This window comes from Pseudorhodobacter ferrugineus DSM 5888 (genome assembly GCF_000420745.1).
In the GTDB taxonomy this organism is placed as follows: Bacteria; Pseudomonadota; Alphaproteobacteria; order Rhodobacterales; family Rhodobacteraceae; genus Pseudorhodobacter; species Pseudorhodobacter ferrugineus.
This window is the reverse complement of the sequence record NZ_ATVN01000006.1, coordinates 57,058-114,728: the sequence shown is the minus strand read 5'-3', so window position 1 is coordinate 114,728 and position 57,671 is coordinate 57,058. Positions and strand designations below refer to the sequence as shown.

General features: G+C 59.0%; 47 protein-coding genes and 1 riboswitch (2 of these 48 only partly in view). Of the genes, 16 read left to right on the top strand and 31 right to left on the bottom strand.

What is annotated here, in order from left to right:
• The 4 genes from G560_RS0107310 to G560_RS0107285 form a co-directional block, all read right to left on the bottom strand.
• A protein-coding gene (locus tag G560_RS0107310; protein WP_022703662.1) for a thiamine biosynthesis protein ApbE crosses the window boundary here: on the bottom strand, positions 1-599 show its 5' portion. Its footprint begins 235 nt before the window's first position; only the first 599 of its 834 coding nucleotides appear in the window; its start codon is at positions 597-599; its stop codon lies off the left edge, out of view.
• 76 nt (positions 600-675) lie between these two features.
• Complete coding sequence (locus tag G560_RS18770) at positions 676-2,115, bottom strand: hypothetical protein (protein WP_022703661.1); 1,440 nt, start codon at positions 2,113-2,115, stop codon at positions 676-678.
• Positions 2,116-2,191: 76 nt separating this feature from the next.
• Positions 2,192-4,879 carry a molybdopterin-dependent oxidoreductase gene (locus G560_RS0107290; RefSeq protein ID WP_022703660.1) on the bottom strand — a complete coding sequence of 896 codons (2,688 nt, stop codon included), beginning with the start codon at positions 4,877-4,879 and terminating at the stop codon, positions 2,192-2,194.
• Positions 4,876-5,715 carry an FAD binding domain-containing protein gene (locus G560_RS0107285; protein ID WP_022703659.1) on the bottom strand — a complete coding sequence of 280 codons (840 nt, stop codon included), beginning with the start codon at positions 5,713-5,715 and terminating at the stop codon, positions 4,876-4,878. Before G560_RS0107285 ends, G560_RS0107290 begins: the two co-directional genes overlap by 4 nt.
• Positions 5,716-5,892: 177 nt before the next feature.
• Between G560_RS0107285 and G560_RS0107280 the strand changes: the two genes are divergently transcribed.
• The 3 genes from G560_RS0107280 to G560_RS0107270 are packed head-to-tail and all read left to right on the top strand — an operon-like array spanning position 5,893 to position 10,206.
• Positions 5,893-6,921 carry an ABC transporter substrate-binding protein gene (locus G560_RS0107280; RefSeq protein WP_022703658.1) on the top strand — a complete coding sequence of 343 codons (1,029 nt, stop codon included), beginning with the start codon at positions 5,893-5,895 and terminating at the stop codon, positions 6,919-6,921.
• A gap of 5 nt (positions 6,922-6,926) precedes the next feature.
• A complete protein-coding gene (locus tag G560_RS0107275) occupies positions 6,927-9,137 on the top strand; it encodes an ABC transporter permease subunit (RefSeq protein ID WP_028913832.1) in 2,211 nt (736 codons plus the stop codon).
• A gap of 1 nt (position 9,138) precedes the next feature.
• Positions 9,139-10,206 carry an ABC transporter ATP-binding protein gene (locus G560_RS0107270; RefSeq protein ID WP_022703656.1) on the top strand — a complete coding sequence of 356 codons (1,068 nt, stop codon included), beginning with the start codon at positions 9,139-9,141 and terminating at the stop codon, positions 10,204-10,206.
• A gap of 269 nt (positions 10,207-10,475) precedes the next feature.
• Here G560_RS0107270 and G560_RS0107265 read toward each other — a convergent pair whose 3' ends face one another.
• Positions 10,476-12,395, bottom strand: coding sequence for a Hint domain-containing protein (locus G560_RS0107265; RefSeq protein ID WP_022703655.1), 1,920 nt, complete (start codon positions 12,393-12,395; stop codon positions 10,476-10,478).
• Between the two features lie 174 nt (positions 12,396-12,569).
• Between G560_RS0107265 and G560_RS0107260 the strand changes: the two genes are divergently transcribed.
• Positions 12,570-12,905, top strand: coding sequence for a hypothetical protein (locus G560_RS0107260; RefSeq protein ID WP_022703654.1), 336 nt, complete (start codon positions 12,570-12,572; stop codon positions 12,903-12,905).
• 32 nt (positions 12,906-12,937) lie between these two features.
• Positions 12,938-13,080, top strand: a riboswitch (FMN riboswitch).
• A gap of 60 nt (positions 13,081-13,140) precedes the next feature.
• Positions 13,141-13,587, top strand: coding sequence for a 6,7-dimethyl-8-ribityllumazine synthase (locus G560_RS0107255; RefSeq protein WP_022703653.1), 447 nt, complete (start codon positions 13,141-13,143; stop codon positions 13,585-13,587).
• Here the strand turns inward: G560_RS0107255 and G560_RS0107250 are convergent.
• From G560_RS0107250 to G560_RS0107185, 14 genes are all read right to left on the bottom strand, one after another.
• Entirely contained in the window at positions 13,584-14,381 is a 798-nt protein-coding gene (locus G560_RS0107250; protein ID WP_022703652.1) for an inositol monophosphatase family protein, read from the bottom strand. The genes G560_RS0107255 and G560_RS0107250 overlap by 4 nt on opposite strands.
• Before the next feature lie 113 nt (positions 14,382-14,494).
• Positions 14,495-15,436 carry an MBL fold metallo-hydrolase gene (locus tag G560_RS0107245; protein ID WP_022703651.1) on the bottom strand — a complete coding sequence of 314 codons (942 nt, stop codon included), beginning with the start codon at positions 15,434-15,436 and terminating at the stop codon, positions 14,495-14,497.
• 4 nt (positions 15,437-15,440) lie between these two features.
• Positions 15,441-16,328 (bottom strand): MBL fold metallo-hydrolase, encoded by an 888-nt coding sequence (locus G560_RS0107240; RefSeq protein ID WP_022703650.1) that lies wholly within the window; start codon positions 16,326-16,328, stop codon positions 15,441-15,443.
• A 68-nt stretch (positions 16,329-16,396) separates the two neighbouring features.
• On the bottom strand, positions 16,397-17,650 hold the full coding sequence (locus tag G560_RS0107235; RefSeq protein ID WP_022703649.1) for an NAD(P)/FAD-dependent oxidoreductase: 1,254 nt from the start codon (positions 17,648-17,650) through the stop codon (positions 16,397-16,399).
• A gap of 20 nt (positions 17,651-17,670) precedes the next feature.
• On the bottom strand, positions 17,671-18,417 hold the full coding sequence (locus G560_RS0107230; protein ID WP_425311427.1) for a c-type cytochrome: 747 nt from the start codon (positions 18,415-18,417) through the stop codon (positions 17,671-17,673).
• Positions 18,380-19,477, bottom strand: coding sequence for a c-type cytochrome (locus tag G560_RS0107225; RefSeq protein WP_022703647.1), 1,098 nt, complete (start codon positions 19,475-19,477; stop codon positions 18,380-18,382). The genes G560_RS0107230 and G560_RS0107225 overlap by 38 nt, the downstream gene beginning before the upstream one ends.
• On the bottom strand, positions 19,461-20,741 hold the full coding sequence (gene soxC / locus G560_RS0107220) for a sulfite dehydrogenase (protein ID WP_022703646.1): 1,281 nt from the start codon (positions 20,739-20,741) through the stop codon (positions 19,461-19,463). Before soxC ends, G560_RS0107225 begins: the two co-directional genes overlap by 17 nt.
• A gap of 27 nt (positions 20,742-20,768) precedes the next feature.
• Positions 20,769-22,460 (bottom strand): thiosulfohydrolase SoxB, encoded by a 1,692-nt coding sequence (gene soxB, locus G560_RS0107215; RefSeq protein WP_022703645.1) that lies wholly within the window; start codon positions 22,458-22,460, stop codon positions 20,769-20,771.
• A gap of 126 nt (positions 22,461-22,586) precedes the next feature.
• On the bottom strand, positions 22,587-23,447 hold the full coding sequence (soxA, locus tag G560_RS0107210; RefSeq protein WP_022703644.1) for a sulfur oxidation c-type cytochrome SoxA: 861 nt from the start codon (positions 23,445-23,447) through the stop codon (positions 22,587-22,589).
• A gap of 31 nt (positions 23,448-23,478) precedes the next feature.
• On the bottom strand, positions 23,479-23,808 hold the full coding sequence (gene soxZ, locus G560_RS0107205) for a thiosulfate oxidation carrier complex protein SoxZ (protein WP_022703643.1): 330 nt from the start codon (positions 23,806-23,808) through the stop codon (positions 23,479-23,481).
• A 17-nt stretch (positions 23,809-23,825) separates the two neighbouring features.
• On the bottom strand, positions 23,826-24,245 hold the full coding sequence (gene soxY / locus G560_RS0107200; RefSeq protein WP_022703642.1) for a thiosulfate oxidation carrier protein SoxY: 420 nt from the start codon (positions 24,243-24,245) through the stop codon (positions 23,826-23,828).
• A 54-nt stretch (positions 24,246-24,299) separates the two neighbouring features.
• Positions 24,300-24,773: a sulfur oxidation c-type cytochrome SoxX gene (gene soxX, locus G560_RS0107195; protein ID WP_022703641.1), complete on the bottom strand. Its 474-nt coding sequence runs from the start codon at positions 24,771-24,773 to the stop codon at positions 24,300-24,302.
• Between the two features lie 180 nt (positions 24,774-24,953).
• Entirely contained in the window at positions 24,954-25,514 is a 561-nt protein-coding gene (locus G560_RS0107190; RefSeq protein WP_022703640.1) for a thioredoxin family protein, read from the bottom strand.
• Between the two features lie 21 nt (positions 25,515-25,535).
• Complete coding sequence (locus G560_RS0107185; RefSeq protein WP_022703639.1) at positions 25,536-26,273, bottom strand: cytochrome c biogenesis CcdA family protein; 738 nt, start codon at positions 26,271-26,273, stop codon at positions 25,536-25,538.
• A 155-nt stretch (positions 26,274-26,428) separates the two neighbouring features.
• Between G560_RS0107185 and G560_RS0107180 the strand changes: the two genes are divergently transcribed.
• From G560_RS0107180 to G560_RS0107170, 3 genes are all read left to right on the top strand, one after another.
• Positions 26,429-26,803: a thioredoxin domain-containing protein gene (locus tag G560_RS0107180; RefSeq protein WP_022703638.1), complete on the top strand. Its 375-nt coding sequence runs from the start codon at positions 26,429-26,431 to the stop codon at positions 26,801-26,803.
• A 99-nt stretch (positions 26,804-26,902) separates the two neighbouring features.
• A complete protein-coding gene (locus G560_RS0107175) occupies positions 26,903-27,256 on the top strand; it encodes an ArsR/SmtB family transcription factor (protein ID WP_022703637.1) in 354 nt (117 codons plus the stop codon).
• A 22-nt stretch (positions 27,257-27,278) separates the two neighbouring features.
• Complete coding sequence (locus G560_RS0107170; RefSeq protein WP_022703636.1) at positions 27,279-28,325, top strand: YeeE/YedE family protein; 1,047 nt, start codon at positions 27,279-27,281, stop codon at positions 28,323-28,325.
• Here G560_RS0107170 and hydA read toward each other — a convergent pair.
• On the bottom strand, positions 28,322-29,728 hold the full coding sequence (gene hydA, locus G560_RS18765) for a dihydropyrimidinase (protein ID WP_022703635.1): 1,407 nt from the start codon (positions 29,726-29,728) through the stop codon (positions 28,322-28,324). The two genes, G560_RS0107170 and hydA, sit on opposite strands and share 4 nt — an antisense overlap.
• A 98-nt stretch (positions 29,729-29,826) precedes the next feature.
• Here hydA and G560_RS0107160 point away from each other — a divergent pair, with 98 nt between their 5' ends.
• Together G560_RS0107160 and G560_RS0107155 are read left to right on the top strand one after the other, a co-directional pair.
• Positions 29,827-30,486 carry an aspartate/glutamate racemase family protein gene (locus G560_RS0107160; protein WP_022703634.1) on the top strand — a complete coding sequence of 220 codons (660 nt, stop codon included), beginning with the start codon at positions 29,827-29,829 and terminating at the stop codon, positions 30,484-30,486.
• Positions 30,487-30,497: 11 nt separating this feature from the next.
• A complete protein-coding gene (locus G560_RS0107155) occupies positions 30,498-31,415 on the top strand; it encodes a dihydrodipicolinate synthase family protein (RefSeq protein WP_022703633.1) in 918 nt (305 codons plus the stop codon).
• A 16-nt stretch (positions 31,416-31,431) separates the two neighbouring features.
• Here the strand turns inward: G560_RS0107155 and G560_RS0107150 are convergent, their stop codons facing one another.
• On the bottom strand, positions 31,432-32,472 hold the full coding sequence (locus G560_RS0107150; RefSeq protein WP_022703632.1) for an L-idonate 5-dehydrogenase: 1,041 nt from the start codon (positions 32,470-32,472) through the stop codon (positions 31,432-31,434).
• A 112-nt stretch (positions 32,473-32,584) separates the two neighbouring features.
• Here G560_RS0107150 and G560_RS0107145 point away from each other — a divergent pair, with 112 nt between their 5' ends.
• Positions 32,585-33,334 (top strand): SDR family oxidoreductase, encoded by a 750-nt coding sequence (locus G560_RS0107145; RefSeq protein ID WP_022703631.1) that lies wholly within the window; start codon positions 32,585-32,587, stop codon positions 33,332-33,334.
• Between the two features lie 93 nt (positions 33,335-33,427).
• Here the strand turns inward: G560_RS0107145 and lpxK are convergent, their stop codons facing one another.
• The 7 genes from lpxK to G560_RS0107110 all read right to left on the bottom strand — a co-directional run bounded on the left by lpxK (position 33,428) and on the right by G560_RS0107110 (position 42,215).
• Positions 33,428-34,414 carry a tetraacyldisaccharide 4'-kinase gene (gene lpxK / locus G560_RS0107140; protein ID WP_022703630.1) on the bottom strand — a complete coding sequence of 329 codons (987 nt, stop codon included), beginning with the start codon at positions 34,412-34,414 and terminating at the stop codon, positions 33,428-33,430.
• Positions 34,414-35,610 carry a 3-deoxy-D-manno-octulosonic acid transferase gene (locus tag G560_RS0107135; protein ID WP_022703629.1) on the bottom strand — a complete coding sequence of 399 codons (1,197 nt, stop codon included), beginning with the start codon at positions 35,608-35,610 and terminating at the stop codon, positions 34,414-34,416. Before G560_RS0107135 ends, lpxK begins: the two co-directional genes overlap by 1 nt.
• 9 nt (positions 35,611-35,619) lie before the next feature.
• The gene (locus G560_RS0107130; RefSeq protein WP_022703628.1) at positions 35,620-35,865 is read right to left on the bottom strand and encodes a DUF4170 domain-containing protein; all 246 of its coding nucleotides are present in this window, start codon (positions 35,863-35,865) and stop codon (positions 35,620-35,622) included.
• Positions 35,866-35,948: 83 nt separating this feature from the next.
• Entirely contained in the window at positions 35,949-36,941 is a 993-nt protein-coding gene (locus tag G560_RS18760; RefSeq protein WP_022703627.1) for a C45 family autoproteolytic acyltransferase/hydrolase, read from the bottom strand.
• Positions 36,941-38,434 (bottom strand): biotin carboxylase, encoded by a 1,494-nt coding sequence (locus G560_RS0107120; RefSeq protein ID WP_269430474.1) that lies wholly within the window; start codon positions 38,432-38,434, stop codon positions 36,941-36,943. The genes G560_RS18760 and G560_RS0107120 overlap by 1 nt, the downstream gene beginning before the upstream one ends.
• Positions 38,421-41,150: an aminotransferase class I/II-fold pyridoxal phosphate-dependent enzyme gene (locus G560_RS0107115; RefSeq protein WP_028913825.1), complete on the bottom strand. Its 2,730-nt coding sequence runs from the start codon at positions 41,148-41,150 to the stop codon at positions 38,421-38,423. The genes G560_RS0107120 and G560_RS0107115 overlap by 14 nt, the downstream gene beginning before the upstream one ends.
• A 57-nt stretch (positions 41,151-41,207) precedes the next feature.
• Positions 41,208-42,215, bottom strand: a complete 1,008-nt coding sequence (locus tag G560_RS0107110) for a carbon-nitrogen hydrolase family protein (protein ID WP_022703624.1) — start codon at positions 42,213-42,215, stop codon at positions 41,208-41,210.
• A 345-nt stretch (positions 42,216-42,560) separates the two neighbouring features.
• Between G560_RS0107110 and G560_RS0107105 the strand changes: the two genes are divergently transcribed.
• Positions 42,561-44,915 (top strand): DEAD/DEAH box helicase, encoded by a 2,355-nt coding sequence (locus G560_RS0107105; RefSeq protein ID WP_022703623.1) that lies wholly within the window; start codon positions 42,561-42,563, stop codon positions 44,913-44,915.
• Between the two features lie 201 nt (positions 44,916-45,116).
• Here G560_RS0107105 and G560_RS0107100 read toward each other — a convergent pair whose 3' ends face one another.
• Positions 45,117-47,672, bottom strand: a complete 2,556-nt coding sequence (locus tag G560_RS0107100) for a hybrid sensor histidine kinase/response regulator (protein WP_028913824.1) — start codon at positions 47,670-47,672, stop codon at positions 45,117-45,119.
• A gap of 210 nt (positions 47,673-47,882) precedes the next feature.
• On the opposite strand from G560_RS0107100, the gene G560_RS0107095 reads away from it, so the two are divergent.
• A complete protein-coding gene (locus G560_RS0107095; protein ID WP_022703621.1) occupies positions 47,883-53,339 on the top strand; it encodes an alpha-2-macroglobulin family protein in 5,457 nt (1,818 codons plus the stop codon).
• Positions 53,336-55,372, top strand: coding sequence for a penicillin-binding protein 1C (gene pbpC / locus G560_RS0107090; RefSeq protein WP_022703620.1), 2,037 nt, complete (start codon positions 53,336-53,338; stop codon positions 55,370-55,372). Before G560_RS0107095 ends, pbpC begins: the two co-directional genes overlap by 4 nt.
• A gap of 77 nt (positions 55,373-55,449) precedes the next feature.
• Here the strand turns inward: pbpC and G560_RS0107085 are convergent, their stop codons facing one another.
• Together G560_RS0107085 and G560_RS20965 are read right to left on the bottom strand one after the other, a co-directional pair.
• Positions 55,450-56,625: an acetyl-CoA C-acyltransferase family protein gene (locus G560_RS0107085; RefSeq protein ID WP_022703619.1), complete on the bottom strand. Its 1,176-nt coding sequence runs from the start codon at positions 56,623-56,625 to the stop codon at positions 55,450-55,452.
• Positions 56,626-56,772: 147 nt separating this feature from the next.
• A complete protein-coding gene (locus tag G560_RS20965; RefSeq protein ID WP_155947186.1) occupies positions 56,773-56,937 on the bottom strand; it encodes a hypothetical protein in 165 nt (54 codons plus the stop codon).
• A 214-nt stretch (positions 56,938-57,151) separates the two neighbouring features.
• Here G560_RS20965 and G560_RS0107070 point away from each other — a divergent pair, with 214 nt between their 5' ends.
• Together G560_RS0107070 and G560_RS0107065 are read left to right on the top strand one after the other, a co-directional pair.
• Positions 57,152-57,505: a DUF1428 domain-containing protein gene (locus G560_RS0107070; RefSeq protein WP_022703616.1), complete on the top strand. Its 354-nt coding sequence runs from the start codon at positions 57,152-57,154 to the stop codon at positions 57,503-57,505.
• 7 nt (positions 57,506-57,512) lie between these two features.
• On the top strand, positions 57,513-57,671 hold the 5' portion of the coding sequence (locus tag G560_RS0107065; protein WP_022703615.1) for an MBL fold metallo-hydrolase. Its footprint extends 684 nt past the window's final position; only the first 159 of its 843 coding nucleotides appear in the window; its start codon is at positions 57,513-57,515; its stop codon lies beyond the right edge, outside the window.

Sequence of the window (57,671 nt, the reverse complement as noted above, 5' to 3'; positions counted from 1 at the left end):
ATGGCTGGATGTTCGCCCAAATGCACCGCATTGGCGATCATCGTCGCGGCGGCATCCGCCATTGCAGCGGTCCGCGCTACAACAGTCACGCTGTCGGCAATCCCGCGCGACAAGCTGCGGCCGCCCCACCCCGATGTCGCAATTCCGCGTGCGGGGTGGTCATATTTCAACGTCAACTGCGAACTGCCCGCCCCTAACATCGCGGCAGTCAGGCTTTGCCCCGTTGCCAGATGCACAGCAATATCGCCGCCATTGTTGGCATAGGCGCGGGTCAGGTTCGTGCCTTGGCACATCGCCGCCAAAACCGCATCGGCAACAGCCCCTGCCACGGCGGCCATGGGTGTAATAAACGCTGGGCGAAAGGGCGTCACAGCCACCGCCATCGACTGTGCGATTACCCCTCGCAGCGGTGCCGGATCCGGACTGCGCAACACAGGCAACTCGGCGACCAATTCCTCTAGCAAACCGTCAAACCGGGCAATTGCTTGATGATAAGCTTGCGCCCGCCTGCGCCCCTCGGCCCAAAGGATCAGGTCAATCGGCCCATGATGCAGATGCAACCGATCCCCAGAAAGCCGCGTGATCTGCGGTCCGTTCATCCTGCCCGCCCAACTGCGTTTACAAAGCCCAACGCCCTGATTTCATCTTTGCAAAAATACTCAAAAATCAAGCCCTTCACCCCAAGCCGCCTGTGTGTGGAACCAGCTTTGCCTCCGTCGGGTATTCCCCACCATCCCGCATCATCTCGGCCAGCGACTTGATCGCGCCCGCATGCCCGCCCAACGCCAAATATTCAGCACGCGACAAGGTAAATTCCAGCGGGGCCACCAGCGCAGGGGTGGGTACATAGCCAAAGGCACCTGCAGGAAGGCGCAAAACATCGACCATAAAGGTAATCCCGCCACCCGGCCAAACATAACACTCTGCCCCTCCCGAAGTCAGTCGGGTTTGCCGGGCCTGCACAGATCGCGTCAAACGCACTGGGTTTTGCGTGACGCCTGCCCGCAAAGACCCGCCCGCACCGCCCATAAACAGAACGCTACACAGCGACGGCTCGCAGTTTTCATCAATCAATTTGACCGATGGCATCAGCGCGTCAGGGATGGGTTTTGATTGCGGCGTCAGCGCTTCATCCAGCTCGTAATACGCAAACTCCTCGCCCGTGGTGGATACCATCAACAACCGCAGCCCAGCCCGTGCGCCCTTTTTGGCGTTCCATGGACCAAGAATTTCCAGTGGATCACTGACCTGCGTGCCGCCCCAGCCCAACCCCGGCTCGGACACCCGGAAATAGCGACCGGGGGTGGAACGACGGCCAAGGATCTTGATGCCAGTATCTGCCCAGCCCAGCACCTTACCCGCTTGGTGTTCTGACACGACGCCAGTGATATGGTCATCGACCACGACCACCTCATCCACCAACCCTTGCCATTGATCGGCAAACATCCCAATCGTCGCCGACCCGCAACCCACCCGCATCCGGTTTTCAACCCGGCCATCAACGATTGGGGCGCGGCCGGCTTGGACGGTAACTGCGCTGCCTTGGTCGATCACCAGCTCTACCGCTTCACCGTTGCACAGCGCCAAAAGGGCGGCACAAGTCACGCGGCCTTCGGATTTCTCGCCCCCGGTCAGGTGGTGCACGCCACCCAGCGACAGCATTTGGCTCCCATATTCGGCAGTGGTCACATGGCCTATCGCCTCTTCTCCCGCACGCACGGTGGCACCTTCGGGGCCAAGAAAGCGGTCTGTGTCAATTTTCACCTTTACGCCGCAATAGGAAAAGATCGCCTCGGTCACGACCGTCACCATCTCGGCGCCGTCAACTTCGGACGCGATGATGAAGGGTGCCGGTTTGTAATCAGGGTAAGTGGTGCCAGAGCCGATGCCTGTGATCTGGGCATCATCTGGAAAGGGATCACCGTCCCAATCACGCGCCGCAAACGGCACCACACGGCCACCGCCCGCCAGCGTTTTAGACAAAAAGACGACAGGATCTGTACGAATGATGCGCCCTGCGTCATTGGCATAGCGGTCGCAAGCTCCTGTTTGGCCGGGCGCGATGTAGCACATCACCGGACAAGCATCGCAGCGGATTTTTTCGGGCTGGGTCATGGCAGGTCAAACTTCCCATGGCCAGTGCAGGGTTTCGCCGCAGAATTGAGTATTTTTGCAAAGATGAAATGCAAAGTCATGGGTTTGCCTTTTGCATCGCGGCCAGAACGCGGTGAGGGAGGGCGGGGAGGCGGGTGACTTCGGCCCCGGTGGCGTGGCGGATAGCGTTCAGGATGGCCGGGGCTGTGGGAATAAGGACATGTTCGCCAAGGCCTTTTGCGCCAAACGGGCCGTGCGGGTCAGGCACTTCGATCAGCAGGCTTTCGATGTCGGGCATGTCACCAGTGGTGGGGATAAGATAGTCATGCAGGTTTTCGGTGCGGCCCGGCAGGTATTCTTCCATCAGGGCCAAACCAATCCCTTGAGCGATGCCGCCTTCGATTTGCCCGGTGGCGAGGAGCGGGTTGATGGTGCGACCCACATCATGGGCTGCGGTGATTTTGAGCAGCTTGACGGTGCCAAGTTTCGTGTCGACATCAAGCTCCACCATTTGCGCACCAAAGCCGTAGACGGCATAGGGGGTGCCTTGGCCGTTGGTATCAAGGCCGGTAGTGGGCGGGTCATAGGTTTCCTCTGCCATCAGCGCATAGCCTTGGGTGTTGGGGGGCAGGGCAATGAGGGCAAGTGTGGCAGTTTGGGTGCCTTCGGTCGCGGTTATGGTGCTGTCGTGCATCGATAGGGTCGCCCCATCGCCCATATTCAGACGGCGCAAGATATTAGCGCGCAATGCAGCACCCGCCGCATGGGCCGCGCGGCCTGTGACATAGGTTTGGCGGCTGGCTGAGGTTTTGCCACCATCTGGGGTAAGGAACGTATCCGGCCCGATCAGTTGGAACTGTGCCAGTGGCAGGCCCAGCGCATCGGCGGCGATCTGGGTGATAACGGTGTTGGACCCTTGGCCGATATCGGTGGCGCCTTGGTGCAGCATCAGCGCACCTTGGGGCGTGATCCCCAGCCGGATGGTCGACGGGTTAGGCAGGCCCGTATTGCCGCAACCGTACCAGCACGACGCAATCCCCACCCCACGCCCCGGCGTCTGTTGCGCCGCCAAAAGGGCGCGTTGCCAGTGGGGGCGCAGGGCGGTCAAACACTCCGATATGCCCGCCGCCTGCAATTCCTGCCCCGTGACGGTGGTTTTCCCATTTCGGATCGCGTTCAGCAGGCGAAACTCCAGCCTATCCATGCCCACTTGATCGGCCAGTTTGTCATAGATCGTCTCTTGCCAGATCGCGGCTTGGGGCACGCCAAAGCCGCGAAAGGCGCCGGCGATGGGGTTGTTGGTGTGCACGGCATGGGCAGTGGCCGAATAATTGGGCGTGAAATAGGGGCCGGATGCGTGGACGGGCACGCGGTTGGCCACAGTCGGCCCCCAACTCGCATAAGCGCCAGTGTCAAACACGCCATCAAATTGCAGCGCCGTGATCCGCCCATCCGCATCACAGCCTATCCGCCCTGTCATCTGTGCCGGGTGGCGCTTGGTGGTTGAAGCCATGCTTTCAGCGCGCGTAAAGGTCATGCGGCACGGCCGCCCGGTTTTGAGAGTGACCAAACCAATTAAAGGCTGCAAAGATACATCCAGTTTTGACCCAAACCCGCCGCCCACGGCCGAGGGGATGATGCGTAGCCGGTCATGGGGCAGGCCCAAGACGCCAGCAGTTTCATCACGGTCCATGACCGGGGCTTGGGTGCAGGCGCGGATCACCAGCACATCGCCGTCCATCCAAGCCGCCCCCGCCTCAGGTTCAATATAGGCGTGTTCGACAAAGGCGGTATCGATGGTGGCACTTGCGATGTGGGCGGAATTGGCAAGGGCCGCCGCCGCATCACCGCGCCGGACCACGCCTTTGATAAGGGTGTTGTTCGGGCGGGTGTCGTGGATTTGGGGGGCGTTTTCGGCGCTTGCATCGGTAGGCGACAGAAGCGGAGGCAAAACCTGCCATGTGATCGGGAAATCAGATAAATCAGGCGCTGGGCTGCCGTCTTCATGCGCTACAAGGGCAACGGCTTCTCCGCGCAAACGAACATGCGATGCGGCAAGGGCGGGTTGGTCGGCAAACGGGGGGATCGCGCCGAAACGGTTGATGCCGGGAATATCGGCGGCGGTGAAGACCTGTGCGCTGTTCGGCCCTGCCCAAGCTGCCGTGTCGCCCAAGATAAACCGCGCCGAAGGGTGAGGCGAGCGGATGGCCCGCACAATCAGCCCACCCTTTTGCCACAGATCCGCGCCAAAGATGTCGCCAGCCACCTTGGCGGCACCATCAAGACGGGGGGTTGCGGCACCCACCGCCTTGCCCGCGCTGGGCATGAGCGTGATTGGGGCTGGATTGGTATCACACACTGCCGCGATGATTTTGGTATAGCCTGTGCAGCGGCACAAAACGCCACCTAACGCCGCTTTGGCCTGATCCGGCGTAGGGGCCGGGTTTTCGGCAAGCAACGCGCTGGCGGTCATCAACATGCCGGGGGTGCAGATGCCGCACTGCGCCGCGCCGTGACGATGAAAGGCATCGCGCAGCCGCGCCAAGGTGTCTGTCTGCGCCTCAATCGTGTCAACGCGACGGCCCTGCGCACGGGCGGCAGGGGTTAGGCAGGCGCAAACCGCGGCCCCATCCACCAACACGGTACACGCCCCGCAATCCCCCGCGTCACAGCCCACTTTGGTGCCTACCAGCCCCGCCTTTTCGCGCAGCAGGTCCGACAGGCGCAGGCTGGGCGGGGCGTCAAAGCTGGCGGGTTGGCCGTTCAGGGTCAGAGTAATTTTCATGCCAGCGCCTTGCAGGTTTCGGTGACCGCACGGCGCAACAGCTCGGCCGCGGCATGGGTGCGATAGGCGGCAGTGGCCCGCAGGTCATCCATCGGCGACAGGGCGGCGGCAACATCGGCTGCATTGATAGTAGCGGCAGCGTTCTCAAGGGACTGGCCGACCAGCGCACCCTCAACTCTCCTTATCCGCAGTGCCGTTGCGGAACAGGCCCCAACAGCAAGCGCGGCCCCCGTGATCTTTCCATCCCGTGCGGTGATCCGTGCCGCGACCATTGCGATGGAAATCACCAAATATGCCCGCGCGCCAAGTTTGATAAATGTCGAATGCCCTTCAAGGGCCGTGTTCGGTATAACAATCGCGGTCATGATTTCATCCGGCAAACGCGCTGTTTTGCGCGGGCCCAGCAGAAAGTCTTGCAACGAAAGTACGCGCACCCCTGTCGCACTAACCAATTCCACAACGGCATCCACAGCCAGTAGCGGCGGCACCCCATCGGCGGCGGGTGACGCATTGCACAAATTGCCACCAATCGTTCCCGCATTTTGGATCTGCACCCCACCAACCTGAAGCGCGGCCTGCTGCAAGGCTGTCAAGGCAGGCGGCAGCGCGGCGCGCGCAATCTCGGTCCAAGTCGTGCAGGCGCCGATCCGCAACCCTTGATCCGTTTGCATGATACCCCGTAGGTTGGGCAGGGCCATCAGATCCATCACATCACCCGCAAGTGTGGCGTTTTGGGTGGCTGGGTAAAGGTCTGTGCCACCTGCCAAAATACGCGTGCCAGCGCCAATGGCACCCAAGGCGTCGGTCATTGTTTCGGGATGCAAATAGCTGGCCATAGGACTCGCATTTTGTCTGTGCCCTTTCACTCTGCTGCCCAAGGCCCCACCCTGTCAACGCCGATAAAGGGGCCATTTCCCCGTCATCCAACTGTTACAAATGGGTTGCAAGGTTAGCGCAAACGTTGCAGCATCCTGACAAAAGACAAAAATCTTTTCACGTCCTGGGAGGGAATCATGCGTAAATATACTTTGGCCGCGTCAGTCTTGGCGCTGGCAACGGGGCTGTCCGCAACTGGCGCAATGGCGGCTGGCAAACTCAACCTCTACTGCTCGGCCCAAGAAGATTGGTGCCAGCTTATGGCCCGCAGCTTTGAAGAAAAGACCGGCATCGACGTCGATATGACCCGCAAATCGTCGGGCGAAACCTTTGCCCAGATCAAGGCCGAAGAAGTGAACCCCAAGGGCGATGTCTGGTGGGGCGGCACGGGTGATCCGCATCTGCAAGCCGCCGAGGAAGACCTGACCGAACCCTATGTGTCGCCAATGCGCGACCAGCTCCACCCTTGGGCCATCGCGCAGGCCACATCGGCGGGCGACAAAACCATCGGCATCTATTCCGGTGCGCTGGGCTTTGGGTATAACACCAAGCTGCTGGCCGATAACGGCCTGCCCGCCCCTGCCTGCTGGGAAGACCTGACCAAGCCGGAATTCAAAGGCAAGGTACAGATGGCGAACCCCAATTCGTCGGGCACCGCCTACACCACTCTGGCCACGATGGTGCAGTTGTTTGGCGAGGATAACGGCTTTGACTACATGAAGCGCCTGCATGCCAACATCAACCAATACACCAAATCCGGTTCTGCCCCGATCAAAGCGGCGGGCCAAGGCGAAACCACCGTTGGCATCGTGTTTATGCATGACAGCGTGGCGCAAACGGTGGCAGGCTTTCCGGTCGTGACCGTCGCACCATGCGAAGGTACGGGCTATGAAATCGGCTCGATGTCGATCATCAAAGGCGCGCGCAATATGGACGAAGCCAAGGTGTTCTATGACTGGGCGCTTTCGGCCGAGGCGCAAACCTTGGCACTGCAAGTGAACGCGTTTCAGGTGATGTCGAACAAGGGGGCCACCTCGTCGGATCTTGCGCCAAAAATGGACCAGATCAAGCTGATCGACTATGATTTCAAGCTCTATGGCTCGTCCGATGAACGCAAGCGCCTTCTGTCCAAGTGGGATAACGACGTTTCCACGTTGCCGCAGTAAGCCCTTTGCGCACCGTCACAAGTGAAAGCAACTCTCATCCGGTTTTGACCTTTTGGATCATCGCCGGATGGGTGGGTTTCCTCCTCCTCCCCTGGTACGGGGTGGAGGATTTTTATACCTTTGAATGGCTGGTTGATGGCTGGCCGCTGGATGGCGATTATGCCCCCGCCGCGTTTCTGATCGCGCAAGGACAAAAGCTGTGGCTGGCCCCGCTGTTGCCTGCGCTGATTGCGCCATTGTTCGTGATGCGGCGGCGCAAAACCGACCCAATCTATGGCAAGGTTCTGATTATTGCGGGCGGCTTTGGTTTCGCATGGATGATCGCGCAAGGGCTGGGCATTGGCCTGCGCGGCTATAACTTTGGCTGGCTGACGGCACTGCTTGGCGATCTTGGTGACCGGCAATTTGGCATGGGCTACGGCGCGTTAATCGTGGCAAGCGCTTTTCTGTTCCTGTTCACCCAAGGCATCGCGGCTCGTGGCGCTGTCAACGGTGATGTTTTCGTTACGGCAGCGATTGGCGGGGTCATCACCATCGTCAGTATCTTCGTGTTTTTGCCAATCGTTAAGATGCTGGGCGCTGCGTTTATTTCGGATGATGGCGGCTATTCGGTTATTGAATTTTTTGGAAAATTCGTTGATCGCCGCATCTGGGGCCTTGGTTGTTTTTCCGGCACCAACTGCGGGGCTGCGTGGAATTCGTTGATTTTGGCTGTGCTGGTCGGGGTTATTACCACCGTTCTGGGCCTGATCTTTGCCCTCGTCCTAACCCGTTCAAATTTTAAGTATAAACAAGCGCTCCGCGCGCTGACGGTGCTGCCAATCATCACCCCGCCTTTCGTGATCGGCCTTGCCCTTATCCTTTTGTTCGGCATGTCCGGTACGGTCACGCAATGGGTTGCAGGCCTGTTTGATATGCAGCCAACCCGTTGGCTTTATGGCATGCCGGGCTTGCTGATTGCGCAGGTGCTTGCCTTCACGCCCATCGCGTTTTTGGTGATGATTGGCGTGGTCGAAGGCGTCTCCCCCAGTATGGAAGAGGCCGCGCAAACCCTGCGTGCCAACCGTTGGCAAACCTTCCGCACCGTGTCTTTGCCTCTAATGCGCCCCGGTTTGGCCAATGCGTTTCTTTTGGGCTTCATTGAATCGATGGCCGATTTCGGCAACCCTCTGGTGCTTGGCGGCAATTTCGATGTGCTTTCGACCGAGATCTTTTTCGCCATCGTCGGCGCGCAATACGACCAATCCCGTGCGGCAATTCTGGCGATGGTCTTGCTCGGCTTTACCCTCGGCGCGTTTTATTTGCAGCGGTTCTGGTTGGGCAACAAAAGCTACACCACGGTGACTGGCAAGGGCGATGCTGGCGTGCATCCGCAAATGCCACTTGGCCTTGCGTTGCCGGTTTATGTGATCGCGGGGCTTTGGGCGCTGTTCACAATCGGTGTTTATGTCTACATCGTTTACGGCTCATTTGTGCAGCTTTGGGGCGTTGATGACAGCCTAACGCTGACCCATTACAAAACCGCTTTTGCGGTCAGCTGGGGCGATAACGGGTTCCGCTGGACGGGGTCAGCGTGGGACAGTTTCTTTACCACCATCATGATCGCCACCATCGCCGCACCCTTTACCGCCGCGGTGGGTTTGATCACCGCCTATCTGCTAACGCGCCAGAATTTCGCAGGCAAAAAGTCGTTTGAATTTGGCACGATGTTGTCCTTTGCCATTCCGGGCACTGTGATCGGCGTGGCCTATATTCTGGCCTTCAACGTCCCCCCGATAGAGATCACGGGGACGGGGATTATTCTGGTCATTAGCTTTGTGTTCCGCAACATGCCGGTCGGCGTGCGTGCGGGGATCGCGTCAATGAGCCAGCTGGATAAATCGCTGGATGAAAGCAGTCTGACCTTGGGCGCAAATAGCTGGCAGACGTTCCGGCTGGTGATCTTGCCCTTGCTGCGGCCAGCGATTTTGGCGGCGCTGGTCTATAGTTTCGTGCGCGCAATGACGGCGATTTCAGCGGTAATCTTTCTGGTATCGGCCCGCTATGACATGGCCACCAGCTATATCATCGGGCGGGTAGAAAATAACGACTACGGGCTGGCGATTGCCTACTCTACCGCGCTGATTTTCGTGATGCTGTTCGCTGTTGGAATGCTTCAATTTGGGGTGGGGCGGACAAAAATCGGGCGGCGCAGTTCAAATTCCGGGGGGCACTAGGATGGTCAAAATCAACGCCAAGGCGGCCTCGGTCAGTTTTCGGGGGGTCAGTAAGGTTTATGGCCGCGATGTGGTGGCCGTGGATAATATTGACCTTGAGGTCGCGGCGGGGTCTTTGGTCACGCTTTTGGGGCCATCGGGGTGTGGGAAAACCACCACTTTGCGGATGATTGCGGGGCTGGAAATGCCGACGCAGGGGCAGATCTTTATCGGGGACAAGGATGTATCGACCCTGCCCGCGACGGATCGGGATGTCTCAATGGTGTTCCAATCTTACGCCCTTTTCCCGCATATGACGGTTATGGAAAACGTGAGTTACGGGCTGAAGTTTTCTGGCTTTGATAAATCGGAAACCAAGGATCGGGCGATTGCTGGCCTTGGGCTGGTCGGATTGACCGGATATGGGGACCGCTTGCCAAGCGAGCTTTCGGGCGGGCAGCAGCAAAGGGTTGCGGTGGCGCGGGCGTTGGTTTTGGAACCGCAAGTATTGCTGTTTGATGAGCCCTTGTCGAATTTGGACGCGAAATTGCGGCGGCAGGTGCGCGAGGAAATCCGTGAAATCCAACAGAATCTGGGGCTGACGGTGGTTTATGTGACCCATGATCAGGAAGAGGCTTTGGCGGTTTCTGACGAGATAGTGGTGATGAGAAACGCAGGGATTGCCCAGAAAGGTACGCCGCGGGATTTGTATGAAGCGCCGGCCAGCGCCTTTGTGGCCGACTTTATTGGTGAGGCGAATCTGATCCCGTGTGAGATTTTGAGCGTCTCGGGGGATATGGCCGAAATCGGGATCGGGTCGTTCCGGCATTCCTTGATTTCTAGGGGATTAAAGCCTGGAAAAGCACGGGTTGCGGTGCGGCCGAGCCGGGTCCGGATCGGGGCTGAAGGGCAGGGAATGCCCGCCAAAATCGCCAAGGCGACCTATGTGGGCAGCCGGATGGAATATACGGTTGAGGCCGAATTTGGCAGTCTTTTTGCGGTGCTGGATGATGTGACCGAACCGTTGAAAATCGGGCAGGATGTGATGCTGTCTTTTGCTCAATCGGGGCCGGTTTTGGTGCCGGAATAGGCCGAATGTTCGCGCGCGGACATTTTTGTAACATATTGATTTAAAGCGATATTACGTTTTTTGTTAACTGAATTTTAATGCGTACAACCCGCTGAAACCATGAGCGCGACTACTTGGCAACTGCCTGACAGCGTACGCGGAATGACCCAAACCAAAGCGTTTTGATTTACACCTGAATCACATAACGCTGCCTGCAATCAAGATTTCAACGCGTTATGTGATATATGCTGGGTCAAGTTAAAGACGAAACGCTACAGACGCGAAACAGCTTAGGCCATTGCCAGCAAGGCCGCTGCCTCGTACCCACGCAGGCTGGGCCGGGCGCTGGGGCTGGTCGGGGGCAGGAACCCAGGGAACAAGGCGTCAAGTTCGGCCTGCACATCCACATCGCCAGCGAAAGCGCCGTGTTGATAGCTTTCGGTGGCAATGCCTTCGGCAAAGACGATTTCGTGGTGGTCTAGCAGCAGGTGGAAATAGGTGACTTCTGCACAAGGCGCGCGGGTGATGGAATGGTCGTTCAGCAGGGCGCGGGCGGAAACCAGCACCTCCGGTTCGCCAAACAGCAATTCGGCACGCCAGTCAGAAATCAGCATGCGGTGGGCCGGTGATACGGCCATGTCACGGGTATTGCCCAGCGCGCCCGCCTTGAACAGGATCGGGGCAAAGCGGCCATCGCCGGGGACAGACCGAGACAGGACAGCGCGCAGGGGTTGAAAGCCGTGATCCATTGTGCGGATCAAGGTGCCGGAGGTCAGGGTTTCAATCGGCATCGGGCCGTTGGCGGTGTCAATCAGTGTACCTGTGGTAAAGCAGGCGACATTGACGTTATCAAAGGTCAGGTTGTCGCGGGTGACCCCTGTCAGGGTGATCGTGCCGCCCAGTGCGATGTTATCGGAGTAGTCTCCAACCGACTGGTTCAGGATGCCATCATCGGACAGGTCATTGCGCAGTTCGTTTATGCTGGAGTAATAGGGCGACAGGTCCAGAAAGTCGTTATCGGTCTGGCTGGTATTGGTGATGTTGCCGGTGTTGCCAGTGTTGAAATCGGTCACCGTCAGGGTGTTGCCAGCAGTATAGATAAAGCGGTCATTGCCTGCGCCGCCTGTCAGCGTGTCATTGCCGGTGCCGCCGCTGAGCGTATCATCGTTCGCGCCGCCAAACAGGCTGTCATTGCCCGCATCGCCAAACAGCACATCGTTGCCGCCGTCGCCGTACAGCACATCTGCGCCAATGCCACCCAGCAAGCTGTCATTGCCAAACCCGCCAAACAGCAGGTCGTTGCCGTCATCGCCGTTGATCGTGTCATTGCCGTCGTCGCCATACAGCGTATCGCTGCCCGTGCCGCCGAACAGCGAGTCGGCGCCTGTGCCGCCATAGAGCAGGTCATTATCGGCCCCGCCATAAAGCCGGTCATTGCCACCATCGCCGTACAGTGTGTCATTGCCTGCGCCGCCATCAAGGCTGTCGTTGCCTTCAACGCCCATCGCCGTACCGGTGACAGAATAAGTGGGGGGTGGCGGCGTGCCCAGCAGGGATGAGGTGAGCAGGTTTTGCGTGCCACCCGTGCCCGGCCCGCTGATGGTGGCTGCAAGGGTATCGCCGCCCGCATTTTCCCAATAGCGGATTTGGATGGTGTAGGTCTGCCCCGCCGTCATCACGACATCACCCCAGCGTTGAGTCGTGCCTTGGTGGAAATCGTTGTTGAGGTAGTTCAGCGTGCCGCCGGTTTGGTTGTTGAAATTTAGCGGAACGCCGGAGGAATTGAAGATTTGGATGGTCGAGCCATCATCGGACGAGGTGGTTAGCCGGTAGGTACCACCTGTCGCGATGTTGAGGGTCGAGGTGTAGACGACGCCGAAATCTTCGGGGTTGGTTGCGGCGGGGACGCCGCGCATGGTGTTTGTGATGCCGCCTTCGTCAAAGTCGGTGACATAGCCCGATCCGGTTCGGGTGGCTGTGGAAAAGGCGGCGGGGGTAAAGGCCTGACCATTGGCCGAGGAGAAGTTATAGTTGAAGGTTTCATAATGCCACGCGCCTTGCACCGCGCCGTCACCGCGCAGCAGGTCATTTCCGGCCAGCCCATTGATGGTGTCATTGCCAAGCCCACCCGTCAGGGTATCGGTCCCGCTGGACGCGGTGATCGTTTGATTGCCCTGTGAACCGGGATTTGTGTTTGTGTTCGTTACCATCCGAAGGGGTCTGCCTTTTGCCGTGTTGGCGATAGGTACGGATGGAAGATGTAAGAATTAAGAGGGAATTTAGCCTAATTCGTGTCAAATTGGCTGGAACAGGCGGCTGGCATCTTTTCTTTTGAGCAGGTGTTGTTAGCGTTATCAGCTGGTTGGAACATCGGGAGGAAAGCTATGTTCGTGCGCTGTGCGTATTTTAAAGGGACAATCAAGGCAGGGATGGAAGAGGCGTTTCATGCCCATTGGCGCGAACATGTCTTGCCGCATTGGCGGGCGTTTCCGCATTTGGTAGAATTGCGCGTGATGCGGGATGTGGAAAGCGATGATGATACCAGCCGCTTTCCCTTGGTCATGGCGATGAAGTTTGCCGAGCGTGGGCATATCGCCGAGGCGCTGGCATCGGATGTGCGCTGGGCCAGTAAGGCGGCGTCCAAGCCGTTGATTGATATGCTGGACGGTTATGTGATCCACACGGTGTTTGAAGCGGATGAGTTTAGCCCGCTGGGGTGACTTGTGTTTTTTGGGGCGATGGTTTTAGGTGGGCGCGTTCTCGGGGCGGGGTGAAATTCCCCACCGGCGGTGATAGCCCGCGAGCGCCTTGCGTTTCCGTTGGAAACTCTTGGGTCAGCAGATCCGGTGTAATTCCGGGGCCGACGGTATAGTCCGGATGGAAGGGACAACGGTTTTGGTGGTTTTTACCGCCTTGGCCGCGCCTTGGGGGCCTGACATGTAAAGGAAGGTTCCTATGACTAAAACACTGAAAATCGCCTTTATCAAAGCGCGCTGGCATGCCGAGATCGTTGATCAGGCGCATGCGGGGTTTGTGGCGGAAATGAAGGCCACGGGGCGCGATGCGCGGGTGGTCAGTTACGATGTGCCCGGCGCGTTTGAGATGCCGTTGCTGGCGCAAAAGCTGGCGGCGACGGGGAAGTTTGATGCCGTTGTTGCCGCGGCTTTGGTGGTGGACGGTGGCATTTACCGGCATGATTTTGTCGCCGCCGCCGTGGTGAACGGGTTGATGGAGGTGCAGATGAAAACCGGCGTGCCGGTGTTTTCCGTGAGCCTGACGCCGCATCATTTCCAGTCCACGCCGGAACATATCGGGTTTTACACCCAGCATTTCCTGAAAAAAGGGGCCGAGGCTGCGCAGGCGGTTTTGGGTGTGGTCGATCTGGATTTGGCGGGGGTTTAGCGCCCGTAAGCCGCATCTGCCAAGGCCTGCACCTGATCGAAAACTTCGGCGGTCGCAACCAACACGCGACCGCCGTTTGCGATCATATCATCGGCGTTTTGGGTCTCGATTTTGCCACCCGCCTCGGCAATCATCAACTGGCCTGCAAGGCAGTCCCATGCGTTCATGTGTTCTTCGACATAGCCCAGCAACTTGCCTTGGGCGACATACGCCAAGCTGAGCGCGCCCGAGCCGTTGCGCCAGAACACGCCGCCTGCTTTGGTCAGATCATCTATCAGGGTGATGACATTGCCAGACGCGCGGGTGCGGCCTGAAAAGCCCACGCCAAGTGATCCGTTGGTCAGGGGGCGACCCGCAAGCACGCGGATGGGTTTGTCGTTAGTGAAAGCACCACCGCCCTGCATGGCGTGGTTACATTCGCCGTGAACGGGGTCGTGAATTACCCCCGCCACGGTCTGCGCGTTTTGCACGATGGCGATGGCGACGCACCATTGCGGGATGCCGTGAATGAAATTGGTGGTGCCGTCGACGGGGTCGATGACCCAAGTAAAGCCAGATGTGCCTGTGGTCGGCGCGTCTTCCTCGCCCACGATCGCATCATCGGGGAAGGCCTGTGCGATGGCGGCACGGACAAGGGTTTCGACGTTTTTATCGGCTTCGGATACGAAGTCCTGATGGGATTTGGATTCGATTGTCAGGGTGTCAAAGCTGTTGAAGTATTTCAGGGCAAGCGCGCCTGCATCGCGGGCGATGGATTGTGCGGCGGTGTAGCGTTTCGTGATTTCAATTGTCATGGTTCCCCCGTTTGCAGTCCCGAATTTTCTTTGAAAATTCACTTTGGGGCAGAGTGTTGCAGGTTCTAAAGCGACCGCAAGGGGGGAGGGGAGTTTTCGGGGAAAATTCGAGGTTACTCAAACTCCATTTCTGCAAAGACCACACCTGCGTTTTTGGTTGCCAGTTCTTCGAATGTATCCAGCAAAACATAAGGCGATTGGTCGACGTAATAAGCACCGGCAAGGTCGCCGCCTGCATCAAGATGTTCCCCGATTTTTTCACGCAGATAGACGAGGTAGTCGCGGGTGTAGCGGGTGACTTGGGCGAAATTGGTGGGGTGGCCGTGGCCGGGGATGATATAGGTGGGCGACAGGTCGGTCAGCGGGCCTTCCCATGTTTCAATCCAGCAACTTGTGCAGGTGCCTTGGAAAATCGGGGGCATGCGTTCGTGAAAGGCAATGTCGCCTGCGATCATGAAGCTTTGATCGGGCAGCCAAACTTGGGTGTCGCCGGGGGAATGGGCGGGGCCGAGGTGGAGGACTTCGATCCGGAAATCGCCCATCGTGATTTCACGCTTGTCGGTAAAGGTTTCGGTCGGGCCCATCGGGTTGGTGCCTTCGGCGTTTTCCTTTGCGTATGCTTTCAGCGAGGTTAGCGATTGCCCCGCGCTGTGTTCAAATTCAGCCGCCGCATCGACATGGGCAAGGACGGGGACGCCTTGTTCGATCCAGTAATTGTTACCCAGCATGGCGTGGCCTTGGCCGTTTTCATTGATGACCAGTTTCACGGGTTGGTCGGTTTGGATCTTAATCTCATCATGCAGCGCACGCGCCAGCAGGTAAGACGCACCGGAATTGACCACGACCACGCCATCGCCGGTGATGATAAAGGACAGGTTGTTGTTGTGGCCTGCGTTTTCATAGGTCGGGGGTGCTGTGGCGCCGATCGAGGAGAAGACGTGGGGGATCACCTCGACCGGTTTGGAATAGAGGAGGGACTGGGGGTATTGGTCGGGGATATCTTCGGATGCGAAAACGGGGGTGGCGATGAGGGCGAGAAGGGCAAGGGCGCGCATTGGTTTATCCTTCGATGTAGGTATAGCTGTCGCCTTGGCGGGTCACGGAACCAAGGCCGCCGCCGGGGAGGTGAAAGCCTGCAACTGCAAGGCCATCAGCCGTGATCTGATCGAGCAGGGCCACGCGGGTGGCGGCGGCCATGTCTGGGTCTTGATCGGAGGGGGAGGCAAATGCGGGTTGTTCGAAGGCCACGAAATTGTTGGAAATAGCGTCGCCCGTGACCAGCGCCTTGCCGCCCAGAATAAAGGACATGTGGCCGGGGGTATGGCCAGCGGTCAGGCGGGCGGTGATGCCGGTGACGGGTTCATCGCCATCGTTAAAGAACTGGAGCTGTTCGGCAATCACGTCCAGCCTGCGGGCAGCGCCTGCGGCGAATGTGGTGCGCGCCGCGCCAATTGTGTTGACGGTTTCGGGGTTGGTCCAATAGTCGAATTCGGCCTGACCGATCAGGTAGTCGGCATTGGCGAATTTTGGTTCATCAAAGTCATCGAGCAGGCCCCAAAGGTGATCGGGGTGCGCGTGGGTAAAGATGACATGGGTGATGTCGTCATGGGTTAGGCCTGCGGCATCAAGGGCTGCATCCAGCTTGCCCGCCGAGGACATGAAATCGGGGCCGGCGCCCACATCAAACAGCACGTTGCGGGTGCCATCTTGATACAAGGTCAGATTGCAGGGCGGGGTGTAGCTGTCGGCCAAGAGGTTGAATTTCTGGCGCATGGCTGTGGCCTTGGCTGCATCCATCTGGGCCAGCACGAAATCACCGGGCAGGGTCAGGTTGCCATCGGACAGCATGGTCAGTTTGGCATTGGGCAAGGCAAGTTCGGTGGCGGAAAAGCCTGCGCGGGGCAGGGCAAAAGCGGCGGCGAGGGCCAGAAAGTCGCGTCTTTTCATCGTGGTATCCTTTGGGCGTGGCGGGCCGCGTTTGTGCGACCCGCCTTTTCGTTTTAGCGCAACACGCTTTAGCCAAACATGTCGGTGGTGATGCCGGTGTACCAGCCAAGGCTTTCTTCATAGGTTGCTTTGCGCAGGGCGGCGTCTTCGCCGGTCTGGGACACAAAGCTTTCCACGCTGGCGATTTTTTCCGGCGTGGGTTCATAGCTTGCCCCGACCTTTACCCCATCATCTGTGGTGATCAGCGACCAGCAGGTGTTGGAATATTTGGCGGGGAACACCTTGGACCCCGTCAGCGCGCCACGGATGTGATTGGCGGCAACTTTGGCCTGTGAATTGGCGGAAAAGCCGGATTTCGGCATGTCGCCTTGGTTGGTGGCATCGCCCAGAACATAGATGTTTTCATCCATTTTCGACAGCATGCTGTCGGGGTGGACGGGGGCCCAATTGGCATCGGTCACGCCCGCAAGCATGGCGATATTGCCCGCGCGCTGGGCGGGGATGACGTTGCAGACATCAACCTTTTCGGCGTCACCATCGACGATCACCTCCATCGTGTCGGGGCGCACCTCAATCGCATTGCCGCCCATATCGGGGCCGATGCGGGTGATCATACCGGGGTAATGTTTGTTCCAGCCTTCCTCGAACAACCCTTGTTTGGAGTATTTATCCTTAGGGTCCAGCAGCAGGATTTTGGCGGTGGGATTGTTGGTTTTCAGGTGATGCGCGACCATCGAGATACGCTCATATGGGCCAGGCGGGCAGCGGTAGGGGTTGGGCGGGGCGACCATAGCAAAGGTGCCGCCTTGGGGCATTGCGGCCAGTTGCGCCATGAGCAGTTGGGTTTGGCTGCCGCCTTTGTAGGCGTGGGGCATGGCGTTTTGGGACGCTGTGGACCAGCCGGGAACCGAGTCTTCGACAAAGTCGATACCGGGTGACAGGACCAGACGGTCATAGGCCAACGCCACACCGGACGCGAGCGTGACGATTTTGGCGTCACGGTCCACGCCCACGGCATAGTCATGCACGACGTTGATGCCATAATCGGCGGCCAGTTTGCCATAGGTGTGGCCAAGGCTTTCAAAGGTGCGGAACCCGCCGAGGTAGAGGTTGGAGAAGAAACAGGTGTAATAGGTGCGGGCTGGTTCGATCAGCACGACATCCAAAGCGCCTTTGGCGTCTTTGGCCAGATAGCGGGCGATGGTGGCACCGCCCGCGCCGCCGCCGACCACGACAACGCGGGGGCGGGTTTGGGCCTGTACCATGGGGGCGGCGAGTGTGGCTGTCAGCGTGGCTAGGAATAGTCTTCTGTTCAGTGTCATCTTGTCTTCCTCCCTGTGTTTTAGTTTTCGATCTTGGCGTAATAGGCGGCAAGCGCCGCTATCTCCTCATTCGACAGGCGGCCTGCCATCATTTGCATGACGGGATGGGGCCGCAGTTTTACCTTATAGGCATGCATGGCCGCGACAAAATCTTCTTCGGGCCAGTTGGTGATGGACGGGATGCCATCGGCGCTGCCATCTTTTTGGTGGCATGTCGTGCATTCTGCAGACAGGTATTCGCCATATTCGGGATCCCCCTGAAGGGCCAGAATGTCGGGTGCGAGGTCAGGCACTGTGCGCAGCGCAGTCGGTTCGGATTCGGGGATATTTTGCGGTTGGTCGGAATAGTCGCGCAGGAATGCCATGAGGTCATGACGCTGGTCGGGGTCTGACAATCCGCGATAATTCATGCGGGTGCCCGATACCAGCGCCTTGGGGTTTTCGATATAAGCATCGAGGCGTTCGATGGTCCAATCCAGCCCGTCTGCACCCATGCGGGCCATCGATTTGGAGTAATTGAACCCGTCAACCGCGCCTGCGCGACGGCCATAGATGCCGTTCAGAACGGGGCCAATGCGGGTTTTGGCACCCTCGCCTATCATGTGGCACTGTTTGCACTGTTTATCAAAAACGGCGGCGCCTTTGGTGGCATCGCCAAGAGTTTCTGCCGCGCCGGGGGCTGCCCCCAGCGCGGCGAGGAGCAGGGCGAGGATGCGCCCTTTGCCCATGTTATTTGCCCAAGCTGCCGAGATAGGCGATGACGGCATCGCGGTCCTCGGGTTTTTTCAGGCCCGCAAAGGACATCTTGGTCTTGGCGATCAGGGATTTTGGCTTTTCCAGGAAGGTATGCAGGTTTGCATCATCCCAGATCATGCCATCAGTCCCAGCCGCTGCCATTTCGGCCGAGTATTTGAAGCCTTCGACCATGCCCATTGGGCTGTTGACGATACCGTTGAGCATTGGGCCAGTGCCGTTTTTCGCGCCTTCGCCAACCTTGTGGCAGGCGGCGCATTTTTTGAACACCTTTTCGCCTGCGGCAATCATCGCAGGGTCTGCGGCGGCAACTTCAACTGCGGCTGGTGCGGCCTGTTCGGCTGCGGGCGCCGCCTCTTCGGCCTTGGTTTCAGGCTCGGCGGCTGCGGGTGCAGCACCGCCTTCACCGGAGGCCCCGGCAGGTGCGCCTTCGCCATCAGTTGGGTCACCGGGGGTGACATCCAGCACGGTGGCGTGCATTGTGATTTTCACCTCATCCTTGCAGTTTTCCATGCAGGCGGGCGCGGAAAACTGGGCGTATTCGGTGGTTTCACGGTCATCGACAAAGAAACCAGCAGCGTTGGGCAGTTCAAACGCAGCCAGGTTTTCATTCGAGATAACGTAGTCATCCTCGATCAAATCATTGGAATAAAGGATATAGGCGACGATGCCATACACCTCATCCGGTTCCAAGGTTTGGGCGGCCCCGAACGGCATGGAGCGGTTGATGTAGTCGAACAGCGTCGACACATGCGGCCAATAGCTGCCCACGGTTTTCAGGGGATCATCGCGGTTCAGCGTGTTCATGCCGCCCGCAAGTTTGGGCCAGTTGTCCACGCCTTCGGCAAAGTCACCGTGGCAGGCCGCGCATTTGTCGGCAAACACTTCCTCGCCGACAATCGCATCGCCCGAGCCTACGGGCAGGCCCACGCCATCGGGGCGGACGTCTTTGTCCCATGCGGCGATTTCTTCGGGGAGTGCCGCGCGGCCAAGGCCCAAGCCACCCGCAAGAGCGGGGGTGGAGAGGGTTGCTGCCAGCAGGGCTGCGGTTGTGAGATTACGATACTTCGACATTTTCAGCCTCGCCGTTTGGTTTGACCCACCAGGTTTGGATACAGTTGTTGTGATAGACCGAGTTTTCGCCGCGCACTTCGCGCAGCTGTGCCTTGGTCGGTTGAACATAGCCCGTGCTGTCGGTTGCGCGGCTTTGCAGCAGCATTTCCTCGCCCTGCCAGTTGTGATCGAAATAGAACCGTGTCAGCGCCATTTCCGTGCCCGGTGCGGCAAGCCGCGCGGGTTTCCAAGTTTTGCCGCCATCCATCGACACGTCAACGCCCGTGATCGCGCCGCGGCCCGACCATGCAAGGCCGGTGATGACCAAGGGGCCGTTGCCGTGGGTGATGGGCATTTGCGGGCTGGGCGAGGTGACGACGGATTTTGCATCCATCACCCATGTCCATTTCCGCGATGTGCCATCTGCCATGGTGTCGGTGTATTTCGAGGTTTCTTCGCGGCTTTCGACGGGGGCATCTGTCGCCTCCATCCGGCGGAGCCATTTGACCCACAGATTGCCCTCCCAGCCCGGCACGACAAGGCGCACGGGATAGCCGTGTTCCATGCGCAGCGCCTCGCCGTTCGCCTTGAAGGCGATCATGCAATCATCCAGCGCCTTTTCCATCGGGATGGAGCGGCCATTGGAGGACGCATCGGCACCTTCGACAAACAGCCAAGTGGCGGTAGGTTGGACGCCCGCCTCTTCCAACAGCGTGCGAAGGGTCACGCCAGTGTATTCCATGTTGTGGATCATGCCGTGGGTGAATTGCGAACCGTTCAGCTGCGCGCCAGCCCATTCCATGCCCGTGTTGGCCGCGCATTCGAGGAAAAACGTGCGGGTGACGCGGGGCATGCGTTCCAGATCGGCGTAGGTAAAGACCAAAGGCGTGTCGACCAGCCCGTTGATCATCAGGCGATAATCATCTTTTGATAGCTCAATCGCGCCGGAGTGGTGGCGTTCAAAGGCGCAACCCTGCGGGGTGATCGTGCCATCCAGCGCGTGGATCGGGGTGAAGTTGATCGACGAGATCACATCAGCCGTTAGCCACGACACGTTGCGGCGCACCACATCGGATTCAAAGCGGATGGGCAGGCCGTAAGGGTTGGCATCAACACCATCACCAAGACCCGAGCCCCATTCCTGTACTTCGGTAATCAGCGGGTCGGGCGTGGCCCCGCTGGCGGCATTGGCGACAAGGGCGGTGCCAGTGGCGGCGGTCGCGGCAAGAAAACCGCGCCGTGTGGTGCCTATCATGGCTTTGTCATTAAGGGGTTCGTTTGACATGACGAAACCTTTCTAAAGCGGTTGGAATTAGGCCCCGATCACGTTGACCGAGGTGTTGGGTTCAAGTTTAACGGTGCCGATTTTGCGGATATGCGCCTCGACCACATCCCAGATTGGGGGGCCTTCGGTGCCTTCGTTGACGCTGGCCCAGCCGGCCACGGTATAGGTGCGGGCGGGGTCGATTGCCTCGCCGGATTTCAGAAGGGTCATGTTGGAAATGCGGCTGCCCATCGCAGCGTTCACGTCGATGGTATAGCCCATGCCGCCAACCCGAACCATATCGCCGCCTTGTTGGTAATAGGGGTCGACGTTGAACAGGTTATCGGCCACGTCTTCCAAAATAACATTCAGGAATTCGCCTGTCATTTCGGTGCGGTAGCAGGCGGGGTAAGTCATCGAGGTGGCGTTGTGGATATCTTCACGGGTGATGTTTTCACCGGGCATTACGGATGCCCCCCAGCGCACGCCGGGCGACATTACGATTTCGGCGTCACGCTCGGACAGCATGGCATCGCAGATCAGATCATCCCATGTGCCGTTAAAGTTGCCGCGCCGATACAGCAGGCTGTCGGTGGTGCCGATAACCTCTTCCAACTGGTCCTTGAACGGTGCGCGTTCCGCATCAATCAGGGTGGCCATTTCGGCATCAGGGGTGATGACATCCGCGAAGATCGGGATCAGTTTGTGTCTGAAGCCCATCATTTTGCCATCGCGCACGTCGAGATCCACGCGGGAAACGTATTTGCCGTGCGAACCGGACGCGATGAGGATGGTTTCACCGACCAGCACGGGTTCAGGGATGGCGTCATGGGTGTGGCCGGTCAGGATGACGTCGATACCCGTGACGCGGGACGCCATTTTGCGGTCAACGTCAAAGCCGTTGTGCGACAGAACGACGACAAGGCCTGCGCCCGCTGCGCGCACTTCATCCACCATTTCCTGCATGCGTTCATCACGAATACCGAAGGAATATTCGGGGAACATCCAGCCGGGGTTGGCGATGGGCATATAGGGGAAGGCCTGACCGATTACGGCAACTTTGGTGCCACCGCGTTCGAACCATGTGTAGGGCTCAAACGCGGGTTCATCCCACTCGGCGTCAAAAATGTTCTGGCCAAGGAATGGGAATGGAAGCGCGTCAACGATCTCCTTGACCCGTTCGGTGCCAAGGGTCCATTCCCAATGGCTGGTCATCGCCTCGACGCCCAGTTTGTTCATGACATTGACCACATCCTGACCTTTGGTCAAAAGGCTGGTCATCGAGCCGTGCCATGTATCGCCGCCATCAAGGATAATCGCCTCTGGCCTCTCTGCGCGGATCGCTTTGACAACGGTGGCCACGCGGTCCATGCCGCCCATTTTGCCGTAGGTTTTACCCAGTGCGGTAAAGTCCTCATAGGTCAGGGCATAGGCCTCGGGAGAGCCCGGTGTCAGGTTGAATTGCTTGATAAAATCGGCACCTGTCACATGCGGCGGAATGCCTTTTACATCGCCCACACCGATGTTGATTTCAGGTTCGCGGAACCAGATCGGTTTCAGCTGGGCGTGGATATCGGTGATATGGATCAGGGTCACATTACCAAAGGCATCAAACTGCAACAGTTGATCCTGTGTCAGGACCTGTTGGGCCGCAAGGCGGGACCAATTGCCAACGCCAGAAGCGCCATACAGGGCGGATGCGGCCACCGAGGCCTGTAAAAACTCGCGCCGCGAGATCATGCTGTGATCCTTTCGTTTCAGGCAAACCTTACCAATGCGTCCAAAATGGACGGGCAAGGCCTTTTAGATTATCAAAAAAGTTCCAAACAAATGCGGGCGCCCCAAGTTAGGAGGCGCCCGAAATAGTTAGTGACGGACAGAAACGCCTTCAACAGCCAGACCATTGCCGCGCGAAGCGACATAGAGTTCCAGCGCGTTGAATTCATCCGATCCAGCCTTGAAGGTTTCGGCGCGGGTATCGCGAACGCAACCGACAAAGCGGCTTTGCGGCGAAACAAGACCCGCATCTTTCAGGCGGTACACTGGAAAGCCATTGGTCTGACCTTGGGACAAATGGTCCGAACGGATGTAATTGCCGTAGTTGTCTTCGTGACAGTTGGCGCAAGACATCTCTAGCTGACCGTAGCGGGTATAATAGATTTCCTTGCCCTGTTCATAGATCGGGGCATTGGCACCATCAATCGCCACATTCATCAACTGACCACGCGACTGATGCGAGATAAGCGCAAGCATATCTGTCATCTGAGCACCGCGCAGGTTCAATGCCTCGGCCCCCATACGGGTGGTGCGGCAGTCGTTGACATAGGCCTCGATATTCATGACCTTGCCGGTCTTTTCATCGACGCGCGGGGTAACAGCGCGCAGGCCAGCCATGCTTTCAGGCCCTTCGTGGCAGGACGCGCAGGATTTACCTTCGGTCCCGTCCACGGCGTTCCACGTATCCAGCCCACGATCGACAAAGATCATGCCGGGATTGTCGAAATCGTCCATCTGCATGGCGCGGGTTTCTGTATCGCGAAATGCCCAGCCCGAAACCAGATCAGGCAACGCGCCGTTAAGGTGCGCCGGGGCCGGGGCACGAATCGTAATTTCTGTACCGTCGATGACAAGCGCGTCATCCACGGGTTCGGCAAAGGCTGCGCCCGTGAAGGCAAAGCCAAGCATAGCGGTTGCGGCAAGCGCTGTTGTGATTTTCCGCTGCTTCATAGTGTTTCCTCCCTATTTTTGCTACGGAAAATCAGGCGAATTCGATTGGCTTGCTGTCTTCATAGACAGAGCCATCATCATCATACCAAGTGAACTTGAATTCACCTGCTTCACCGATCATCGCTTCGAATTCGATGTAAGGGTTGGTTGAAATTGCGGGTTCAAGCGTGACGTCGATCACGTTTTTGCCGTTAAAATCGCAAGTGAAACGGTTGATGATCGAACGTGGGATCAATGCGCCGTCCTTGTCCTTGCGCTGACCGGATTCCATTGGATGGCTGATCAGCGTTTTCAGAACAACTGCCTCGCCAGCCTTGGCTGACTTCGGCACTTTTACGCGGGGTTTTACGTCGTTTGCCATGTGTTTCTCTCCCTAACTCAGCCGCCGCAGCCGCCGATGGTGACCTTAACTTCCGAAGACGTGCGCACGAAGGTGCCGTCTGCCAGTTTGGCGATGGCAACAACGTCTTGGGTCTTGGACAGACGAATACGGGTCGAGGCCATATGTGCCCCTGCCAATTCGCCAAAGTTAAAGGTGGCAACTGCCGGTGTCGGGTTGCCTGCTGCCAGAATAAGAATGGCAGATGCGCCGGGTGCATCGACGGACACGGGAACCGTGTTGCCGTTTTCAGCGATTTCCGGTGCGGTCAGTGTAACGCCTGCGCCATCGGTCACAGCAGCACCACCTGTAAAGGCGGCAACGGCGTCATCCACACTGGCAAGGGCTGCCATTGGGATTGCAGCCGCAGCCACGCTTCCCAAAGCAAGCACAAGGGCTTCTCGTCTTGAAAGGATCATCTCATCACTCCTCAGTCACGTCCGGGCCTTTGCCGGACAGGGGTGTTTACGGGTTTATTCTTTGAACGTCAGCAGATAGGCGACAACGTCTTCGACCTGCTGGGCACTAAGGATGGGTGGAAGCGGCTCGGTGCCTGCTTTGCCGGTATAGGCATCGCCGGGGCGGATATATCCCGCAGTTTGATAGAACGACGGCATAATGGTGCCTTCGAACGTCATTTTCGATTTCGCAATGATGCCGCGAAGCTGTGCTTCGGTCCAGCGGTCTGCCGCGCCGTCAAGGGCGGGGCCTACGGTGCCGGGGAACGGAATGTCCTTGCTGATTTCAGCGGCGTGGCAAGCCACACAATTGCCCAAAGCAGCGGTCGCAAAGACTTTTTTGCCTTCAACCGCATCGCCCGGCGTGCCGGATAGTGATTGTTCGATTGCCCCGTCCGTGTATTCCACGTTTTCCGGTGCAACCTGTGCCATCGCCATGCCAGCGCTAAGCGCAGAAATAGCCATGCCAAGTATAAATTGGCGCTTCATTCGAAGACCTCCCTGTTTCCTCCGAATCCGACGATAGACCATGCATGCCTTGGTATGCAATAATGATATTTCAATTATTGCATATCTTCCTGCCCGTTAGCGCTATCTAAGGCGGCCAACGGTTACGATTGTATCAAACGGGTCTGTTGGCAGGGGCGTCTTGCGCAGTTTTGCCTTTCATCAACCCTGATCCGCCATTGTGCGGGCAAGGTACTTTTGAAAGTGTTCGCCGCTGTCATAGCTTTTGTCCTTGACCCAAGTCAAAAGCGCCGCGGTGGTTCCCGTGCCAAAAGCGCCGGGCATAGACACGACTGCGGCTTGGGCCGCGGTCTGGCCATCCGTCACGGTTTCGGGAAAAAACATCATGGTGGGGGTGAAAACGATGCCCCAACGCCGTGCCATATCCTTTTCCGGCAGGGCGGTGCCGTCAAAATCTGTGACCTCGATGTCGCCGAACAGGTTCATCTGCACGACAAAGTAATTCTCACGTATCAATGCGTCGATCGCGGGGTCGGGAAACACCTCTTCATGCATCTTGGTGCAATAGATGCAGCCGCGCTGCTCCCAGATCACCAACAGGCGCTTGCCGGTCGCATTTGCCTCGGTCAGATCCTCACGCAGGTCTTTGAACGTGTCACGCAGCCAAGTGGGTTTGTGCAATCCATCATCGCCCAGTTCGGCAGCATGGACGGGCAGGGCAAGGGCGATCAGTGTGGCAAAAGTGGCGAAAAGGCGTGTCATAGGGGCCTCCTGTAAACGGGGTTATTTAAGGGTTCCGGACCAGTCAAAATTGCGGATCATGAAATCGGCGATGTAATTGACCGAATTTGTGGCGATCAGAATGGCGAACACAATAAGCATCACCCCCATAATCTTTTCCACATAACCAAGGTATTTGCGGTTGCGCCCAACCCAAGCGAGGAACGGCTTGGCAAAAAGGGCTGCGATCACAAAGGGCAGCGTCATCGCCAGCCCGTAGACCAGCAACAACGACCCGCCCAACCACAAATCGCCCGAGGCCGAGGCCATGAACAAAATCGCCGCCAATGCAGGCCCAACACAAGGCGTCCAGCCAAAGCCAAAGGCAAGCCCCATCACATAGGCACCAATAAAGCTCGACGGTTCGGTTTTTGCATCCAGCCGCGCCTCACGGTACAAAAACGGCACTTTGATAATACCCAGAAAATGCAAACCAAATACCAGCAACACAGCAGCCGCCACATAAGACAGCTGATCTTTCCACTGAATAAACGCCTGCCCCAAAGCCGTGGCCCCAAGGCCCAACAATACAAAGATCGACGTGACCCCCAGCGCAAAGGCAATCGCAGACCCCACCAACCGCTTTTGCGCGCCGGGGGCAATACCACCATCCCCGCGTAATTCCTGCATCGAAATCCCCGCCATATAGGACAGGTAAAACGGCACCATCGGCAAAATGCACGGCGACAGAAAACTCAACAATCCGGCCAGCGCCGCACCGCCGTAACTGATCTCAAACATAGCGCACCCGACACCTTTCTTTTCGACACAAATATCCCACGGGGGGTCCGGGGGTGCGACCCCCCCCGGCCTGTCCAATGAAAACAGACGGCTGGGGGCTTGCACCAGTATCGATTCATATTACAATGTGAATATATTTCATTGGAACGTCAATCATGCGCATCACCGTCAAAACCGTCTTTGCTGCATTAGCATTTTCTGCCCTGACTGCGGTGTCTGCCCTGGCCCAAGACCTTACACTTTATATGGTCGAACAGCCCGGCTGCATCTATTGCGATCGCTGGGATCATGAGGTTGGCGACGCCTATCACAAAACCGCCGAGGGGCGTGCCGCACCGCTTGCGCGCATCCAATTGCGCGACCCTTTGCCCGAAGATGTCACCTTTGCCCGCAAAGCCACCTTTACCCCAACCTTTGTTCTGGTGCGCGACGGGCAAGAATTGGACCGGATCGAGGGCTATCCCGGCGAGGACTTCTTTTATGGATTGCTAGGGGTGATGCTGAAAAGCGCGGGTGTTACGCCCGAATAGCAAGGAACGCGCATTGTTTTTGCAGGTGGTTGGTGTTTCATGCCATAAGCCCTGAAAAGCGAACAGCAACACGCGCCAAAGGGAAAGGGAGTGCAGGAAATGTCGCCTGACACAGCCAGACCAGAGACCCATACCGGCGCCACTTGCGCCGCCATTCCTCCTGAAAAAATGATGGAAAACGCGGTTGAGGCGTCAAACTTCCTCAAAGCATTGGCGCATGAAGGGCGGCTGATGATCTTGTGTCACCTGTCTTCTGGCCCCAAAAGCGTGACTGAATTGGAAAATTTGCTGGCCTCACGCCAGGCGGCGGTCAGCCAGCAGCTTGCCCGCTTGCGGCTTGAAGGTTTGGTTTCGGCGCGGCGGGATGGCAAGGCGATTTTTTATTCCTTGCAAGACCCCAAGGTCATTCGGGCCGTGGCGCTGGTTTACGATATGTTCTGCAACCCAAGCTGACAGCAAACAACAGGGGCTTCGCATGGAAAATCTACCCTTTGGCGTTTTGGCGGCTTTGGCGGGGCTGATGGCGGGTATCGTGCTGGGACTTGCTGCGCGATTGGGCGATTTTTGTACCCTCGGCGCGCTGGAATCCGCGCTGTATGGTGACGATCAGCGGCGCTTGCGGCTGTGGGGTATTGTGCTGGCCGTAGCGATTTTTGGCACCTATCTGGGCGGCGTGTTGGGGTTCATCAACATCGCAGACAGTTTTTACCATCAAATCGCGTGGAACCCGCTGGCCTCTATCTTTGGTGGGTTGCTGTTTGGCTATGGCATGGCGATGGCGGGCAATTGTGGTTTTGGCGCGTTGGTGCGCTTTGGGGGTGGCGACTTGCGGTCGTTGGTTGTGGTCGTGGTGATGGGGGTGTTTGCCTTTGTCGCCTTGTCCGGCCCGCTGGCCCCGTTGCGGATTGCACTGTTTGCGCAGGCCGATGCGACCGGCCCCCAAGGGATTGCGGCAAGCGTTCAGGCGCTGACCGGCTTTGCGCCCGTTGTCACCGCAGCGGTGATCGCGATGGGGTTTTTGATCTGGGCGTTGGCACATAAGGGTTTGCGCGGCTCGCCCCGCCAATTGGCATGGGGTGTGGCGGCAGGGCTGGCAGTCGTATGGTCTTTCGCCGCGACAAGCTGGTTGGCGCGCGAAAGTTTCGGCGCGGTACAGGTCGAAGGCTTGTCCTTTACCGCACCTTTGGGCCGCACATTGATTTGGTTGATGACCTCGACTGCGGGGGGCATTTCGTTTTCGGTGGGCACGGTGTGCGGGGTTTTGGTCGGCGCGCTGGCAGGGTCGCTGTGGCGCGGAATGTTTCGCTGGGAGGCGTGCGAAGACCCGCGTGAATTGGGCCGCCAAGTGTCGGGCGCGGCCATGATGGGCGTGGGTGGTGTGGTGGCGCTGGGCTGTTCGGTGGGCCAAGGCGTTTCGGCCTTTGCCACATTGGCATGGTCTGGGCCTGTTACCTTGGCGGCAATTGCGGTGGGTGCCATGTTCGGCTTGCGCCAGTTGATTGGCGGGTTTCAGCCGGATTAGAGCCTGTTTGCAGGTTTCATCGCGTCACTGATCTGCATCGGAACACGGCGGCCTTGGCCGGGTTTGCCGATGATTTTTCCATTCTGCACCACCACCGCGCCGCGTGACAGCACTGTCACGGGCCAGCCCGTCACCGTATACCCCGCAAAGGGGTTATAGCCGCAATTATCATGTAGATCGTTTTCGCCAAAGGTGCGTTTGTGTGCAGGATCCCAAATCGCGATGTCGGCGTCCATTCCGATGGCGATGTCGCCCTTGCCAGCCAGACCAAAGACTTGCGCAGGATTTGTGGCGGTCAGACGCACGAAATCAGCGATGGACAGACCGCGCTGCATCATCGCGTCAAACATTAGGGGCAAACGGGCCTCTAACCCTGGCATGCCATTGGCGATGCGGTTGAACGGCGCATCGCTGCCATGCGCGAATTTGCCGGTTTCGTCCATCCGGTAAGGCGCATGATCGGATGTGACGGCTTGCAGATCGCCGTTTGCCAAAGCCGCCCACAGTGCCGCGCGGTCTGTTGGTTCGCGCTGTGGCGGGCTGCACATAAAGGCGGCTCCATTGGGTTGGTCCAGAAGTTCGGGGCCTTGCAGTAGGTAATGCGGGCAGGTTTCGGCCACAACTTGCACGCCCCGCGCGCGGGCTTGGGCCAATACCTCCAGCCCTTCAACCGTTGAGACGTGAAAGATCATGATAGGCTGATCGGCGGCCTGTGACAGATAGCACATGCGGCTGATCGCCTCGACCTCGGCCAGACGCGGGTGCGACGCGGGGTGGTATTTTGGCGCGACCTTGCCCGCCGCCAACAATCGCTTGGTCGCCCAGCGGATCAACCCGTCATTTTCGGCATGAAAACACACCAGCGCGCCGTGATCACGGGCGGTGCAAAGCGTCTCTAATATGGCCTCATCATCCAGCCGCACCTTGTCATAGGTGGTAAAGATTTTGATCGACCGATGTCCAGCTGCGATTAGCGCGGGCAAATCATGGGTCAGGTTTTCGCCCGAAACATCGGCCACGATGGCGTGAAACGCATGGTCAATCAGCGCGCCTTTTTCGGCCAGTTTGGCATAGTTAGACACTGTATCGCGCAAGCGCATCCCCGGATGCTGGGCAGCAAAGGAAATGGTCGTGGTGGTGCCCCCAAAGGCCGCAGACCGCGTTGCAGACTCGAACGTATCGGCATTCATCAATCCCGCGCCCGAAAGCTGTTCAATATGGCAATGGCTGTCCACCCCGCCCGGCAGAACTAGAAGGCCGGTTGCATCCATTTCAGGACCTGATTTGGCGATGTTAGAGCCTATTTCGGCAATCTTGCCGTCTTTGATCGCCAGATCAGCGGGCAAGGTTCCGGTTGATGTTCCGAGGGTGCCGTTACGGATAATCAGGTCATAGCTGGGCATGGGATTGGCCTTTGTTGTGTGCTGCCAGTCTATGCGCAAAAGGCGGTGTTGCAAGGGCGCGAAACAGCCCCCAAGATGCGCGCACAGGGGGGGCAGTGATGACGATACATATTTTGAACCCGAACAGCTTGGTCCAAGTGACCGACGGTATCACGCGGGCCGTGGCCCCGATTGCGGCGGCGTCACCCGTGCCGATTATGTGTCATACGCTGGCCGTGGGGCCGCCTGGCATTGAAACACAGGCGCATGTCGACGGGGTGGTGACGCCCTTGCTGGCACAGGCAAAAGCGTTGGAAACAAGCGCTTCGGCTTTTGTTATTGCTTGTTTTTCCGATCCGGGGCTTGCGGCGTTGCGCGAACAATCCCGCGTGCCGGTGCTGGGTATTGCCGAATCGGCGGTGCTGACGGCGATGACGATGGGGCAACGATTTGGGATCATCTCTATCCTGTCCAAATCCATCCCGCGGCATATGCGGTATCTGGGCGCGATGGGGGTTTTGGACCGGCTTGCGGGCGATTTGCCGCTAGAGTTAGGTGTACAAGCGCTGGCGGATGAGGACAGAACCTTTGCGCGACTGGTTGAGGTTGGCACGGCCTTGCGCGATACACGCGGGGCCGAGGTACTTATCCTTGGTTGTGCCGGAATGACCGCCTTTCGGGCAAGGTTAGAGATTGAATTGAACATAAAGGTGGTAGAGCCGTGTCAGGCCGCCGCAGCAATGGCCGTGGGGCGCGTGGCGTTGGCACGTGCGCAATAAGGGAGAAGACGATGTTGGATGAAAGCGCGAATGGCGTTTATGTGATCGCGGTGACGCCGTTTTTGCCGGACGGTTCGGTGGATATGGACAGCACCGACCGGATGGTCGATTTCTATCTGGATGCAGGTGCCACAGGCCTGACCGTGTTGGGGATCATGGGCGAGGCGCCAAAGTTAACAGGTGCCGAAAGTGCCGCGTTTGTTAAGCGGATCGTCAATCGGGTTGCGGGGCGTGTTCCCGTGATAGTCGGGGTATCGGCGCCCGGTTTTGCCCAGATGGAAGGCCTGACGAAATCGGTGATGCATGATGGTGCTGCGGGTGTGATGATCGCGCCCCCCAGCCATTTGCGCACCGATGACCAGATCGTCGGCTATTACCACCAAGCGGTTGAATTTATCAGTGACGCACCTTTTGTGGTGCAGGATTTCCCCTTGGTCACGGGCGTGCAAATGTCGGTGCCGGTGATCGCGCGGATTGTGCGGGATTTGCCGACTTGCGTGTGTTTGAAGCATGAGGATTGGCCAGGCTTGGAGAAAATCGGCACTTTGCGCAAAGAGGGCACGCTGACCCGCCGGATTTCGATTCTGTGCGGCAATGGCGGGGTGTTCTTGCCCGAGGAAATGGCGCGCGGGGCGGATGGGGCAATGACCGGCTTTGCCTATCCTGAAATGATGGTGTCGGTGGTGAACAATCATCTGGCCGGCACGCCCGACCGCGGGCGCGATTTGTTCGACGCCTATCTGCCGTTGGCGCGGTTTGAACAGCAGCCAGGCTTGGGGCTGGCCATTCGCAAACATGTTCTGGCCAAGCGCGGCGTGATTGCCCACGCCACCCAACGCAGACCAGGTGCGGCGCTGTCGCCCGCTGGCGTGGCCGAGGTCGAGCTGTTGATGGGCCGTCTAGAGCGGCGTTTGGCTGAATTGGGGTGAAAACGACCCTAATGCATTAGAACGCGATTTGTGCCTTCATCGCGACGGCGCGGTCCGAGGCGACGGTAAACGCCTCGACCGCGCGGTCCAGCGGCAAGGTGTGGGTGATCAGGGGCTTTACGTCGATCAGCCCCTTTTGCATCAGCCCCACACCTGTCGCAAATTCGCTGTGAAAGCGGAACGATCCGCGCAGATCAAGCTCTTTGGCCGTGATCGCCATCATTGGCAGCGACATATCACCACCAAGGCCAAGCTGCATGATCACCCCGCGCGGGCGCATCGCCATGATGCCCGCGCTCAGGGCGGGGGCGGCACCCGAACATTCAAACAGCACGTCGAAATAGCCTTTGTTGGCACTGTATTCGGCAAGCGCCTCGGGGTCTTTCGCGGTGTTGATGGTGCGATCCGCGCCGACGGTTTTGGCCAAAGCCAGCGTGAAATCGGACAGGTCGGTCGCCACGATCTCGGCCGCCCCCGCGCGCCGCGCCGACAGGATTGACAGTGCCCCGATGGGCCCGCACCCCGTCACCAACACCCGCTTGCCCAATATATCGCCCGCGCGGCGTGTGGCATGCAGGGTAACGGCCAGCGGCTCGGCCATCGCCGCCTCTCCCGCCGTTAACCCATCGGCGGGCACGCATTGGCTTGCCATAGCAACCAGATCTTGGCGGAACGCGCCTTGGATATGGGGGAATGGCATGGCCGAGCCATAAAACCGCATGTTTAGACACTGATTCTGCAGCCCCTCAGCGCAATAGCGACAATTGCCGCAGGGACGCGAAGGCGACACGGCCACCAGTTGGCCCACTTGCAGCCCATCCACACCAAGCCCCAATTCGGTGACATAGGCCGACACTTCATGCCCCAGAACCATCGGTTCCCGCAGCCGGATCGCGCCAAAACCGCCGTGGTTATAATAATGCAAATCCGACCCGCACACCCCGCCAGTGGCCAGCCGCAACCGCACCTCTCCGGCACCGATATCCGCAATCGGCACGTCCTCGATGCGCAGGTCGCGGGCGGCATGGATGACAATGGCTTTGGTTGTTTGCGGCATAATGCATTTCCTGAATGGCGGCGGCGTATTTTTGGTATACCATAATTTTCAGCAACGGAATGATCAAAGTTCGGGCGGTCCAATTGCCCAACCAGATAGAAAAGGAAAGCGGATGGAACTGTTCAGCCTAAAGGGAAAACGCGCGCTGATCACCGGATCGTCGCAAGGGATTGGCTTTGCCTTGGCAAAGGGTCTGGTCGCGGCAGGGGCCGAGGTGGTGTTGAACGGGCGTGATGCCGGAAAACTTGCCGCTGCCGCTGCGCAAATCGCAGGGGCCAAAACGCTGGCCTTTGACGCTACAGACCATGATGCCGTGCGTGCTGCGGTGGACGGGTTTGAGGCCGATGTCGGCCCGATTGACATTCTGGTCAATAACGCGGGCATGCAGCATCGCACAGCACTGGAGGATTTCCCTGCCGACGCGTTTGAACGCCTGCTGCAAACCAATATCGCCAGCGTGTTCCACGTGGGCCAAGCCGTCGCGCGGCATATGATTGTGCGCAAGGCGGGCAAGATTATCAACATCGCCAGCGTGCAAACCGCGCTCGCCCGCCCCGGGATTGCGCCCTATACCGCAACCAAAGGCGCTGTGGGCAACCTGACCAAGGGCATGGCAACCGACTGGGCCAAGCACGGCCTGCAATGCAACGCCATCGCGCCCGGCTATTTCGACACACCGCTGAACGCCGCCTTGGTCGCTGACAAGGATTTCAGTGCTTGGTTGGAAAAGCGCACGCCCGCAGGCCGTTGGGGCAATGTCGAGGAACTTGTGGGGGCCTGCGTCTTCCTCTCCTCGGCCGCGTCCAGCTTTGTGAACGGTCACATTCTATACGTCGACGGAGGCATTACCGCATCACTCTAAGGCCAAATTGCGCCAAGTTAGAGCCTGTTAAATGGCTCAAATCCAAAAATCGAGCTGATTTCATCTTTGCAAAAACACTCAATGAAACCGTAGTCACAGGCCCAAACGGTCAAAGGCCGCATCCAACGCCTGCCAATCGTCCAACCGCAATCGCACAGGCAGGGTCAACACCTTTGGCCGAAAGGCGGGCGGCAGGCGCACGGCGTCTTTTTCCGTTGTGACAAGCTGGGCACCAACGGAAGCGGCCTCATGTTCCAACCGCCGCAACAGCGCATCGGAAAAGGGTTGATGGTCGCTCAAGGCCTCGGTGCGCAGCACGCGGGCACCTGTTGCGCGCAGGGTGGCAAAGAACTTTTCGGGGTGGCCGATGCCTGCAAAGGCCAGCACGGTTTGATCCGCCCAATCCATGCCCATTTGCAGCACATCCAACTGCCCCGCCACATGCGGCAAATCCACGGGCCATAGCGCCGAAAACTGCGCTTGGGCCGGGGCCGCGCCAATCGACAGCACCATATCGGCACGGGCAAGTCCTGTGGCCACAGGTTCGCGCAACGGGCCTGCGGGCAGGCAGCGACCATTGCCAAAACCGCGTTGGGCATCAACGACGACGATTGAAAAATCTTTGACCACCGCGGGGTTTTGGAACCCGTCATCCAGCAACACAACCTGCGCCCCTGCTGCCTGTGCAGCCTTAACCCCTGCTGCCCGATCGCGGGCGACCCAAGTGGGGGCAAAGGCCGACAGCAACAGCGGCTCATCCCCCGTATCCGCCGCTATGTGGGCGCGCTCGTCTACCCGCACGGGTCCCGCCAGCTGCCCGCCGTGCCCGCGTGACACCACATGCACCACCACCCCGCGCGCGGTTAGGCGTTCGATCAGCGCGATGGTCGTGGGCGTTTTGCCTGTGCCGCCTGCGTTCAGATTGCCGATGCAAATCACCGGAATACCCGTCTTGAACCCGTTTCCATTGCGCAAACGATATGCCGTTGCAGCGGCATAAGCCCAGCCTAGCGGGGCCAACAGGCGCGCACGCAAGCCTGGGGCACTTGGGGGGCGATACCAGAACGCAGGGGCCTGCATCAGTCTGTATCCAGAATTTTGCACAGGGCGGCCACGGTTTTATCTGTCGCCTCGGCGCCATCCGATTCAACCGCCCAGGCCATTTGTGCCAGCCGTGCCGCGCGGTCGGGCGACAATAATTCGCCCAAGCTGATGGCAAGGCTGCTTTCATCCGCAATCAGGCTGGTGGCAGACCCCGCCGCAAGCCGCCCCAACGCCGCCCCGAACTGCCCGCCACGAGGGCCATGGATGATGGCAGAGCCCAGCGCGGCTGCCTCCATCGGGTCGCGCGAAATGCCCACCTCCGTAAGGCCACCACCGATATAGGTGATGGGGGCAAGGCGATACCACAGGCCGAAATCGGCATCCGGACCAGCTATCAGCACCTGCACATCGGCATCGGGTTCCTCTTGCTTGGTGCGACACGCAACGGTCCAACCTTCGGCTTGCTCCATCTGTTCGGCCAGCGCTGCCACGCGGTCGGGGTCTTGCGGTGACACAATCAGCAGCAAGCGGTGGGCCAGCTTCATCGCAGAGCGATGGGCGGCGATGACGGCGGCCTCTTCGCCTTCGGGCAGGCCAGCGGCAAACCAGACAGGGCGGGTGTGCACTATATGGGCAATTTTGGCGCGTTCGGCTTCCTTGCAAGGCAGCACGGCGCTCGGGTATTCCATCCGGCCCGTGACCTGCAGGTTTTTGGCATTGGCGCCAGCCCTGCGTAACGCCCGCGCGGCGGCTTGGTCCACCGCCAAAACGGCACTAAAGCTGCCCAAAAGGCCGCGTTGCAGGCCCGGCCACCAACCTTCGCGCCCGCGCAGAATGGCGGGGCTGCGGGCATCGACCAGCGCCACAGGGATGCGGCGTTCATGCGCCTCATGCAGGAGGGCGGGGCGCAATTCGCCCTCGGAAAAAGCGACTAGATCGGGTTTCCAGTGGTCAAGCATCGCACGGCTGTCTGCGCTGGTATCCATCGGTGCAGGTTGCCAGATCACCCCGGGGTGGCGGATTGATGGCTGCACAGGGCAGGTCAGCAGGATGTTCAGGCTGTGCTCTTCCTCCAGCTTTGCGGCCAGCCCGATCATTTGCGCCGCACTATCAGGGCCGGGGGCATGCAGCCAAACCAGCTTGCCCGCAGGGCGGGGCGGGCGGTCCATCGCAGTGGCCGCCGCAGCCCGATTGGCGAGGTTATAAAGGGTCAGGCCAAGCGAATAGGCCATGGGTTGCGATTAGCCTCCCAGCTCTTCGGTCGAGGAGGATTCCTTGCCCTCTTCGCGCAGACGGTGGATATGGGCGATGAAATAGCGGGTCTGCGCCTCATCCACGGTGCGCTGCGCCTCGGCCTTCCATGCCTTGAACGCGGCGTCATAGTTGGGGAACATGCCGACGATATGGATATTGTCGGGGTCTTTGAACGCGGTGCCTTGGGTGCTGATAAGTTCACCCCCGAATACAAGGTGCAGGCGTTGGGTCATGACTGTCTCCGGTCTGGGTCGTTGCGATTTGCGCTAGGGTAGCCTGACCAGCGATTGGGCGAAAGGGGCGCAATGGGTTGGATTTATCCGGCCGCCGCCTTGCCCGTTTCCGGCGTGTAGATGATCCGCGTTTCATCCGGCCCGCCATAGAGGTTTAGCGCCCAGATGGCGCGGGGCCAGCGCAGTTCCATCTGGCCCAGACGCGGGCGGTACACGGCGGTGTAAAGCGTGCCAAACCCGCGATCAAATTCGATGGAATACAGCGGCGGGCGCAGGAAGGCCGCGATGAATTTTTCTTCGGGTTCGACATGGCCCGTCAGGCGTTGCAGCAAGAAACGCTCGCGTTCCACTGTGGCGGTCATGCGGGCGTGGGCATCCCATTCCACCTTTTCCTGATGGTTGGTGGCTACGGCGGCATGGGTGATGATGGCGGGGCGGTCGGGGGCCATAAAAGCGGTGATATAGTTTCGACGCGCATCCAGCACGGTGACGTTATAGCTCATATGTGTGGGCAAGCGGGCAAGGGCGGCCGCCGCCTGTTCGGTCGTGGTGCAGGTTTGCAGCACATAGCGCAGGATAAGGGGCACGCCAAAACCATCGCCCACCACGCGCCTGCCGCCAAAGGTAAGCGACACGGCAAGGCCCGCATCATTCATGCCGTCCACCAGCCCCCACAGCCCATCAGAGGTGCCGATGACATTGCGGCCCTGCCAGCGGGTGTGCAGAACCAAGCGTTCAAAGGCGTTGGGGTTATAGTCGTAGTTGCGCACCAGCATCGGCTCTTTGCCCGGCCAGATCGCTTGGCTACAGCCCGAAAGATAAGGCGGCGGGCGGTAAAAGCTAAGGAACCGCGCCGCCAGATCACCGCCACCAGCCAGCGCGCACAGCTGTTCGTACAGCGGCAGGATTTCCGGCATATGGGTTTTGATCGCCTTCAGGCTTTCCCAATAGGTTGGGCGCGCGTCGATTCCTTCGCGCATCCACCATGTTTTGTATTCTGGCCATAGCTCAGCGAAGAGCCCAGCCCACTTGGGGCCGGGCTCTGGCTCGCTTATGCTGCGCCAGATCAGTTCCATTACATGATCTTGAAGGCCGGATCGGCAAAGGCCGGGCCTGCCTCGGCCACGGGCAACGGATTGGCCTTGAAGGCCGATTTGATGCCATGAATCCAGCGCTTTGCGCGTTCGTTCAGCATGAAGTTGTTGGTCATGGACCGACCACGCGTGACCAAGATACCAAGATCAGCGCCTTCATAGCGGTAATCACCGGGCTTGAGGATGCGCAGGAAGAATGCCTCGTTTTCCGATTCCACAGCGCGGCGGTGATAATCGAAACGGTCAAAGACGACCGAGCCATCTTCCTTCATTTTATAGATGCCGGTTTGCGGTGCGTCTGTCAGCATATCGACGCTGTCATCGGTGTGTTTGATGACCATCTGGCTCCACCCGTCAATCATGTTCGGGTTGGCCCAGCGGCTGTTCAATTCGGCCACGTCCAGTTTGAACTGCGCCTTGGAAAATTCAAGCAGGTGGAACAGGAACAACGGCGCATCAGCATGGGCAAAGGCGGCGTGGTTGGTCATGGAACTGGCACCCGTGATGCGGGGATTCAATTCGCCCAGATAAATCTCGCCAGATTTCTTGTCGATCAGGAAGTCGAGCTCAAAGTAACCGCGATAGCCCTCTTTGCGCAGCTGTTCCCCGAATTTGAAGGTCAAATCACGGGCGGTTTGGCGCACTTTGGGCGGGAAAGCGGTGGAAAGGATTTCGTTGCCACACCAGCCGCCGCGGTAGGGGGGCAGTTCTTTAAAGCCGACAAGTTCGGTCATCAAGGGGCCAACGATCGTGCCCTCTTTGGTCGCGCAGCCTTCAATCGCCGCACCACGGCAATTGATGCGCTTCATGATCTTGATCTCACCCTCGCCGATGATTTCATGCTCATGCCGGCGGAAATCGGCTTCGGATTTGATGAAAAATGTGGTGTGGCCGCTATCGCCATAGGCCGATTGCAGCACAAGGTCATGGCCGATGCCGGCCTTTTCGCAGGTTTTTCGCAGGCCGGCGTAGGATTTCACCTCGGCCAGCACGTTTGGCACCGATGGCACACCCGCCTTGTTGCCAACACGGACGGTTTCAATTTTGTTGTCCAGCTTGTTGCGCAGTTTCGCCTTGGGGAACCAGACATCGGCGCCCAGTTCTTTGGCCAGCCGTTCGGTTTCTTCATCAAACATCAGGAACACAAACTTGGGCTTGCCGCCGCGACGTTTCACAAGGTCGATGACCTCTTTATGTTGCAGCAGATAGTTGTTGATGTCTTCGATGCTTTGGAATTCTGCGTGAGGCTCTTCGGCCGGGCAGAACACGTTGGGGTGGCGGCCATCATAGCAGTCGAGGTAGCAGATATATTTGAAGTTCTTGCACCATTCATCAATGCCCAACAGGTTAAAGTTGGTCGCTGAAATGAAGTAGACTGGGTCTTCGTTGCGGTGAAAAAAGCGACGAATCTCTGAGATGTTCCCGAGTTTTTTATCGTTCATTTTTGTCTCCCTTTTGGTCCTATTTTTTTGAATTATTCTTTTCTATTTGCTTGGCCAAAGCCTCATCTGTGAAAACGCGCAGGCCAAGATGGGCGCGGTATCCGTGGATTTCGCTGACATCCAAGGCGCGCATAAAGGCTAGGATTTCGGGGCTAACGACTTGCCCCGGCACAAGAATTGGAAAGCCGGGCGGATAAGGGATGATAAACGAGGCGGAAACCACCTCACGGCCCTTTTCCAGCTCGGCCAAAATCTCGCCGTTCAGATCAAGGTAATCGCAGTTGTTTTCGTCATAAGACAGAAAGAACGGTGTGCGGATGTCACCTTCGCCAGTGTTGGCATCAGGGCAAAAGGCGGTGTGGAAATAGGAAAAGTCGGGCAAGGGTGGCAAGTCTTGCATCAGGTTTTTGACCCGCTTTTCAAACGACAAAAGTTCCATTTTCGACGCGTCATCCAGCTTTTCATCAAGGCCTTTGGCAATTTCGACCAGCACCTCGATCAGATAGGCCACGGATGACCGCGTGGTACCGATATTGGTCATAAAAAGCACGGTATTGCGCGAGGTTTTGTTGATCTGGATGCCGTATTTATCCATTAAAATCTCGGTCTTGAACGTGTCGCCATCCCAACCCGTGCCGCCCACGGCAAGGGTTACGCGGGTGGCATCCAGCACGAATTCATCCTTTTCCCAGCAGTGCCACGTGTCCGTCCAGCCCTGTTCGGGGTCGTAATAGCTGTGCACGCCGCTTTCGCGATGTTCCTCGGGGATCATATCGCCTGCGGTCAGCACCTTGAAATATTTCTGCAAAAGCGGATGGGTGGAAATGGCGCGGCGCATCGACATCGCCGCCTCGACCTGCCGCTGCACGAATTCAAAGCCTTCCAGTTCCACCTGACGGCGGCCCACATCCAAACTGGCGATGATCTGATAATTCGGGCTGGTTGACGTGTGGGTCATATAGGCTTCGTGAAAGCTTTCTTCGACCTCGCCTTTAAAATCCTGATCGTTGACGTGGATCATCGACCCTTGGCGCAAACTGGTCAGCGTTTTATGCGTCGATTGCGTGGCATAAACCCGCACGCGCGCCTTGGGTGACGGGATAAGACGTGTTTTCAGCAAAGTCTCATCGTCGGCGTCGGCCAATTTTTCCTGCTGCTTTGCATAGGCCTTTTCATGCGCCGGGCTGCGCAGGCGTTCGCGCAGGTTGTTAGCGGCGTTCATGCCCGTGCGTTGGCGGTAGATCGGGCCAAAACGGGCAAAGGCAAACCACGCCTCATCCCACAGAAACACAAGATCGGGTTTGATGGCGAGGCATTCTTCCATCACGCGTTCGACGTTATAGACGATGCCGTCAAAGGTGCAGTTGGTCAAAAGCAACATGCGCACGCGGTCAAGTTTACCGGCCGCTTTTAGTTTCAGCAGCTGCGCCTTGATTTCGCGCAGCGGCACGGCGCCATACATCGAATATTCGTTCAGCGGATAACTGTCGAGATAGCAGACCTGCGCCCCCGATAGCACCATGCCGTAATGGTGCGATTTGTGGCAATCACGGTCGACCAGCACAATATCATCGGGCCGAACCAGCGCCTGCACGACGATTTTGTTGCAGGTCGATGTGCCGTTAGTGGCAAAAAACGTCTGCTTGGACCCAAAAGCGCGGCTGGCGAGTTCTTGCGCCTCTTTGATCGTGCCGTGGGGTTCCAGCAAACTGTCCAGCCCGCCCGATGTGGCCGAGGTTTCGGCGAGGAAGATATTGGGTCCATAAAACGCGCCCATATCCTGAATCCAATGGCTGCGAGTGATGGATTTACCGCGGCTGATCGGCATGGCGTGGAACACGCCCGTGGGTTGGCGGGAATATTCTTTCAGCGCGGTAAAGAACGGGGTTTTGTAACGGGCCTGAACGCCGCGCAGGATGTTCAGGTGCAATTCCATAAAATCTTCTTGGTTATAGAACACGCGGCGGCAGATGCCCAAATCAAGCCCTGCGATATCTTCAACCGACCGGTCCGTCACAAGGTACGCATCCAGTTCGGGCCGCACCTTGGCGATCAATCGGCACAGTTCCGGGCCAAGATCTTGGGGGGCGATATCGTCCATTTCCTCGGCACTGGCGGCGGGGTTCAAATAGCGGGTCAGGATGGGCAATTCGACATCGGATTCGCGTTTTAGTCCCGGGCGGACGATGATCGCTTGGATGTTGTGGTTGAACAAAACCCCGATCAGCGCGTCTTGCAGGCTGGGCACGATCACGGGTTCATAGATGAAATCATCCTCGGGGCGGCGCATCGCAACCATATTGGCGCGCAGCCAGCGTTCCTGATGTTCGTTTACGTCATCAACGATCATCACCTCGAAATAGGGTTTTGCCAGCGCGCGGGCATCGGGGGGTAACAACCCCTCTTCGTCGTGGTCATCGTCAAATCCGTCCCGATCCAGCGGAACGGCGCGACGGCGGTATGCACCCGTCGATAGCGCGCGGTTAACGCGGCGCACAGCGTGCGACAGCTCGCCCAGATGGCTGTGTTCAAACTGGCGGCGCATGGTTTCGAACGCCGCCATGCCGGGAAAGGCCCAATAGCGTTCGATCAACTCTAGCGATTCAAACAGCTTGACCGCTTCGGCGTGGATGGCTTTGGTGCGCTTGCCATCCGGATTGCGAACCAAAAATTCTGTTTTTTCGCGCAGGCTGCTCCAGCGGTCAGCGCGTAGCTGAACCGCTGAATAGTATTCATTCATTGACTGCATCGTGTCGTCCCTTTCATCCGGTCGCTTTGTGATGCAGGCAATAGGCCTGCGCCGCGATTAGCCGGTAATTATTTTGCCGATCAGCGGCGGCACATCGGCAGGCGCTGTCACGCTGTCGCCCTTTGGAAATGGCACGCCATATCCCACGGCTTCCGCCTCGGCTGACCCCAGCGGCACATCGCGCTGGTCAATCTGAAGCTCGGCGCGCGACCCTTGTTGCTGCTTTTTCAGCTCGCCCAAGGTGTGAAGATAGGCATCTGCCCCGCTGGTCCGGTCATAGATCGAAAAATCGACGGGGCGGTCACGGAAGCTTTTCAGCACCTGACCCAAACCACGCATACCAGCCACACGCTGGCGGCGCACATGGTCAAGATCGACCTCAATCGGGAACATATCTTCTTGGCCAGCGGATTGGTGGATGACGGTTGCGGTGGGGTCGACCACGCAAGAGCGGCCATTGCCACCGGCGCCCAAGCCGTTGACGCCGAACACATAGCATTGGAACTGCGCCGCAGTCGCGCGGGCAATCGCAATTTCGGCATCACGGTCGGCGGTGCCAGTCAGAATGGGCAGGATCAACACCTCTACCCCTTGCGAGGTCAGTTGCCGCGTGGTTTCGGGAAACCAAACATCATAGCAAATCGACAGACCAAAACGGCCCACATCCGGCACGTCAAAGATGCAAAATTCAGTGCCCGGCGATACGCCAACTTCATATGGCATGAAGGGGAACATCTTGCTGTAGACCTTAACAATCTCACCCGCAGGGTTGATCACAAGCGACGTGTTCAGGATGCGCCCGTCTTCGGTGCGCTGGTACATAGAACCGGGGATCAGCCAGATGTTGTGCTTGGCGGCAGCGGCCTGAAAGCGTTCAACATGTTCGTTGATCAGGGGCAGGGCGTTTTTCGTAAGCGGGCCAAAGGCCGCCAGTTCCGAAAACACCACCATCTGGGTCCAAGGATACACGTTCATCAAAACATCAAGCCGCTCCAACATGCCTTCGACATTGGGTTGCAGAGCATTGACGTACATTTGAACGCCGGCGATCGCGAAAGGGGTCATTATAGTTCCAGATTGGTTAGCTGTGAGAAGGCCATTTTGGCGCGCTCTAAGAGTTTTCTATCATCATAAGGCCAAAACCGGAACCGCTGAGGGTTTTATTCCCCTTTGATGAGTAAATTGGCCCTATTGAGACCATGTGCGGCCCCATCGCATTTGGTAATAAACGTAACGGTTTTTCGCATTGTACCATTACCCAAGGTTTCGTTGGACTCTTGCGCAATTTGCGCGTAGACGACGCGCTTGGCCCGATATATTCCGGTGCTGGCGGGCGTGGATGCCTGATGCCAGTCAGGGGTGAGCGGCCTTTGAACGGGCAACGCGACGCCCCCTGATAGGTAGAAGATAATGGAAAAAATGGATATCGCTGCGCCTTTGGCTGCGGCGCTCGAAGCCAAGGGCTATGCGTCCCTTACCCCCGTCCAAGAAGCGATGTTGGCCCCCGAAGTGGATGGCCGCGATTTGCTGGTATCGGCCCAAACGGGTTCGGGCAAAACAGTTGCCTTTGGCATCGCGATTGCCCCAGATTTGCTGAACGGCGCGGATCGGTTCTTGTTCGCCGATGTGCCGCAGGCGTTGATCATTGCACCAACCCGCGAACTGGCGCTGCAAGTGGCGCGTGAATTGGACTGGCTGTATGGCGAAGCTGGCGCGCGGATTGCGACCTGTGTGGGCGGTATGGATTACCGCACCGAAAAACGCGCGCTGGACCGTGGCGCGCATATCGTTGTTGGTACGCCGGGCCGTTTGCGCGACCATATTGACCGCAAATCGCTTGACCTATCGGGGCTGAAAGCCGCCGTGCTGGACGAAGCCGATGAAATGCTCGACCTCGGGTTCCGTGATGACCTTGAGTATATTCTGGGCCAAGCGCCTGCCGAACGCCGCACCTTGATGTTTTCGGCCACCGTGCCAAAAGCAATCGCGATGCTGGCCAAGGAATTCCAGAACGACGCCCTGCGCATTCAAACGGCGGGCGAGGCAAAGCAGCACGTCGATATCGAATACCGTGCGCTGTCGGTGCAAATGCGCGACCGTGAAAATGCGATTTTCAACTTGCTGCGGTTCTATGAATCGCCTTCCGCGATTGTGTTTTGTAAAACCCGCGCTGCTGTCACCTCGCTTATGGGCCGCATGGGCAACCGTGGGTTCAAGGTTGTGGCCCTGTCGGGTGAGCTGAGCCAGGCCGAACGCACCAATGCGCTGTCGGCGCTGCGCAATGGCCGTGCCAATGTGTGTATCGCGACCGATGTAGCCGCGCGCGGGATCGACCTTCCGGGGTTGGACCTTGTGATCCACGCCGATTTGCCAAGCAATTCCGAGGTGCTGTTGCACCGTTCGGGCCGGACCGGGCGTGCGGGGTCCAAGGGTGTTTCGGCGCTGATCGTGGTGCCATCGGAATTCCGCAAGGCACAGCGTTTGGTGCAAGGCGCGAAATTGGTGGTGGAATGGGGCTCTGCCCCGTCTGCCGAAGAAGTGCAGGAACGCGACGATCAACGCATTTTGGAACATCCCGCCCTTGGCCCGAATGACGGCGAAGACGGCACGTTGGCCGCAACCTTGCTGGACCGTTTCGGTGCCGAACAAGTGGCGCAGGCCTTTGTGACCATGTGGCGGCAAGGGCGGTCTTCGCCCGAGGTGCTGTCGGATGTGGCAAACGCAGGCGAGCGGCCAGAGCCAAAGCCCCGTGCGGAATTTGGCGCATCGGTATGGTACACGATTTCGGTGGGCCATTCCGGCCGTGCCGAAGCGCGTTGGTTGCTGCCTAAAATCTGCGAAGCAGGCGGTATTACCAAAGACGGCATCGGCGCGATCCGCGTGCAGACCGACCTGACCTATGTGCAGATTGGCAAGGATGTTGCGGCGAAATTCGGTGCCGGTTTGGCGCTGGAAGAAGGCGTTGAAATGACGCGGATGGACGGCGAGCCTCTTTTGGACCGCCCCGAACGCCCTGCCCGTGCACCGCGTGCGGAAAAGCCCGCGTACAAAGCCAAGCCATCGCGCTTTGTCGAAGATGACGCGCCATTGGCCGAACGCAAACCTTATACCAAGCGCGAACCTGCCGCAAAGCCAGCGGGCAAGCCTGCGTGGGCCGCTGATGATGGTCCGGCCAAAGGGTTTGAAGTGCGTGAAGGCGAAAAGCCAAAGCGTGCGCCAGCCGCGAAAAAACCCTATGGTGAGAGTGCCAAGCCTTATGCCAAAGCGGATGGTGCCAAACCCTATGCCAAAAAGGCCGATGGCGACAAAAAGCCTTGGGTCAAGCGCGAAGAAGGTGACGGCAAGCCATGGGAAAAGCGTGATGCGGCCCCTCGCAAGCCTTATGTAAAGCGCGGTGATGCGGCGGAAGGTGCAAAGCCCTATGCCAAGCGCGAAGAGGGCGCAAAGCCCTATGCCCCACGCAGTGAGGGTGCTAAGCCTTACGCGCCCCGTGGGGCGAGCCCCGAGGCCGGCGGCGAGCGCAAGCCACGTTGGAAGCCCGAAGAAGGTGCAGCAGCCAAGCCACGTTCGGCAGGGTTTAAATCGCACGGCGGCGGGGCCGCTGCGGGTGGTGAACGCCCTGCACGCTCGGCGGGTTTCAAGTCGCATTCGGGTGAAGGCAAAAGCTTTGGTAAGCCGGGTGGCAAGCCATTCGCCAAACCTTCCAAGCCCAAGGCGAACCCGAACGACACCAGCAAACGCTTTGTTCCGCCGAAAAAGGGCTGATTTGGTTTAGGAAAAGTTTGAAAAGACCCGGTCGCAGTTGCGCCGGGTCTTTTTCGTTTGGGGCGGCTTTTGGCCAACCCCTGCTGCCTTGGCGTCCTGTCTGTGCAAAATGTAATTGGTTTTTGCTGATATGCCGGAGCGGGGCGCGGCCCCGGACCCCGAGGTATTTTTGCCAAAATGAAATCTGGGGTCAAAGAGGTGTCAGGCCCACTCTGCCTCTTGGTGTTCCAGAACAGGTAAAACATCGGCGGGGGAATGGGCGACCAATGCCGCGGTGATTGCCGTTTTGCGCAGCGGTTTGGTCAGATATTCGTCAATCCCTGCCGCCAGGATCGACGTATCATCCCCGTCCATTGCATGCGCCGTCAAGGCGATGATGGGCACATGGCCACCAAGGGTTTCTTCACGCAGGCGAATGGCGCGAGCGGCCTCTTTGCCGTCCATTTCCGGCATGGAGATATCCATAAAAATCAAATCAGGTTGAAAGGATTCAAACAGATCCACAGCCTCGTGACCATTGTGGGCAAAGGTCAGGTCAATGTTCAGATCTTTGACCATTTTGCGGAACACCAATTGGTTGGTGCGATTATCTTCGGCCGCCAGAACCCGCATCTGGCGCAGATCATCCGATTTCACAGGGGTTACGATTGGCGCGGGTTGGGGTGCAGGCGTCGTGAGTTCGCGCAAACGGCGGTAGAGTTCCGACCGCAGCAAGGGTTTTTGCATCACGGCGGCCAGATGGGCGTGGGCATTGCCATCGCGGGCGGCGGCGGGGTTGGATGAGAACAAAACGATTGGCAGGTCATAGCCCAAATCGCGCACGCGGTCGGCCAGTTGCAACCCGTTCATTTCCGGCATTTCATGGTCGGTGATCAGCACGTCATAATCGCTATCACGCGCCAGTTCTGTAATAACATCAGCCCCCGACCGACACAGCGTAACCTTCATCCCGCAAGTGACCAATTGGCGTTCCAGAATCGTCCGGTTGATGAATTGATCATCAACAACAAGGGCGCGGCGCAGCGACACCGGCACCTGGATCGGGGTTTGCTCCTCGGCGATCGGCAGCGACAGACGAAACCCAAAGCAAGAGCCTTTGCCCAATTCGCTATCCACCCAAACAGACCCTTCCATCCGCTCGATCAGGCTTTTGGTGATGGCAAGACCAAGCCCCGTGCCCTCAAACTTGCGGTTGGCCTCGGAGTCCACCTGATTGAATTCCCCAAACACATGGTCAAGCTGATCGGCAGGGATGCCAATGCCGGTATCTTCAACGGAAATATGCAATTGTTGGTGGCCGGGGTCGGTTTCCAAACCGACGATACGGATCAGAACATGGCCCTTTTCGGTAAATTTCACCGCATTTCCGATAAGATTGGTGAAAACCTGACGAAGACGTCCGGCATCGCCAATGAAACGGGTGGGCAAGAACAGATCATAATCGATCATCAGGTCCAGCCCCCGTTCGCGCGCACGGGGTTGTAGCAACATCGCCACCTCGTGAATAATGCGTTCCAGATCAAAGGGTTCAGGGTGCAGTGTCAGGCGCTCTGCCTCAATTTTGGAATAGTCCAGAATGTCGTTGATAATAACCAGCAACGCCTCACCGGATGAGCGGATGGTTTCGGCGAACAGGCGTTGTTCTTCGTTCAATCCGGTATCGCACAGCAGCTCGGCCATGCCGACGACACCGTTCATGGGGGTGCGGATTTCATGGCTCATATTCGCAAGAAAGGCAGATTTGGCGCGGTTTGCGGCCTCGGCCTGTTTGCGCGCCTCTTCCAAGGCGGCCTGCTGCTCTTTTTGATGGGTGATATCGACCCGCAGGCCCACGCGCCCGCCATCGGGCGTAGGCTGTTCCAAAATCCGCAGCCAACGGCCATTTGAAAGCAATTGTTCCCGCTCCTCGGGGCCGTCAAGCGGGCGGCCGATGCGGGCATCAAGCCACGCGTCCTCTTGCCCGATCGCATCAGCAAATGCGCCGGCATCAAGCCCCGCGCGCAAGATTTTTTCGTAACTCACGCCCGGCTGCATGACCGCAGCGCATTCGGGATAAATTTCCCGAAATCGTTGATTGCAGGCAAGCAACCGTTCACGCCGGTCAAACAGGACGAACCCGTCTGGAATCGCCTCAATCGCTGCCCAAGTGCGCATTTGTTCGGTGATATTCAGGGCAAGACAAACCATATCCCCGTCACGCGCGCGCCGATCCACAAGACGAAGCCATTGACCCGCCGTCGTATGGACCACCTCGGGCTCTATCGGGTCGCTTTCCCAGCGGTTCAGCATACGTGCAACCCATTCGTCGGGGGTGGCGCTGCCAATGTCGGCCATCCCCTCCTCTGCGGTCAGCTTCAGTATTTCGCGATACGGTGTGCCTGGTCCGACATTATAATCGGAATAGGGGGCAAGATAGGCGCGGTTGGCGATCAAAAGCCGCTGATCAGGGTCAAACACCGCAAACCCGTCATACAGCGCGTTCACCGAATCCCGCAGTCGCCGTTCCGCCATTACTGCTGATGTATGCGCCGCCTCAAGATCCGACAAAAAACGCGAATTCTGGCCTTTTAGCATCTGCGCCTCGGATACCGCCGCCTTGGTCATATGGCGTTGTTCAACAATCTGTTCTGACAAGGCACGGGCATGCAGCGCCAATTTTTCATTGGCAGCAAAAAGTTCGCGTTGCTTTTGTTCCAAAAGCCGTTCAGCGGCCATGCGGGCGCGCCGTTCCTTTGCCAGCCTGTCGACAATATCCATAACCAAACCAACCAGTGCCCCAAGTCTGTCCTGCTTCAGGGCATTCTGCCCCTGCAAATTCTGACACTCGCCCATCAAGATGAAGCCATAGTTAACGTGAAAGGAATTTAGCAGACTCCTTGCGTTTTCGCAGCACCTTGTGCCAGTGTTGTGCAAGTTGCGACCCAATCGGCAAGGCGCCGCACACCGTGATTGCAAAGGGTATTTATCATGTCATTTTTCAAAAAACTCGGTTTTGGTGCGGTGATTATGTGCGGTTTGGCGCTTGGCTTTCCCAGCCTTGGCGCGGCACAGGATTTGATCCCTGAAAAGCGTTTTTTGATGACTCGCGATGCCGATTTGCCGGGTGGCGATATTGCGTCGATGTTTGATACAACGCTGGAATCGTGCCAAAAAGCCTGCACGACCAACGCATCTTGTACCGCGCTCACCTTTAATTCCCGCAACGGGTCGTGTTTCCTCAAGGCTGATCCGGGTGCGCCTGCCGATTACGCGGGTGCGTTTTCCGGCTTTATGGTGACTGCCGCACCCGGGGTGCAGGCCTTGGCCGCAAACCGCGCAACGGATCTGTCATTTCTGCGCCCTTATGATACCGACTCGGCCAAGACACAGGCCGCAGGGCTTGGGATGCAGCATATCACTGGTCCGTGGAGCGCGGCTGAACACTTGGCCGCCGCCACGAATGCCGAGACGAGCGGCAACGCCAGTCGCGCCAGCGATTTTGTCGGGGCGGCGCTGAACATCACCGATGCCCCCGCCGATTGGGCAGAATATGTGCGGCTGCTGCGCCTTGCGGGGCAGCGCAATACCAATAATAAGTCCGAATTCGACGCGCGCGCCTTTCAGGCCGCCATCAACGGCTATTTGCGGGCCGATAACGCAGGCCTGCGCCACACGCTTTTGGTCGATATGGCAGAGCTGTTGGAGGCTATGGGCCGAGGCCGCGACATGGTGCCTGCCTTGCGCTTGGCCCAAGAAATCCAGCCCCGCACCGACACCGAAATGGCGCTGGATGCGGCCGTGGCGAAATTCGGGTTCCGCGTGACGGAACATGACGTGCAATCCGATTCCGCCCGCCCGCGTATTTGTGTGGCCTTCTCGGACCAGCTGGCTAAAACCGCTGATTTTGAAAAATTCGTCCAGATGGATCAGTCGGGCCTAACAGTGGAACGCGCGGGCGATAACCAGCTGTGTGTCGAAGGCGTGGCGCATGGCGAACGCCATAACCTGACCTTTCGTGCGGGCATTCCTGCTGCTGACGGGCAAGTCACGATCAAGCCCGTCACCATCACTGCCTATGTCCGCGACCGTAACCCAGCGGTCAGCTTTGCAGGTCGCGCCTATGTGTTGCCAAAACTTGGTGATGGTGCCGCCCTTCCCATCGAGTCTGTCAATGCCGCATTGGTGGACCTGACGCTCTACCGCGTGACCGACCGCAACATTCTGCGCGCGATCCAAGGTGATTATTTCGGCGACCCGATGCCCTATTGGCGCGAAGATGAATTTACCCGTGGCGTCGGCGCGCAAATATGGCAGGGGCAGGCCGATCTGGCGGTCGAGGTGAACAAGGATATGACCACCCGCTTGCCTATGACGGCCGCCTTGGCAGGGCAGGGGGCAGGCATTTTTGCCCTGCGCGCCCAGATCCCGGGCAAAGCCTCGGATGATGTGGCCCCCGCATGGCAGTGGTTTGTCGTGTCCGATCTGGGGCTGACCACGCTTAGCGGCGTGGACGGGTTGCATGTGGTTGTGCGCAGCCTTGGCACGGCAGGCGCAAAGCCTGACGTCGCGGTCGAACTGTTAAGCCGCAGCAATGAGGTGCTGGCCACGGTACAAACCGATGCGCAGGGATATGCGATGTTTCCAGCCGCTTTGGCGCGGGGCACAGGCGGGCTTGCGCCTGCGATGATCGTTGCCAAGGACGGCAGCGATGACATGGCGTTTTTGTCGCTGACCGATCCCGAATTCGATCTGTCGGATCGCGGGGTCGAAGGGCGCGAACCGGCCCCGCCGATTGATGTGTTCCTGACCACCGATCGCGGTGCCTACCGTGCCGGTGAAACCGTCTATGCCACAGCCTTGTCACGCGATGCAGATGCGGCTGCGATCACTGGTCTGCCGCTGACCGCGATTGTAAAACGTCCTGACGGGGTGGAATATTCCCGCGCGCAAGTGGCGGATGCAGGCGCGGGTGGCCATGTGTTTGCCTTGCCCATCGCAGGCAGCGCCCCGCGTGGCACGTGGCGGCTGGAACTGCGGGCCGATCTTGATGCCGCCCCTTTGGCCGCGCAGACGTTTCTGGTCGAGGATTTTCTGCCCGAACGTATCGACTTTACCCTTACCTTGCCCGACACCCCCGTGCGTTTGGGCGATGCGCCTGACATGACGGTTGATGCCAAATACCTGTTTGGCGCCCCGGGTGCCGATCTCGCCATCGAAGGCGAGGTGATCTTGCGCGCAGCCAAAGGGCTTGCCGCCTTTCCGGACTATCAGTTTGGCCGCGCAGATGAGCCGTTCAACACACGGATCGAAGGGTTTGGCGGTCAGACGACCGATGCAAATGGTCGCGCGGTCGTGGCCCTGACCATGCCCGATGTCGCAGACCCCGCGCGCCCCTTGGAACTGGCAGTCGTGACCCGCATTGCCGAAGGGTCTGGCCGCCCCGTGGAACGCCGTGTGACTCGCGCCTTGCAACCAGCGGCGGCGATGATCGGGGTGAAACCGATGTTTGACGGCGTGGTTGGCGAAGGCGCAGACGCGCAGTTTGCGCTGCTTGCTGTTGGGCCCGACGAGGTGGCCGTTCCTATGGCCGTAAAATGGGAGCTGTCGCGCATAGACACGCGGTATCAGTGGTATCAGGAATACGGCAACTGGAATTGGGAACCTGTGACCAGCCGCGAACGTGTGGCGGATGGTATGGCCGACTTGGGCACAGACCCCGTGCAGATTGCGGGCGCTGTGACTTGGGGCGAATATGAACTGGTGGTCGAACAGGTCAGCGGTGGGGCTGCCGCTACATCGGTGCGGTTCTATGCCGGATGGTACGCCCCTGCCGATGTGACCAGCACGCCAGATACGCTGGAACTGTCATTGGACAAACCGGCCTACAAACCTGGTGATGTGGCGCAACTGCGCATCGTGCCGCGTGCGGCGGGAACGGCGCTGATTTCCGTGCTGTCAAACCGTTTGGTCACGATGAAAATGGTTGAGGTTTCGGAAGGTGAAAACACAATCCCGCTGGACGTGACCGATGATTGGGGCGCTGGCGTTTACGTCACCGCGTCGGTTCTGCGGCCAATGGATGTGGCCGCAGGCCGCAACCCTGCCCGTGCAATGGGTCTTGCCCACGCCAGCATTGATCCCGGCGATAAGGCGCTGGTCGCAGCTGTCGAGGTGTCGCCCGAAGTTGCCCCGCGTGGCCCGATGGATGTGGCCATCAAGGTGGATGGTCTGACAGCAGGCGATACCGCCTATGCCACGATTGCCGCTGTTGATGTCGGCATCCTGAACCTGACCTCTTTCAAATCGCCCGACCCCAAGGGCCATTACTTTGGCCAGCGCAAGCTGGGTGTGGGCATCCGCGATGTTTATGGTCGCTTGATTGACGGGTTGAACGGTGCCGAAGGTGTGGTTCGATCGGGTGGCGACAGTGCCGCCCAAGCACGGCTTGACGCCCCACCCCCGACCGAAGAGTTGGTGGCTTATTTCACCGGCCCTGTGACCGTGGGCGCCGATGGATACGCCCGCGCCACGTTCGATATGCCCTCCTTTAACGGCACCGTGCGGATCATGGCCGTGGTTTGGTCTGCGCGCGGCGTGGGGCAGGCCACGGCCGATGTGTTGGTCCGCGATCCTGTGGTCGTGACCGCATCGGTGCCGCGTTTCATGGCCCCGGGCGATGAAAGCCGGGTTTTGCTGGAAATCGTTCATGCCAAGGGGCCAGCGGGCCGCATGGGCCTTGATGTTACCGCCAATGGTCTGGCATTGGGTGCGGTGCCGTCTGGCTTTGATCTGGCTGAGGGGGGCAAAGCGGTGTTTTCCGTTCCTGTCGTTGCAGGTCTGGAAGGGCTGCAATCGGTGGCAATTACCCTGACCACACCCGATGGCAAGCAGTTGACCAAAACCCTGCAAATCCCCGTGCAACGCGGTGATCCCGAAATTGCCCGCACCACGCGGCTGGAACTGGCGGCTGGCCAAACCTTTACGCTGGACCAAACGGCGTTTGACGGGTTTGCGCCGGGGTCCGGCCTTGCCACAATGGCCGTTGGGCCCATCGCGCGGCTCGACGCCCCAGGGCTTCTCGCCGCTCTTGACCGTTACCCTTACGGCTGTACCGAACAGATCACCTCTCGTGCCTTGCCGTTGATCTATTTCGACCAAGTGGCGCAGGCGATGCAGTTGAAAGGCGCTGAAAACATCAGCACCCGCATTTCCCAAGCGGTGGCCGAGGTGTTGACGAACCAAGGGTCCGAAGGCGGCTTTGGCCTTTGGGGTCCATCCCAAGGGGATGCGTGGCTCGATGCCTATGTCACCGACTTCCTTAGCCGTGCCAAGGCGCAAGGCTACGCGGTGCCCGATATCGCCTTCCGTTCGGCCCTCGATAACCTGCGCAACCGCGTCAACTATACCGCCGACTTTGACGAAGGCGGCGAAGATTTGGCCTATGCGCTGATGGTTCTGGCGCGCGAAGGGGCGGCGGCGATTGGCGATTTGCGCTATTACGCCGATGTGAAAGGTGATGCCTTTGCCACCCCGATTGCGCAGGCGCAACTGGGGGCTGCACTGGCCAGCTACGGCGACCAGCGCCGCGCCGATGCGATGTTCAGCAAAGCCGGCGCGCGGATCGCCGCGTATCAGACCTTTAACGACGCGCAGGTATTCCGCACCGACTATGGCAGCAGCCGCCGCGATGTGGCCGCCGTGCTGACCTTGGCGGTCGAGGCGGGGTCCAACGTGCTGGACCGTGACGCGCTGGCCGTGGCCCTGCGGCCCAACGGGCGGACCCTGTCGACGCAAGAGGCAACATGGACCCTGCTTGCCGCCAATGCCCTGATCGACCGTGCGGGCACCGATGGCATCACGCTGAACGGTGCGGCGGTTGACGGGCCCATTGTGCGGGTGCTGAAAGCTGGCGATCCGCAAACGGTGGCCGTGGCCAATGGATCGGGCAAACCCGCAACCCTGACGCTGACAGCCTACGGTGTGCCCGACGTGCCAGGCCCCGCAGGTGGCAACGGCTATGCCATCACCCGCAGCTATTTCACCGAAGATGGCACGCGGGTGTCGCTGGCGGATGGGGTCACGGCAGGGTCGCGCTATGTCGTGGTGCTAGAGGTGATCCCCTTTGGTAATGCCGAGGCGCGGTTGATGGTGGCAGACCCCCTGCCAGCGGGGTTTGAAATCGACAACCCGAACCTGTTGCGCGGCGGTGATGTGGGCGGCTTTGAATGGCTGGATGTGCAAAACGATGTGGCGCACAGCGAGTTTCGTCAAGACCGTTTCCTGACCGCGGTGGATTGGAGCAGCAGCAACACCTTGCGCCTTGCCTATGTCGTGCGGGCCGTATCCCCCGGTAGCTTCCACCATCCGGCGGCCTCGGTTGAGGATATGTACCGCCCCGATTACCGCGCCCAAACCGATGCGGACCGCGTTGTGATTGCCGAGTGAAGCTGCGCGCGCGTCCCTTTATCGCCGTGGCCTTTGCCCTTTGGGCAGGGGCCATAGCGCGGGATGCGGGCGAGGGTTGGGTTGCGGCCACGGTCTTGCCTGATCTAACCATTGAAACCTCGGTCGAGGTATTGGCCCGCGATGGGCGCCTGCTGCGCGCCTATACCGTGGCCGATGGGCGCTGGCGTATGGCTGTGGCCGAAGAGGCCGTCGACCCCGCCTTTACGGCGATGCTTGTGGCCTATGAGGACAAGCGCTTTTTCACCCATTCCGGCGTGGATGTCTGGGCCATGGCGCGGGCGGGTGCGCAGGCCCTGCGGAACGGGCGCGTGGTGTCGGGCGGGTCCACCCTAACCATGCAAGTCGCGCGGTTGTTGGAAGACAGTGGGACGGGTGCTTTGGCAGGTAAACTGCGCCAAGCGCGCCTAGCTCTCGCGTTAGAGCGGCGGCTGACCAAGGCGCAAATCTTGCAACTCTACTTTCAAATCGCGCCTTATGGCGGCAATTTGGAAGGTGTGCGCGCCGCATCCCTCGCCTATTTCGGCAAAGAACCGCGGCGGTTAACCCCTGCGCAATCGGCTTTGCTGGTGGCCCTGCCGCAATCGCCGGAAACGCGCCGCCCCGACCGTGCGCCAGATGTGGCCCGCATGGCCCGCGAAAAGGTGCTGGCCCGCGCGGTGGCCGCAGGGGTGATCGAGGCCGATCAGGGACAAGCGGCCCTGCGCGAAGCGGTGCCACGCCAGCGCCGCGATTTCCCCGCCCTTGCCCCGCATGTGGCGGACCGGCTTGTCGCGGCCGAACCCGATGCCGCCTTGATCCGCACAACCCTTGATGCCGCCTTGCAAGCGCGGATCGAAGAGCTTGCCACGCAATCGGTGGCCGCGCATGGCGACCGATTGCAGGTGGCGATTGTCGTGGCCGATCACCGTTCAGGCGAGGTTTTGGCCAGTGTGGGCTCGTCTGCCTACCGCGCCGATGCACGGCTGGGGTTTGTTGATATGACGCGGGCATGGCGCAGCCCGGGGTCTACGTTGAAACCGCTGGTTTATGGCCTCGCGTTCGACCAAGGCCTCGCGCACCCTGAAACCCTGATCGAAGACCGCCCGATGGATTTTGGCGGCTATGCGCCGCAGAATTTTGACAAACAGTTTCGCGGCATGGTCCGCGTGCGCGAAGCGTTGCAACTGTCGTTGAACCTGCCCGTTGTGGCCCTGACCGATGCGCTTGGCCCTGCCAAACTACTGGCCGCCTTGCGCCGCGCAGGGGTGGATGCCCGCGTGCCGGGGGGTAAGGCGGGGCTGGCGATTGCGCTGGGCGGTTTGGGCGTGACGCTAGAGGATATGGTAGGCCTTTACGCCGCAATCGCGCGTGGGGGTGTTGTGCTGCCCTTGCATGTGACGGGTGACGGGGTGGCAGGCGCGCGTGTTCTGTCATCCGTAGCGGCGTGGCAGGTGGGCGATATTCTGTCGGGCCTGCCGCCGCCTGCGGGTGCGCCCGCCAACCGTTTGGCCTATAAAACCGGCACCAGTTACGGGCACCGCGATGCCTGGGCGATTGGATTTGACGGGGCGCATGTGATTGGCGTTTGGATGGGGCGGGCAGATGGGACGCCCGTGCCGGGAGCCTTTGGTGGCGATTTGGCCGCCCCCGTGCTGTTCCAAGCCTTTGCGCGGTTAAAGCGCGGGTTAGAGCCTTTATTGCCGCCGCCTGCCGCGACCTTGATGGTCGCCAATGCAGCCTTGCCCCAACCTTTGCGGCAATTCCGGTCGCGCGCCGCAGCGTTTGAGGCGGTGGACGCGCCCGCCGTGGCCTTTCCCCCCGATGGGGCCGAAGTAGAGTTGATGGCGGACGGGTTACTGTTGCGGGTGCGCGGTGGCGTTGGGCCGTTTACGTGGCTTGCCGATGGGCAGCCCGTGGTCGTCGCCGCACGCGGGCGCGAGGCGGTGGTGCCCAGCCTTGGGCCGGGGTTTGTGGTGCTGTCGGTGATTGACGGGGTTGGCAGGTCGGCGCGGGCGCGGGTGCGTTTGCGGTAGGCTGCTTGGCGGCCGCTGGGGAGGGCTGTCTGCCCTCCCCAGACCCCACCCGAGGATATTTTTGAACAGAAAAAGGATCAGAGCCGTTCTATCGCGATAGCGATGCCTTGGCCGCCGCCGATACACATGGTGATCAGGCCGATTTTGCCGCCGGTGCGTTCCAACTCATAGAGCGCCTTGACGGTGAGGATGGCCCCGGTTGCGCCGACCGGGTGGCCCAAGGCGATTGCGCCGCCGTTGGGGTTTACGCGGGCGGGATCAAGGCCAAGGGCCTGTGTGACGGCAAGCGCTTGGGCGGCGAAGGCCTCGTTCGATTCGATAACGTCAAAATCATCGGGTTTCAGGCCGGTTTTCGCCATCAACGCCTTGACCGCTGGGATCGGGCCATAGCCCATCACATCCGGCCGCACCCCTGCTGTGGCATAGCCAAGGATCCGCGCGCGCGGCTTCAGACCCGCCTTTTGCGCCGCATCCGCACGGGCCAGTACCAAGGCGGCGGCACCATCATTGATACCCGACGCATTGCCCGCCGTCACAGTGCCGTCTTTTTTGAAAACCGGACGAAGGGCGGCGAGCGATTCAAGCGTTGAGGCTTTGGGGTGTTCATCGGTGTCAAAAACCACCATACCTTTGCGGGTTTTCACCTCAATCGGGGCGATTTGATCGGTGAAATACCCCTGCGCGATGGCATGTGCCGCGCGGGTTTGGCTTTGCATCGCAAAGGCATCTTGGTCCGTGCGGGAAATATTCTGCTCGGCCGCCACGTTTTCCGCCGTTACCCCCATATGCCCCGTGCCAAACGGGCAGGTCAGCGCGCCTGTCATCATATCCAACGCCGCTGTATCGCCCATTTTCTGTCCCCAGCGGGCAGACGACAGCATATGGGGGCTGCGGCTCATACATTCCGCGCCGCCTGCCAAGGCGAAATCGGCATCGCCCAGCATCAGCGCTTGGGTCGCGGACACAATCGCCTGCGCGCCAGAACCGCACAGCCGGTTCACGTTCATAGCGGGTGTCGTATCGGGGATACCCGCATCAATCGCAGCAACGCGTGACAGGTACATATCGCGGGGTTCGGTGTTGATGACATGGCCAAACACGACCTGACCGATTTGATCCGGCGCAATACCTGCCCGTTCAATCGCCGCGTGGGCCGCATGGGCCGCAAGGTCAATCGGGGCAAAGCCGGATAGCGCCCCGCCAAAGGTGCCAATCGCAGTGCGGGCACCAGAAAGAATTACAATATCGGTCATGGGATCAGCCTTTGGGTTGTTGGGCCATGGATAAACAGGTTCAACCCCATTGATGCGCGGCGACCCTTTAAGGTCAAGCCTTAAGGCCGTGTGGCCACCCGTCACAAAAGCGAGCCGCCGCCCGACAGTCCGGGCGGCGCAAATCTGTTACAGAAACTGGCGACATCCCACACAGGTATCGCGCAGCGCATGGCCGCCCGACAGCAATCGCCAGATATGTACCATTGTCAGCGTGTCATCTGCCATAACCGCCCGCTGCGCACGGTCGTTCAGTTTCATAACACGAATCCCATCAATCATTTCCACAGTCATTTTGGCACCCTGATCCAAGCGCCCCCAGGTCCAAGCATTGTCGCTTACAGCTTAACAAATGCTTATCATTTGCCCCCAAAGTCTGGTTCTGGCCGGATGGAATGCCTAAGATTTGCGGACCTGTTTTGGCAAATTCAGTTTGATTTTTGCCAGTTCGAATTGGGGTTCGACGCAGACGCAAAGCCGCGCTAGCATGGCGGTCTGGAGGAACCTAATGACCTATTATGAGACCTTTGTGGCCCCTGTGCCGCGCGACAAATTGGATGGCTATTTCGCCCTTTCGACCCAAATGGCCCCGATGTGGAAGGCGCATGGCGTGTTGTCGATCGTGGAAACGCGGCCCGAAAACGTGCCAATGGGTAAGCTCGCATCCTTTCCGCAAGCCGTTCAATGCGGCGAGGATGAGGTGCCGGTGTTTGGTTTTATGACATTTCACGACCGTGCCCACCGTGATTGCGTGATGGAACTGGCAGTGGCTGACCCAGCGATGGGGGGCTTGATGATGCAGGTGCCGCTGGACGGCACGCGCATGATCTTTGGCGGTTTCGCTGCAGAAATTGAAGGGTGATGCGCCGATGAACAGGGTGGTTTTGCTGGGAACCAAAGGCGGGCCCGCCATTCGGGCGGGGGGTGCGATGCCGACGTCTAGCCTGCTGGAGTTGGACGGGCGGCGCGTGGTGATTGATTGCGGCTTGGGGGTGTCAAAAGGGCTGGTCGAGGCGGGGATGGACCTG

What these genes read in the sequence shown, in the direction of transcription:
- G560_RS18770 (WP_022703661.1), bottom strand. Translation starts at nt 2,115, where the DNA reads ATGACCCAGCCCGAAAAAATCCGCTGCGATGCTTGTCCGGTGATGTGC.
- G560_RS0107290 (WP_022703660.1), bottom strand. Translation starts at nt 4,879, where the DNA reads ATGAAAATTACTCTGACCCTGAACGGCCAACCCGCCAGCTTTGACGCC.
- G560_RS0107285 (WP_022703659.1), bottom strand. Translation starts at nt 5,715, where the DNA reads ATGGCCAGCTATTTGCATCCCGAAACAATGACCGACGCCTTGGGTGCC.
- G560_RS0107280 (WP_022703658.1), top strand. Translation starts at nt 5,893, where the DNA reads ATGCGTAAATATACTTTGGCCGCGTCAGTCTTGGCGCTGGCAACGGGG.
- G560_RS0107270 (WP_022703656.1), top strand. Translation starts at nt 9,139, where the DNA reads ATGGTCAAAATCAACGCCAAGGCGGCCTCGGTCAGTTTTCGGGGGGTC.
- G560_RS0107265 (WP_022703655.1), bottom strand. Translation starts at nt 12,395, where the DNA reads ATGGTAACGAACACAAACACAAATCCCGGTTCACAGGGCAATCAAACG.
- G560_RS0107260 (WP_022703654.1), top strand. Translation starts at nt 12,570, where the DNA reads ATGTTCGTGCGCTGTGCGTATTTTAAAGGGACAATCAAGGCAGGGATG.
- G560_RS0107255 (WP_022703653.1), top strand. Translation starts at nt 13,141, where the DNA reads ATGACTAAAACACTGAAAATCGCCTTTATCAAAGCGCGCTGGCATGCC.
- G560_RS0107250 (WP_022703652.1), bottom strand. Translation starts at nt 14,381, where the DNA reads ATGACAATTGAAATCACGAAACGCTACACCGCCGCACAATCCATCGCC.
- G560_RS0107245 (WP_022703651.1), bottom strand. Translation starts at nt 15,436, where the DNA reads ATGCGCGCCCTTGCCCTTCTCGCCCTCATCGCCACCCCCGTTTTCGCA.
- G560_RS0107240 (WP_022703650.1), bottom strand. Translation starts at nt 16,328, where the DNA reads ATGAAAAGACGCGACTTTCTGGCCCTCGCCGCCGCTTTTGCCCTGCCC.
- G560_RS0107235 (WP_022703649.1), bottom strand. Translation starts at nt 17,650, where the DNA reads ATGACACTGAACAGAAGACTATTCCTAGCCACGCTGACAGCCACACTC.
- G560_RS0107230 (WP_425311427.1), bottom strand. Translation starts at nt 18,417, where the DNA reads ATGCCGTCATCGCCTATCTCGGCAGCTTGGGCAAATAACATGGGCAAA.
- G560_RS0107225 (WP_022703647.1), bottom strand. Translation starts at nt 19,477, where the DNA reads ATGTCGAAGTATCGTAATCTCACAACCGCAGCCCTGCTGGCAGCAACC.
- soxC (WP_022703646.1), bottom strand. Translation starts at nt 20,741, where the DNA reads ATGTCAAACGAACCCCTTAATGACAAAGCCATGATAGGCACCACACGG.
- soxB (WP_022703645.1), bottom strand. Translation starts at nt 22,460, where the DNA reads ATGATCTCGCGGCGCGAGTTTTTACAGGCCTCGGTGGCCGCATCCGCC.
- soxA (WP_022703644.1), bottom strand. Translation starts at nt 23,447, where the DNA reads ATGAAGCAGCGGAAAATCACAACAGCGCTTGCCGCAACCGCTATGCTT.
- soxZ (WP_022703643.1), bottom strand. Translation starts at nt 23,808, where the DNA reads ATGGCAAACGACGTAAAACCCCGCGTAAAAGTGCCGAAGTCAGCCAAG.
- soxY (WP_022703642.1), bottom strand. Translation starts at nt 24,245, where the DNA reads ATGATCCTTTCAAGACGAGAAGCCCTTGTGCTTGCTTTGGGAAGCGTG.
- soxX (WP_022703641.1), bottom strand. Translation starts at nt 24,773, where the DNA reads ATGAAGCGCCAATTTATACTTGGCATGGCTATTTCTGCGCTTAGCGCT.
- G560_RS0107190 (WP_022703640.1), bottom strand. Translation starts at nt 25,514, where the DNA reads ATGACACGCCTTTTCGCCACTTTTGCCACACTGATCGCCCTTGCCCTG.
- G560_RS0107185 (WP_022703639.1), bottom strand. Translation starts at nt 26,273, where the DNA reads ATGTTTGAGATCAGTTACGGCGGTGCGGCGCTGGCCGGATTGTTGAGT.
- G560_RS0107180 (WP_022703638.1), top strand. Translation starts at nt 26,429, where the DNA reads ATGCGCATCACCGTCAAAACCGTCTTTGCTGCATTAGCATTTTCTGCC.
- G560_RS0107175 (WP_022703637.1), top strand. Translation starts at nt 26,903, where the DNA reads ATGTCGCCTGACACAGCCAGACCAGAGACCCATACCGGCGCCACTTGC.
- G560_RS0107170 (WP_022703636.1), top strand. Translation starts at nt 27,279, where the DNA reads ATGGAAAATCTACCCTTTGGCGTTTTGGCGGCTTTGGCGGGGCTGATG.
- hydA (WP_022703635.1), bottom strand. Translation starts at nt 29,728, where the DNA reads ATGCCCAGCTATGACCTGATTATCCGTAACGGCACCCTCGGAACATCA.
- G560_RS0107160 (WP_022703634.1), top strand. Translation starts at nt 29,827, where the DNA reads ATGACGATACATATTTTGAACCCGAACAGCTTGGTCCAAGTGACCGAC.
- G560_RS0107155 (WP_022703633.1), top strand. Translation starts at nt 30,498, where the DNA reads ATGTTGGATGAAAGCGCGAATGGCGTTTATGTGATCGCGGTGACGCCG.
- G560_RS0107150 (WP_022703632.1), bottom strand. Translation starts at nt 32,472, where the DNA reads ATGCCGCAAACAACCAAAGCCATTGTCATCCATGCCGCCCGCGACCTG.
- G560_RS0107145 (WP_022703631.1), top strand. Translation starts at nt 32,585, where the DNA reads ATGGAACTGTTCAGCCTAAAGGGAAAACGCGCGCTGATCACCGGATCG.
- lpxK (WP_022703630.1), bottom strand. Translation starts at nt 34,414, where the DNA reads ATGCAGGCCCCTGCGTTCTGGTATCGCCCCCCAAGTGCCCCAGGCTTG.
- G560_RS0107135 (WP_022703629.1), bottom strand. Translation starts at nt 35,610, where the DNA reads ATGGCCTATTCGCTTGGCCTGACCCTTTATAACCTCGCCAATCGGGCT.
- G560_RS0107130 (WP_022703628.1), bottom strand. Translation starts at nt 35,865, where the DNA reads ATGACCCAACGCCTGCACCTTGTATTCGGGGGTGAACTTATCAGCACC.
- G560_RS18760 (WP_022703627.1), bottom strand. Translation starts at nt 36,941, where the DNA reads ATGGAACTGATCTGGCGCAGCATAAGCGAGCCAGAGCCCGGCCCCAAG.
- G560_RS0107115 (WP_028913825.1), bottom strand. Translation starts at nt 41,150, where the DNA reads ATGCAGTCAATGAATGAATACTATTCAGCGGTTCAGCTACGCGCTGAC.
- G560_RS0107110 (WP_022703624.1), bottom strand. Translation starts at nt 42,215, where the DNA reads ATGACCCCTTTCGCGATCGCCGGCGTTCAAATGTACGTCAATGCTCTG.
- G560_RS0107105 (WP_022703623.1), top strand. Translation starts at nt 42,561, where the DNA reads ATGGAAAAAATGGATATCGCTGCGCCTTTGGCTGCGGCGCTCGAAGCC.
- G560_RS0107100 (WP_028913824.1), bottom strand. Translation starts at nt 47,672, where the DNA reads ATGGATATTGTCGACAGGCTGGCAAAGGAACGGCGCGCCCGCATGGCC.
- G560_RS0107095 (WP_022703621.1), top strand. Translation starts at nt 47,883, where the DNA reads ATGTCATTTTTCAAAAAACTCGGTTTTGGTGCGGTGATTATGTGCGGT.
- G560_RS0107085 (WP_022703619.1), bottom strand. Translation starts at nt 56,625, where the DNA reads ATGACCGATATTGTAATTCTTTCTGGTGCCCGCACTGCGATTGGCACC.
- G560_RS20965 (WP_155947186.1), bottom strand. Translation starts at nt 56,937, where the DNA reads ATGACTGTGGAAATGATTGATGGGATTCGTGTTATGAAACTGAACGAC.
- G560_RS0107070 (WP_022703616.1), top strand. Translation starts at nt 57,152, where the DNA reads ATGACCTATTATGAGACCTTTGTGGCCCCTGTGCCGCGCGACAAATTG.